This window comes from Chryseolinea lacunae (genome assembly GCF_016735595.1).
Lineage (GTDB): Bacteria > Bacteroidota > Bacteroidia > Cytophagales > Cyclobacteriaceae > Chryseolinea > Chryseolinea lacunae.
In genome coordinates, this window is sequence record NZ_JAERRB010000017.1 from 1 (window position 1) to 57,671 (window position 57,671).

At 50.2% G+C, this 57,671-nt stretch carries 39 protein-coding genes (1 of these 39 running past the window's edge); 21 read left to right on the forward strand and 18 right to left on the reverse strand.

Annotated elements, in window-relative coordinates; all coding sequences use genetic code 11:
* Positions 1 to 190 precede the first annotated feature (190 nt).
* Positions 191 to 2,146, reverse strand: coding sequence for a P-loop NTPase fold protein (locus tag JI741_RS29910; RefSeq protein ID WP_202015950.1), 1,956 nt, complete (start codon positions 2,144 to 2,146; stop codon positions 191 to 193).
* Positions 2,147 to 2,551: 405 nt separating this feature from the next.
* Here JI741_RS29910 and JI741_RS29915 point away from each other — a divergent pair, with 405 nt between their 5' ends.
* Together JI741_RS29915 and JI741_RS29920 are read left to right on the forward strand one after the other, a co-directional pair.
* Positions 2,552 to 3,454 carry an ABC transporter ATP-binding protein gene (locus JI741_RS29915; protein ID WP_202015951.1) on the forward strand — a complete coding sequence of 301 codons (903 nt, stop codon included), beginning with the start codon at positions 2,552 to 2,554 and terminating at the stop codon, positions 3,452 to 3,454.
* Positions 3,455 to 3,459: 5 nt separating this feature from the next.
* A complete protein-coding gene (locus tag JI741_RS29920) occupies positions 3,460 to 4,245 on the forward strand; it encodes an ABC transporter permease (protein WP_202015952.1) in 786 nt (261 codons plus the stop codon).
* Between the two features lie 64 nt (positions 4,246 to 4,309).
* Here the strand turns inward: JI741_RS29920 and JI741_RS29925 are convergent, their stop codons facing one another.
* Positions 4,310 to 5,995 carry an AAA family ATPase gene (locus JI741_RS29925; RefSeq protein ID WP_202015953.1) on the reverse strand — a complete coding sequence of 562 codons (1,686 nt, stop codon included), beginning with the start codon at positions 5,993 to 5,995 and terminating at the stop codon, positions 4,310 to 4,312.
* A gap of 33 nt (positions 5,996 to 6,028) precedes the next feature.
* Positions 6,029 to 6,223, reverse strand: a complete 195-nt coding sequence (locus JI741_RS29930; protein ID WP_202015954.1) for a hypothetical protein — start codon at positions 6,221 to 6,223, stop codon at positions 6,029 to 6,031.
* A gap of 319 nt (positions 6,224 to 6,542) precedes the next feature.
* On the opposite strand from JI741_RS29930, the gene JI741_RS29935 reads away from it, so the two are divergent.
* Entirely contained in the window at positions 6,543 to 7,394 is an 852-nt protein-coding gene (locus JI741_RS29935) for an oxygenase MpaB family protein (RefSeq protein ID WP_202015956.1), read from the forward strand.
* 79 nt (positions 7,395 to 7,473) lie between these two features.
* Here the strand turns inward: JI741_RS29935 and JI741_RS29940 are convergent, their stop codons facing one another.
* The gene (locus JI741_RS29940) at positions 7,474 to 8,010 is read right to left on the reverse strand and encodes a hypothetical protein (protein WP_202015958.1); all 537 of its coding nucleotides are present in this window, start codon (positions 8,008 to 8,010) and stop codon (positions 7,474 to 7,476) included.
* 135 nt (positions 8,011 to 8,145) lie between these two features.
* A complete protein-coding gene (locus JI741_RS29945; protein WP_202015959.1) occupies positions 8,146 to 8,565 on the reverse strand; it encodes a winged helix-turn-helix transcriptional regulator in 420 nt (139 codons plus the stop codon).
* Positions 8,566 to 8,714: 149 nt separating this feature from the next.
* On the opposite strand from JI741_RS29945, the gene JI741_RS29950 reads away from it, so the two are divergent.
* Positions 8,715 to 9,581, forward strand: coding sequence for an SDR family oxidoreductase (locus JI741_RS29950; protein WP_202015962.1), 867 nt, complete (start codon positions 8,715 to 8,717; stop codon positions 9,579 to 9,581).
* A gap of 86 nt (positions 9,582 to 9,667) precedes the next feature.
* Here JI741_RS29950 and JI741_RS29955 read toward each other — a convergent pair whose 3' ends face one another.
* The 3 genes from JI741_RS29955 to JI741_RS29965 form a co-directional block, all read right to left on the reverse strand.
* Positions 9,668 to 10,717 (reverse strand): Kelch repeat-containing protein, encoded by a 1,050-nt coding sequence (locus tag JI741_RS29955; protein ID WP_202015964.1) that lies wholly within the window; start codon positions 10,715 to 10,717, stop codon positions 9,668 to 9,670.
* Positions 10,718 to 10,776: 59 nt separating this feature from the next.
* Positions 10,777 to 11,844 carry a Kelch repeat-containing protein gene (locus JI741_RS29960; protein WP_202015966.1) on the reverse strand — a complete coding sequence of 356 codons (1,068 nt, stop codon included), beginning with the start codon at positions 11,842 to 11,844 and terminating at the stop codon, positions 10,777 to 10,779.
* A 202-nt stretch (positions 11,845 to 12,046) separates the two neighbouring features.
* On the reverse strand, positions 12,047 to 13,102 hold the full coding sequence (locus JI741_RS29965; RefSeq protein ID WP_202015968.1) for a Kelch repeat-containing protein: 1,056 nt from the start codon (positions 13,100 to 13,102) through the stop codon (positions 12,047 to 12,049).
* 256 nt (positions 13,103 to 13,358) lie between these two features.
* Here JI741_RS29965 and JI741_RS29970 point away from each other — a divergent pair, with 256 nt between their 5' ends.
* The 4 genes from JI741_RS29970 (at position 13,359) to JI741_RS29985 (ending at position 18,291) form a co-directional block, all read left to right on the forward strand.
* Entirely contained in the window at positions 13,359 to 14,546 is a 1,188-nt protein-coding gene (locus tag JI741_RS29970; protein WP_202015970.1) for a sensor histidine kinase, read from the forward strand.
* Positions 14,547 to 14,759: 213 nt separating this feature from the next.
* Entirely contained in the window at positions 14,760 to 15,650 is an 891-nt protein-coding gene (locus JI741_RS29975; protein WP_202015972.1) for an NAD(P)H-binding protein, read from the forward strand.
* A 16-nt stretch (positions 15,651 to 15,666) separates the two neighbouring features.
* Positions 15,667 to 16,578, forward strand: a complete 912-nt coding sequence (locus tag JI741_RS29980; RefSeq protein WP_202015973.1) for a helix-turn-helix domain-containing protein — start codon at positions 15,667 to 15,669, stop codon at positions 16,576 to 16,578.
* 891 nt (positions 16,579 to 17,469) lie between these two features.
* Positions 17,470 to 18,291: an alpha/beta fold hydrolase gene (locus tag JI741_RS29985; protein ID WP_202015976.1), complete on the forward strand. Its 822-nt coding sequence runs from the start codon at positions 17,470 to 17,472 to the stop codon at positions 18,289 to 18,291.
* A 95-nt stretch (positions 18,292 to 18,386) separates the two neighbouring features.
* Here the strand turns inward: JI741_RS29985 and JI741_RS29990 are convergent, their stop codons facing one another.
* Together JI741_RS29990 and JI741_RS29995 are read right to left on the reverse strand one after the other, a co-directional pair.
* Positions 18,387 to 18,593, reverse strand: coding sequence for a helix-turn-helix domain-containing protein (locus tag JI741_RS29990; protein ID WP_202015978.1), 207 nt, complete (start codon positions 18,591 to 18,593; stop codon positions 18,387 to 18,389).
* 5 nt (positions 18,594 to 18,598) lie between these two features.
* Positions 18,599 to 19,129 carry a DUF2975 domain-containing protein gene (locus tag JI741_RS29995; RefSeq protein ID WP_202015980.1) on the reverse strand — a complete coding sequence of 177 codons (531 nt, stop codon included), beginning with the start codon at positions 19,127 to 19,129 and terminating at the stop codon, positions 18,599 to 18,601.
* A gap of 225 nt (positions 19,130 to 19,354) precedes the next feature.
* On the opposite strand from JI741_RS29995, the gene JI741_RS30000 reads away from it, so the two are divergent.
* Together JI741_RS30000 and JI741_RS30005 are read left to right on the forward strand one after the other, a co-directional pair.
* Positions 19,355 to 20,371 (forward strand): SDR family NAD(P)-dependent oxidoreductase, encoded by a 1,017-nt coding sequence (locus tag JI741_RS30000; RefSeq protein ID WP_202015982.1) that lies wholly within the window; start codon positions 19,355 to 19,357, stop codon positions 20,369 to 20,371.
* Positions 20,372 to 20,455: 84 nt separating this feature from the next.
* Entirely contained in the window at positions 20,456 to 21,307 is an 852-nt protein-coding gene (locus JI741_RS30005) for a helix-turn-helix domain-containing protein (protein ID WP_202015984.1), read from the forward strand.
* Between the two features lie 40 nt (positions 21,308 to 21,347).
* Here JI741_RS30005 and JI741_RS30010 read toward each other — a convergent pair whose 3' ends face one another.
* From JI741_RS30010 to JI741_RS30020, 3 genes are all read right to left on the reverse strand, one after another.
* Entirely contained in the window at positions 21,348 to 24,653 is a 3,306-nt protein-coding gene (locus JI741_RS30010) for a VCBS repeat-containing protein (RefSeq protein WP_202015985.1), read from the reverse strand.
* An 83-nt stretch (positions 24,654 to 24,736) separates the two neighbouring features.
* Positions 24,737 to 26,284 (reverse strand): RagB/SusD family nutrient uptake outer membrane protein, encoded by a 1,548-nt coding sequence (locus JI741_RS30015; RefSeq protein WP_236676345.1) that lies wholly within the window; start codon positions 26,282 to 26,284, stop codon positions 24,737 to 24,739.
* A 74-nt stretch (positions 26,285 to 26,358) separates the two neighbouring features.
* On the reverse strand, positions 26,359 to 29,394 hold the full coding sequence (locus tag JI741_RS30020) for a SusC/RagA family TonB-linked outer membrane protein (protein WP_202015988.1): 3,036 nt from the start codon (positions 29,392 to 29,394) through the stop codon (positions 26,359 to 26,361).
* 369 nt (positions 29,395 to 29,763) lie between these two features.
* Here JI741_RS30020 and JI741_RS30025 point away from each other — a divergent pair, with 369 nt between their 5' ends.
* A complete protein-coding gene (locus JI741_RS30025) occupies positions 29,764 to 31,944 on the forward strand; it encodes an alpha-galactosidase (protein WP_202015990.1) in 2,181 nt (726 codons plus the stop codon).
* Positions 31,941 to 33,002, forward strand: coding sequence for an aldose epimerase family protein (locus JI741_RS30030; protein ID WP_202015992.1), 1,062 nt, complete (start codon positions 31,941 to 31,943; stop codon positions 33,000 to 33,002). The genes JI741_RS30025 and JI741_RS30030 overlap by 4 nt, the downstream gene beginning before the upstream one ends.
* A 3-nt stretch (positions 33,003 to 33,005) precedes the next feature.
* Here the strand turns inward: JI741_RS30030 and JI741_RS30035 are convergent, their stop codons facing one another.
* Positions 33,006 to 34,331, reverse strand: coding sequence for a sugar porter family MFS transporter (locus JI741_RS30035; protein ID WP_202015993.1), 1,326 nt, complete (start codon positions 34,329 to 34,331; stop codon positions 33,006 to 33,008).
* Between the two features lie 109 nt (positions 34,332 to 34,440).
* Complete coding sequence (locus JI741_RS30040) at positions 34,441 to 35,352, reverse strand: AraC family transcriptional regulator (RefSeq protein WP_202015994.1); 912 nt, start codon at positions 35,350 to 35,352, stop codon at positions 34,441 to 34,443.
* 69 nt (positions 35,353 to 35,421) lie between these two features.
* Between JI741_RS30040 and JI741_RS30045 the strand changes: the two genes are divergently transcribed.
* Entirely contained in the window at positions 35,422 to 38,772 is a 3,351-nt protein-coding gene (locus JI741_RS30045) for a DUF5107 domain-containing protein (RefSeq protein WP_202015995.1), read from the forward strand.
* A 518-nt stretch (positions 38,773 to 39,290) separates the two neighbouring features.
* Here JI741_RS30045 and JI741_RS30050 read toward each other — a convergent pair.
* Positions 39,291 to 42,212, reverse strand: a complete 2,922-nt coding sequence (locus JI741_RS30050) for a DUF8487 domain-containing protein (RefSeq protein WP_236676346.1) — start codon at positions 42,210 to 42,212, stop codon at positions 39,291 to 39,293.
* Positions 42,213 to 42,475: 263 nt separating this feature from the next.
* Between JI741_RS30050 and JI741_RS30055 the strand changes: the two genes are divergently transcribed.
* Complete coding sequence (locus JI741_RS30055; RefSeq protein ID WP_202015997.1) at positions 42,476 to 42,655, forward strand: hypothetical protein; 180 nt, start codon at positions 42,476 to 42,478, stop codon at positions 42,653 to 42,655.
* Between the two features lie 14 nt (positions 42,656 to 42,669).
* Complete coding sequence (locus tag JI741_RS30060) at positions 42,670 to 44,157, forward strand: TonB-dependent receptor (RefSeq protein ID WP_202015998.1); 1,488 nt, start codon at positions 42,670 to 42,672, stop codon at positions 44,155 to 44,157.
* Positions 44,158 to 44,380: 223 nt separating this feature from the next.
* On the opposite strand, the gene JI741_RS30065 is transcribed toward JI741_RS30060, so the two are convergent.
* Complete coding sequence (locus JI741_RS30065) at positions 44,381 to 44,998, reverse strand: fibronectin type III domain-containing protein (RefSeq protein WP_202016000.1); 618 nt, start codon at positions 44,996 to 44,998, stop codon at positions 44,381 to 44,383.
* Between the two features lie 1,322 nt (positions 44,999 to 46,320).
* On the opposite strand from JI741_RS30065, the gene JI741_RS30070 reads away from it, so the two are divergent.
* Complete coding sequence (locus JI741_RS30070; protein WP_202016002.1) at positions 46,321 to 49,338, forward strand: COR domain-containing protein; 3,018 nt, start codon at positions 46,321 to 46,323, stop codon at positions 49,336 to 49,338.
* Between the two features lie 105 nt (positions 49,339 to 49,443).
* On the opposite strand, the gene JI741_RS30075 is transcribed toward JI741_RS30070, so the two are convergent.
* Positions 49,444 to 50,991, reverse strand: coding sequence for a hypothetical protein (locus tag JI741_RS30075; protein ID WP_202016003.1), 1,548 nt, complete (start codon positions 50,989 to 50,991; stop codon positions 49,444 to 49,446).
* A 377-nt stretch (positions 50,992 to 51,368) separates the two neighbouring features.
* Here JI741_RS30075 and JI741_RS30080 point away from each other — a divergent pair, with 377 nt between their 5' ends.
* The 5 genes in view from JI741_RS30080 to JI741_RS30100 are tightly spaced (at most 53 nt apart) and all read left to right on the forward strand, a layout consistent with a single transcriptional unit that may run on beyond the window.
* On the forward strand, positions 51,369 to 54,053 hold the full coding sequence (locus JI741_RS30080) for a c-type cytochrome (protein ID WP_202016004.1): 2,685 nt from the start codon (positions 51,369 to 51,371) through the stop codon (positions 54,051 to 54,053).
* Between the two features lie 53 nt (positions 54,054 to 54,106).
* A complete protein-coding gene (locus JI741_RS30085) occupies positions 54,107 to 54,910 on the forward strand; it encodes a 3-keto-disaccharide hydrolase (RefSeq protein ID WP_202016005.1) in 804 nt (267 codons plus the stop codon).
* 45 nt (positions 54,911 to 54,955) lie between these two features.
* Entirely contained in the window at positions 54,956 to 56,029 is a 1,074-nt protein-coding gene (locus tag JI741_RS30090; protein WP_202016007.1) for an aldose 1-epimerase family protein, read from the forward strand.
* Entirely contained in the window at positions 56,026 to 57,249 is a 1,224-nt protein-coding gene (locus tag JI741_RS30095; protein ID WP_202016009.1) for a cupin domain-containing protein, read from the forward strand. The genes JI741_RS30090 and JI741_RS30095 overlap by 4 nt, the downstream gene beginning before the upstream one ends.
* A gap of 53 nt (positions 57,250 to 57,302) precedes the next feature.
* Positions 57,303 to 57,671, forward strand: the start of a protein-coding gene (locus JI741_RS30100) for a sugar phosphate isomerase/epimerase family protein (protein ID WP_202016010.1). 669 nt of this gene lie beyond the right edge of the window; only the first 369 of its 1,038 coding nucleotides appear in the window; the start codon lies at positions 57,303 to 57,305; its stop codon lies off the right edge, out of view.

A 57,671-nucleotide genomic window follows, 5' to 3' on the forward strand; every position in this document is an offset into this window, starting at 1 on the left:
AATTTCGTTTTGATTAACTTAGATTCTGTTCTCATTTTTCTGACAGTTTAAAGGGTTTGACTTTAGATAGTTTGCACTTCTAAGTTAACCCAACTGTCAGATTAAGTCGGAACTACTACACGTAAATTCTTTATTCTACTAAACAGACGGTTACTGAGCCAAAAAAAAGACAAGTTCAATTTAATTCACGCTAATACGGCGCCACAACTTCCACAATCTTCAACAGCAGAAGGCACAGTTCCTTAGACAAGGAAAACGACCTGTTTAAAGAAGATATCTCAACAACCCCTTCTTTACTAGCAGCGATCGAATCAATCATATCCAGTAAATCCTGATGAGATTTATTTCCGCTATACTCCACAATTAAATACGGCAATATTGCCTTTTCATTTTGAAAGTAATTCCATTCAAAAAAAATAGCACTATTCCTTTTAATGAACGCATCCTTAAAGGCCTTTGCCAGCAAATAGCGATAGTAAAAAATTCTAATTGATCTTGGTGTGGCCTTTTTATACTTCTCCACAGCCTCACGCAAAAAACTGAGTTCATAGTCCATTATCTCAAAATTCTTATCGGGCAAAAGTGAAGTATAGCTCTCCAAATTAGGAATTCTCCGTTTCTCGCGTTCTTTATTTTCCGATACAACATCCACTACATTTGAAATTGATATATTTTCCTCACGAAAAAAAGTCTGATCTTCAGTAAGATTCTTGAGAACCTCCAATTTATCCTCGCTCGATAATACTCCTAGTTTGAATCCATTAATGAACAATTTATCCATATACTCTCGACATAACCTCTCCAACTCAGCAATCTTCGCCTCTGGTCCAAGATTTAGATCTTTGTCAATCATCTTAAAATATTTGGCATTGATCGCTCTCTTAAGGACAGCTTCATCAATCGCAGCTATAACAATGACTCTCGACGAAATATTTCTATCGTCCATCATTATCTTTAAGGAATCGATTATTTGAATGATACGATCCTCGCCGCATCGATCAACATCATCAACAAACAAAACTATTCTCCTCAAGCCTACATGTTTGTCAGGTATCCACGTCCGCAACAGTATAATTAGCTCCTTTTGAATTTCTGCCTGCATCCCAAGGACACTTGTAAAAGTACTTTCCGCAAAATATGACCTAAATAGATCAATCGCCAAGCCACTATATCTGTAGTAAAAGAATAAACTTGAAAGCAAAGTACTAATTCCTACATAGGATACTATTTTAACAAAACCATCTAACTTGGTCGCAAAAGAAAGAACAAAATACCAGACTATCCCAAATGCAATTTGACAAAGTCCAAAGAGAAATTTCGACATACCTAGTCTAGCAAAATTCAAGACTATCCTATTAACGAACACGAATTCAAAACCGAGAATCCGGCGCGATCGTCGATAAAATGTAGTAACAAAAATTTCATACAAATAAGCCCATGACGCTGGAGTGTCTTGGTACTTCCAAGCATGAAATTCCAAGTGCTCGTATTTTCTATTAGGATCATTCAACAAGTCTGCAACTAAGTGATTCCAGAAAAAAGTTTTCCCTCGTCCCCACCGTCCAAATATCCCAAGTAGCAATCCGCTCTCAGAGGTAAACATACTTTCTATCAATTTAAAAAATATTGCTGACTGAATTTTAACATTAAGTGCTGGTTTAATCGTATCATTTCTAAATTTGAAATTGGTACTCTCCTCAAGCAGAAATAAATTTTCCACTTTACCTCCCAATGAAGTTCCTTCTTGAACTACATCAATTTTGGACTTATCAAATACCGAGGTGTAAGCAGCGACTGGAATTCTAGCAGCTGGCCAATCCACAAAAACATCATACTCATTATTTACATTTCTATAGCCAGCCAAGAAATACACAACCCCTTTCTTATCCAATTTTTTAAACCATTTTTCTGTTTCGTCCGGACTCAATGCATACCCAGCCTTACCGTCATCAAATTCATAGACAACAAACATTGATTCACCAGGCACACCTTCTATAGAGACAGAAAATTTGTTCGACACAAGAATTTGAACGACGTCCTCGATTCTTTCATTTTGCTCAAATATTATGTAGACATACTCATCTTTGAGAACCGACTGCTTTCCTTTATCGAATAGGCTTTGAACAACGCTGGATTTCGATGCCATTGAGTTTAGATTTTCATTGGATTTAAGTAAATTTTTTTATTCCCTTCCTTAGAAAGGGATACTCTAGGTAGGCTTTAACTCCGTCAACAGCTTCGATCAAAGCACCAAGGGACAGGATAGTCGCAACGATCTTTGAAGTCAAAGAGTATAAATAAATGTAAAAGCTTTTATCATACGAGTCAACTGTATTCTCAAGCATTAAAAAAATGCTAACCTGCAATAAAGTCAGCTTTTGACGACAGTGAAAGCCATGGACCAATGGAACTAGACGATAGTCTGTTAACCTAAAACCGTCACCGCTTCACGTCGAGGACATAGAGCCGTACGTCACATTCTCATTAAACCAATCTCCAGCTTCATCTGTAACATTCCCCAACCCACACCGTCTTCCCCAAAACCAGGAAGATGCTCACCCTCGAAACCCAAAACCTCACCCACCGCTTCACCCCTCACGACATCGCCGTGAACAACGTCAACCTTCGCGTCGAGCATGGCAGCATCTATGGATTTCTTGGGCCGAATGGGGCGGGCAAGACCACAACGCTGCGGCTGGTGTTGGGGTTGTTGCGGAAGCAGGAAGGGAGCATCAGGGTGTTTGGCGATTTGTTTGAACAGAGTCGGTTGGAGGTGTTGCGCAATGTGGGGTCGCTCATTGAAAGCCCGTCGCTCTATGGGCATCTTACGGCGCGTGAAAATCTGGTGGTGTTGCAGAAGGTGTATCGGTGTGCTCCCGGGCGTGTGGATGAGGTGTTGGCGTTGGTTGGGTTGCCGCACACGGGGCGCAAGAGGGTGTCGCAGTTTTCGTTGGGCATGAAGCAGCGGCTGGCCATTGCTGTGGCGTTGTTGCCTCAGCCGGCGTTGCTCATTCTGGATGAGCCTACCAATGGACTTGATCCGAATGGCATCATCGAGATCCGGGAGTTGTTGAAGCATCTTAACCAGGAGTGGAACACCACCATTCTCATCTCCAGTCACCTGCTGGCGGAGATTGAGCGGTTGGTCACGCATGTGGGCATCATCAACAAGGGCACCATCATGTTTCAGGGCACGCTCGATGCGTTGCGCAGCAAACAACAACAGTCGCTGCAGGTGGTGCTCGACACCAGCAACCCGGACCTGTCGCAGCAACTGCTGCACCAGCAAAACATTGCCGCCACCCAACACGACGGCAAACTCATTTTGCCCTCGCTTCCCAAAGAACACCTTGCGGCCATCAACCAGCAGCTGGTGCACCACGACATCAAGGTGTTTGAAATCGGCATCGTGAAAAACGATCTTGAATCTATCTTCATCGACCTCGTTAAATAATCTCCATGACACGCTCCTTCTTCAACAGCCTGCAAAGCGAATGGCTCAAAACCAAACGAAGCCTCGCCACGTGGATCGTGCTTGTGGGCGCCTTCTTCACACCGGTCATCATCATTGTGGTGCGCATCATCTATCACGACACGCTTGCTACCTCCTATGCCTCGCCCACCTTCTGGGCCACGTTGTGGCGCAACGCGTGGGAGTCGATCGCCATCTTTCTGTTGCCCATGGGCAGCATTCTCACCACCAGTCTCATTGCACAACTGGAATACAAAAACAACACGTGGAAGCAACTGCACACCTTGCCGCTGTCGCTGGCCACCATCTTCTTTTCGAAGCTGGCCATCATTGTGTTCATGTTGGTGCAGTTCTTTGTGCTGTTCAACGTGGGCATCTACCTGGCGGCGTTGGTGCCCTATCTGGTTGTTGCGGGTGTTCCCTATCCCACGGCGCCCATCCCTTCCGATTTGTTTGTGCGCGAAACGCTGCTCTTCTTTCTCGACACGTTGCCCATTGTGGGGTTGCAATATTTGTTGAGCCTGCACTATAAAAACTTCCTGGTGTCCATTGGCACCGGCGTCATTTTGTGGATTGCTGCGCTGGGGAGTTTGAAGTGGAAGTTTGGGTTTGCGGTGCCCTATACCTATCCGATCTTTAATTATCTGAAGTCACTGCCCGACAACAAGATTGCTGCGCCGCTGGTGAGTGTGCATGTGATGGCCGTGATTTATTTTGTGGTGTTTGTTGGTGTTGGGTTTTGGTTGTTTGTTAGCAAGCGGGAGAAGGGCTAGACAAAAAAGACAAACCATTCTTGATTTGTCCATAACTTTCATACACTATGTTGTGTATGCGCTCCTATAAAATCTCTTGGATGCGATCTTTAAACCAAGCTGTCTTACTCAAGTCGGATTTAGAAACATTTTGTCTTTGCGGCAATTGCGTGCAATAGGTTTTCATGGGCAACGCTTTATAATACGTTTCCAGATCATCGCTGTTCAAATATTCTCCTATCACTACAGTTTGCGTCAAGTTTTCCTGGTGGCCCTTGAATCTATTTTGCAATGCTGTTCCATTAAATTCCGGCTCTCCAAAAAAAGGATAACCAGTTCTCACCAGATTTATGGACAGTGTGATGATGTTTTTCGCATCGTTCTTTGCTTTGGTCAGATCGGCAATGTAAGTCGCCTTGTCGAACGGCAAATGTTTAGCCTGAAAGTATGCATTAAGATTATCCGGATGATACATATAGTTCTCTATGCTGTAGTATCGCAACACTTTCAGGTTAGGATATTGTCGCACAATTTGAGTGATGTCGTCATCGCTTAAAAAATCGCGGTCCACAATTCCCTTATAGGTTGTTGTGCGCACCTTGTGATACACATTGTTCCGATTGTTGTCGGAAACAAATATGGCATTTGCGATGCCCACCGAAGCGTAGTAGTCGCGATCTTTGTTCTCCACAAAGTATATATCCATTTGCCGAAACAATGCAGGCAGAAATTCTTTACCTACTGCAATTTCATAAACATCCGGATTGTCTTTAGGCAATGGCGACAACACGCGAGGCAAATCAAAATCGAAGTCATCAAAGTCAATAATAACGCTATCGGCCGATTGCTTGGCATATTCAATAAAACCCAGGGAATGTGTGGCCGTCCAGAGCTGGCAAGTTGCGGGAATCCAGTTTTCGCTAACCTCCTTTATCAGATTGAATTGGAGTTTTGTATTAAGATGCAAATCTATTTCGTCGAGAAAATAGATCGTATCCTGATATAAGGCAGCCCTCGACAAAAGATTCACCAATAAATTAAAGACTTCCTTTTCGCCTGCGCTTAAGAAGTTGTAGTGTATCTCTGAATCGCCCTTCCGGAAATTTATCTGGGCCACTTTCCCTTCGAGGGGTGGAATAATTTCAATCAATTGCAGCTTTGTGCCGTTTCCTTCGCCAAAAATATTCTTCAAGGCGTTGTTTATAGGCAGGATATACCGGTCGCGTATTTGCTCTTTGGAATTGTTAGACCGAAAGAAATCTTTCAGAATCGTTTCGGTAATCTTTTCAATATCATTTTCAAACCTGTTGTCCTTCTCAATAAATAGTCTTGGCCTGTCGGTGTCATTAGAAAAATCGAACGATGTGCCCAAGGTTGTCCGGGTCAGTCTCGGAACCTGCCTGAAGCTGGTTCGTCCATAAAAAGGATTTCCAGCATTTGTGAATGTTTTTGTAGTAGTCTCGTCGGTGCTCCAAACAACGTCATTCTGGGTTGTTAAAGCTATCTCTATGTTCTTGTTCTTAGCCTTTCTGTAGTATTCCCACCCCTCGGCTATTCCTTGAGATTTACCCAGCGAATTGAACAACTCGAAAGCGTCGAAAATGGATGATTTTCCTGATCCGTTTGAACCAATTAGCAAGACAAGCTTAGCCGCGCCGGGTATGTTATCGATAGTAAGATTTGTGAAGCGCTTAAAATTGTTTAGCGACAGTTTTTTGATTTTCATGCTACAGCAAAAATAGCCAAAAAAAGCTAATTCTTCGCCGGCCACAAGCGGCAACAGGCCATACCGAAAATCATTCCCTTAATCCACCTTTAGCGGTGGCCCCACCACTTTCATGTCGTGCTGGGCAAAAGCGTCTTCAATTTCTTCTTTGGTTGGGGGTGATTGCCATTGGTTGGTGAGGGCGAAGAAGGCTTCCATTTTTCCGGCGGGCAGGTAGCTCACCACCATCTTGCCGCGGTCGGTCAGTTGCACAAAGGCGTGGGGCACGTTCATAGCCCCGCTCCTGGGCCGCGGTGGCCCCGCATACCTCCATCAGGGCTTGACCTTACCCGCACATGCCACTGCCAGACCAAAGGTAATGCCAGGCCCTGATGGAGGCATGCTGGAGAGCGGTGTGCGTGTGAGACATGGGTGTGGCTGTTGCGTTTTGTTTTATCGTTCGCTTTTTTACAATACGTCAACACCTGCGTTCGCTATCTTCATCTCGCTGCTTTTCCCAAAGTCATTCAACATCCCCGGGATCGGTGAGGATTCAGTGTAAGGTTGGATACATCCTGAGGCCAGCAATCGGAGCCCTGTCAACCTCAACATCATGACCGAAACAAAAAAACACCGGTGGATCGACAAAAAGATCAGCACCCTGCATGCCGAGCACGACAACGCGCAGATCGTGGACCTGCTCATGAACTGGCGCGACCGAAATCCGTTTGTTCATCACCTGCTCTACACCATCGGCTTTGCCCGTCAGCTGGCCGACCCGGGCATTGCTGCCGTGATCTATCGCGCCGGTGCGGGGCGCATGATAAAGGCCGGTCCCGAACGCACGGACGAGACGTTGCATTTCTTTGGGCAGTGGTTTCGCTACGGGCCGCATTCCGAAGAAGGCAGGGCGAGCATTGAGAAGCTCAACAACATTCACCGGCACTTCACCATTTCGAACCCGCAGTTTCTCTACACGCTCACCACGCTGTGTGTTTATGGCGATCGTTTCCTTCGCAGCATTGGCTTGTCGTCGAAATCAGAACACGAGAAACAGGCGTTGGCCATTTTCTGGAGAGATGTGGGCGCGCTCATGAAACTTGAAGACGTGCCTCAGGATTGGAATGCCTTTCTCAGCTATTATGATGATTATGAAAAGGCACACTTCAAGCCCTCGGACGCTGGTATGCAGTGCTGCAAGGTGTTGATTGATGATTTTGTGCGGCGGTGGTTTAGCAACGATCCCGAGAAAGGAAGAACCTTTTTGCTGGCACACTTCGACAGCCGTTTGCGAAAAGTATTTCCGTTGAAGTATCCGCATGCGGTCCAATCGTTTTTCTTGCGAAAGAGCACGGGGCTTGTTGCGTTATATAAACGTTTCAAGAAGCCGGATGCAAAAGAACCGCGGTATGTTGAAGATTCTTTCAATCCGCAACGGGCGCAGGGGGCTGGGGCGCCGAGGTGACGCATAGCTTTTAAGGCTAGCCATCACACGAAACATCTTCCCTGCCAAATCTATCTCCCCAGCCTTCTACGCCAAATTCTTATTTCTTAAACTGGTCTATCACAGGTAGCGTCACCTGATTAGTAACCATTACATCAACAATAGATTCCAGAGATTCAAAACTCATTCCATTCTTAGTCACCTTGCCATACATTTCAACTGTACACATTTCAAACATTAAATCCACAACCTGACGGGTATCTTCATTTACCGAACCATAGAGTTTCTTAAGATCATCGAACTGCTCACGCGTGAAATACGGGTAGTCCTCGCTACTATACACATCGTCCATGACAGCCCAAGGACTAGCGAAGTCATACAGCCATGTATCAACATATTGAATACTCGTGAACCGCCACAATTCATAAAACAAGAAATTCCAGTCCAGCGCTTCATAGCCAAGCTTCTTTATTAAGGCACGAAAGCAGCAAATTGAAAACGCCATCCTTCCCCGAATGGAGATTTCATGGAAGGGAACTAAGTCTACACCGGCAACTACCAATCGTTGTCGCAGTTCCTTGTGTGGATCAAGTTTCCTCTTAAAAACTGATAGAATGCTATTTATTAGTTTCTTCACAAAGTTCGCTTATACGACCTCGAGCTAATTCAAGATCCGCTAATCACAAACACAGCATAGCCAACAACAATCGCTAAAATGTTTTTCAGAATCTTCATCTCTCAAGGGTTGGTGTGATGTTACTAAAAAGATGTGCTAAGCTTTTGCAAACTTCTTCCGGGCCGTGTTGATTTCGGTTTCGTGTTTCACGGCCCAGTCGCCGAGGCTCATCATCACGTCGAGCAGGCTTTTGCCGAGTGGGGTGAGGTCGTATTCTACGCGTGGGGGAATTTCGGGAAACACCTTGCGGGTCACCAATCCGTTTTCTTCGAGCGAGCGAAGGGTCACAGTGAGCATGCGCTGCGAAATGCCGGCCACTCTGCCCTTCAGTTCGTTGAAACGTGTTTTGCCGGAATAGCCAAGGTTCAGGATCACCATCATGGCCCACTTGCTGCCAATGTGTTCCAGAAAGCCCTGCACGGGGCAAACGCCGTTCGATTTCCGGGTTTCTTTGAGAATGGTTTCGATCTTTTTTTGCCGTGCAACCGGCTGATTGTCAACAATAGTTATGCTCATGATACTGACTTCTGGTTTTGTGCCTTCTTGTTTCCGCTACAGTTACCCGATAGCTTTGAGTTATTAAAAGTAACCAATTGCCCGCAAAAGTCGGCAATGGTTCACGGGTCGCGAAACTATTTTCACAAAACATTTAAATCACTGCACACATGATCTTGATCACCGGCGCCACCGGACACTTCGGAAAGGCCACCATCGACTTCCTCCTGCAAAAAGGAGTTGACAAAAAAAACATCGTCGCCCTGGTGCGCGACACGGCCAAAGCCAGCGCGCTCCCCGGCATTGCCACACGCGTGGGCGACTTCAACGACAAGGCATCGCTCAGCGCCGCCTTCAAAGGTGTTGACACCCTTCTTTTTGTTTCGTCGGGCACCCTGGTCGATCGCGTGCAGCAACACAAAAACGTGGTTGACGCGGCCAAAGAAAATCATGTGAAGCATATTGTTTACACCAGCGCCCTGAAGGCAGCGTCGGCTATGAAATTCACACCGGGCATCGATCACTATGAAACCGAAGAATTTCTGAAAACATCGGGCATTGCCTACACCGTGCTGCGCAACACGTTTTATGCCGAGGTGCTGCCCATGCTGCTGGGCGATGCCTTGACGAGCGGCGATTTGTATTATCCTGCAGGCAACGCCACCGTCAACCTGGCTTCGCGTACCGACATGGCCGAGGCTGCTGCTGTGGTGTTGCAAAATCCTGCGGCGCATGTCAACACGATCTATGAGATCACGGCGGCCAGGTCGATCTCGTTTGCAGAGCTTGCTGCCTTGCTGAGTGCAGCTGTGGGCAAAACCATCACCTACCACTCCATCACCCTCGACGCCATGAAAGACGGTCTCGTCAAAGCTGGCGTTCCCGAAATTTATGTGCCCATGATGCTGGGCGTGGCCGACGCCATTGGCAGCAACGAGTTTTCGTATGCCGACAATTCCCTGGAAAAACTAATCGGAAGAACACCGACAGCGTTGAAAGATTTGCTCCCCGGAATTTTGAAACAGAAGGGCGAGTAGTATTCCCTCTGCCATAATTATCAAACGAAAAAAAGCCTGACAGGCATCACACCTGTCAGGCTAACATTCACCCTAAACCATAGACATCACGGTGTTGCCACCAGGGTTGTGTTGCCATAGCGCCAGAATGCTCCCAGGCATCCGCGTATGAAATAGCCGTTGTTGCCCAGTGCAAAGGCGCGCATGTTTTGCTGGCCCGTCTGTGCCGAAGGGCAGTTTGGTTTCGATGCCCATGTGTTGTTGGCAGGATTATATTCCCAGAAGTCGTTGAGGTATGTGCCCGCTGCACTTCTGCCCCAGCCCACATAGGCTTTGCTGTTGATCACAAAGCCTTCGCCATCGGTTCTTTTTGTTCCCGGAAAATCGGCGCGCACGGCGGCAATGGTTGCACCGGGAGTCAACGAATACCAGTCGTTTTTATATTGCTTCACAAACTGGCCATTGAGCAGTGATCCGTTGTAGCCAAGACCGTAGTATACTTTGTCGTCTACCACATGCACAACGCCATAGGCGCGTGCACCGCCGGGCAGGCCGCCTTTGTCGGTCCACTGGTTGGTGGCGAAGTCGTATTCCCAATATTGATTGCTCACAAGGTTTCCTTTTTGGCCGCCAATGATGTAGGCCTTTTCTCCGGCCACAAAAAAGTTGGAGCCTTGGGTGAGTGTTCCCGGAAATTCGGCAATCTGTCCGCTAGTGCCCGTGGCCACGTCATGCCAATAGATGATGCGACCGTCGCCATAGACGTCGCCGCGAAAGCCCACATAGTAGCGTGTGCCTTTCGAGAACAGAAAACGGTAGCCACCATAGAAAGGATTCCAGATAACATCGAGATCCTGCAGTTCCCATCGCAGCGTTTGTTTATTGAGCTTGTATGGAAATTCAGCCAACGTGCCCACAAACCAATAGACACTTCCGTTCACCTGAATAAATTGTTTGTCGGCCGTGACATCATTCACAGCATAGGATGCCGGCTCGGGCAAAGGCAAAGAGGTCCACGCATAGGCACCGGGCAAGCCGATGCCCGACGCCACCACATCGCCCGTCTTGGTGAGGTTGCTGACCGTGGGCGTGAGTTGAACAGGATCGCTGCACGCATAGAGCAGGCAGCTAAGCAAAAGGATGGCAAGTTTTTTCATGGCGAGGTTTTTTATTTATCAGAAAGCGCTGTGTTTTTTGTAATGCGATTTGATACGCATCATTGCGCCACGGCCAATGTGGTGGAGTTGCTATAGGTCCAGAACGAGCCAAAGCATCCGCGGATGAAATAGCCGGTCTCGCCAATGGCAAAGGCGCGCATGTTGCGTGGTCCCGACTGCGCCGAAGGACAATTTGGTTTCGATGTCCACGTGTTGTTGGCTGGATTAAACTCCCAGAAGTCATTGAGGTTTGTGCCTCCCGCACTTTTGCCCCAGCCTATATAGACTTTGCTGTTGATCACAAAGCCTTCGCCGTTGGTGCGTTTTGTTCCCGGAAAATCGGCGCGCGTGGCGGCAATGGTTGCACCGGGCGTCAGCAAATACCAGTCGTTTTTATATTGCTTCACCAGCTGACCATTCAGGATCGATGCGTTGTAACCAAGACCATAATACACCTTGCCGTCGATCACATGGGCCACGCCATAGGCACGTGCCCCGCCGGGCAGGCCGCCTTTGTTGGTCCACTGATTGGTGGCGAAATCATATTCCCAATATTGATTGCTCACCAGAAGGCCCCTCTGCCCACCGATGACATACGCTTTTTCTCCCGCTGCAAAAACGTTGTGTCCCTCGGTGATGGTGCCCGGAAAATCTGCCAGACGTCCCGACTCCCTTGTTTTAACATCGTACCAATAGATGGCGCGCTCTTCGTTTGGTGCAATTTCTTCATAGTCATGAAAGCCGACATAGAAGCGCGAGCCTTTCGAGAACAGATATTGATAGCCGCCGTGAAATGCGTTCCATAGGTTTTCTTCGTTTGGCAGGAGTTTCCACTCTGTGGGCGCAGCTTTGTTGAGCCGGTATTGATATTCCCACACCGAGCCGATGAACCAGTAGGCATTTCCATTGGCAAAGAGGAAGCCCTTGTTGGCTGTGGGGTCGTTGATGGGATAGTGGGCCGGGTCGGGTAACTGCACTTCTTTCCACTCATATTGACCAAGGCCAAGACCAAGCGTGGCTGCACCTTCGGTTTTGGAAAGTCCATTGGTTGTTGTTGACGTTAGTTGAACGGGGTCGCTGCATGCCCATAGCATGCAAGCAAACACAAGGGTCGTAATTTTTTTCATGATTGAGGGTTTTTTAGAATGTTGTTGCGATCACGACGGCACATGTTTTCGCGTCGCGATTGGCTGTGTGAAGATCATACATTGCTACACAGCGGGGTATCGCATATTGATGTGAGGGCGTGACCAATATTCAGTGATCGCTGAATTAAAAAAACCTTCCGGGTATCGCTCCCGGAAGGTTTCACTTCATGCCGGTTGTTCATCACTGCACGACCACGAGCGAATTACTGTAGCGCCAGAATTCGCCCATGCATCCCCGAATAAAATATCCGTTGTCGCCAATAGCAAAGGCGCGCATGTTGCCGGGACCCGATTGTGCCGACGGGCAATTCGGTTTTGATGTCCACGTGTTGTTTTTGGGGTTGAACTCCCAGAAGTCGTTGAGATAGGTGCCACTGCTGCTCTTGCCCCAGCCAACATACACTTTGCTTTTGAGGACAAAGCCTTCGCCGTCGGTGCGTTTTGTTCCCGGAAAATCGGCGCGCGTGGCAGCGATTGTACTGCCGGGAGTGAGCGAATACCAATCGTTTTTATACTGTTTCACAAACTGACCGTTCAGCAGCGATCCGTTGTAGCCAAGGCCATAATATACTTTGTCGTCGATCACATAGGCTACGCCATAGGCGCGTGCACCGCCGGGCAAACCGCCTTTGTTGGTCCACTGGTTGGTGGCAAAATTATATTCCCAGTATTGATTGCTCACCAGGTTTCCTTTTCTTCCACCAATCACATACAGTTTGTCGCCCGCAGCAAAAACGTTGTAGCCGTCGGTGAGTGTTCCCGGAAAATCCGGGAGATGGCCCACTTCACCGGTGACCATATCGTGCCAATAGATCACGCGCTCGTCGTCATAGGTCTCGCCTCCTTCCGGGCGAAAGCCCACAAAGTAGCGCGAGCCTTTTGAGCAAAGAAAATGATAGCCACCAAAAAATGGATTCGACAGTTCTTCATCGCCTTGCAGCAGCTCCCACTCCTGCGTGCGTGTGTTGAGTTTGTATTGATATTCGAGAACCGAACCAACAAACCAGTAGGCACTGCCATTCGCAAAGATAAATTCCTTCCTGTCGGTGGGATCATTCACGGGATAGTAGGCCGGATCGGGCAATGTTTTGCGTGTCCACTCATAGGGACTGAGCGGGCCAAGGCCGAGCGTGACCGCATCGGTGGTTGAGGCGACGCCCGTGGCCGTGGGCGTGAGTTGAGGGTCGCTGCATGCCCACAAAAGGCAACAGCACACAAGCGTTGAGAGTTTTTTCATGGCGAGGGTTCTTTAGGTTTTTGATTTTTTTTCACGCCGCAGCGTGTGATGCCGGCGTGAAAGGATGGGTGAAGATCTGGTATTGCTGCATGCGCGGGTATCGCATATTGATGTGAGGCACCGACGGCGATTGAAAAAAGTGACGTGCGCGATTCACAGATCATCAAATTCATCGGTGGCCGGTGCATCCGGGTCTGGCATACAATTTGGCAATGACCGGCCGGAGGACGGCGATCCTGTTCTTCACGTACAAAAAATGTCCACTACCACGCCTAAATTCAAAATACTCCTGGTCGACGACCGCGAAGAAAATTTACTCGCCCTGGAGTCTATCCTGCTCAACGACGACTACGCCCTTGTGAAGGCAAGTTCCGGAAAAGAAGCACTCTCCGTTTTGCTCAACGACGTTGACTTTCACCTGATTCTGCTCGATGTGCTGATGCCCGTGATGAATGGATTTGAAACCGCGGAGCTGATCTATCACCGCGACCGGCTCATCAACATCCCCATCATCTTCCTCACCGCCCTCGACATTGAAGGCAACATCTATAAAGGGTATCAGGCCGGTGCCATCGACTATATCAGCAAACCCATTATTCCCGAATTGCTGAAAGCCAAAGTGAAAGCGTTTGTGGAGCTCAGCGAAAAAAACAGGCAACTGCTCCGGCATGAAAAAGAACTGCGGGCCGCCAACGAAAAACTGGAACGCGAGATCAGCGAACGCAAACTGTCGGAAGCCAAAGTGAAATCGCTGAACGAAACCCTTCAGGCACGCCTTGAACAGGTTGAATTTCTGGACTCGTTTAATGCTTCCATTTCGCACGACCTCATCGGACCGCTAAACAGCATCATAGCGCTCACCAGCTTTTTGCAGACCATGCCCCTGGGCCAGGAGCCGATGGAGATCATAAACCTCATCATGAGCTCGTCGGACCGGATGACCAAGCTGATCAAAGACCTCCTGCATTTTTCGAGACAGGCACACGAAGACGTGTCGCGCACCGAATTCAACATGAACGAGCTGATTAAAGAAGTTGTGCATGTGGTTTCCCTCACCATGCCCCTCGACCGAACCGAGCTCATCATTCACGATATGCCCACCGTGATGGGCGACAACAGCATGCTGCGGCAGGTGTGGATCAACCTGATTTCGAACGCCGTGAAATATTCCCAGAAAAAGGAAAACCCCAAGGTAGAGATCGGTGCCCGCGAGGAACAAGGCAAGTTTGTGTATTTCATAAAAGACAACGGCGCCGGCTTCGACATGAAAAACTACGACAAACTGTTTGGCATCTTCCAGCGCCTGCACAGCGAAAAGGAGTTTAACGGAACGGGCATCGGCCTGGCCATTGTGAAGCGAATTGTTGACAAACACAATGGTAAAATCTGGGCCGAATCGAATCCCGGCCTCGGCTCCAATTTCTACTTCACACTCGATGCCTGACCGCAAACAACTGTTGGCCGGCACGTCAGTTACCACGCTTGGGTCACTGTGCTATTGCCTATAATAATCCACAGTACAGTGGAAAATTCTACACACTTTTGCCATTGTCCGGCCCCCGGCTGATTCTGCTGTTTTTTGGCTACAACAACAGTGGATCTGGCTACAGCTGTTTCTTTGTTGCTGCGGAGCTTTGCATCAACAAAAAACAGAACAATGAAAATTACAGTAACAGGTTCCCTGGGACACATCAGTCTCCCCCTAACCCAAACCCTCGTGCAACAAGGACACGCGGTGACGGTGATCAGCAGCAACCCCGAAAAACAAAAAGACATCGAAGCCCTGGGCGCCACGGCCGCCATCGGCTCGTTGGAAGACATTGATTTTCTTACGGCCGCCTTCACCGGCGCCGACGCGGTGTATACCATGATCCCGCCCAAAAACTACTTCGACCACAGTCTCGACCTCGTGGCCTTCTACAACCAGGTTGCCCGCAACTATGCACAGGCCATCAAAGAGTCGGGCGTGACACGCGTTGTTCACCTCAGCAGCATTGGCGCGCATCTCGACAAAGGCACGGGACTTATACTTGGTCACCACGGTGTGGAGCGCATCCTCGACACACTGTCGGACGTGGCCATCACCTTCATGCGGCCCACGGCGTTCTTCTACAACTTGTTCGCTTTTCTGAAGCCGATAAAAAACACGGGCACCATGGCGGCAAACTATGGCGCGGACGACACCGTGTCGTGGGTTTCGCCCCTCGACATCGCCGTCGAGGTGGCCGACGAAATAGCAACTCCGCTTGTGGGACGGAAAGTGCGCTATGTAGCGAGCGATGAACTTACGTGCAACGAAGTAGCCCGCATTTTGGGAGAAGCCATTGGAAAGCCCGACCTGAAGTGGACGGTCATCTCCGACGAACAAATGCTGAGCGGCTTCCACGCCATAGGCATGGGACCAAAAATTGCCGCCGACTTTGTGGCCCTCAACGCCAGCATGCACCGCGGCGAATTGTTCAACGACTATAACCTGAACCGCCCTGTGCTCGGTCGCGTGAAGCTCACGGACTTTGCCAAGGAATTCGCCGCCGCCTTCAATCAATAATCGCTAACTTTGCAACATGGCAAACGCCCCGCTTCACCGGATCAAAACCATTAGCGAATATCACGCCCTCATGGGCCTGCCCAAGCCGGAGCATCCGCTGATCAGTTTGATCAACCTGGAAACCGTGATGCACAAGGAGTCGATAAGCTTTGTGTTTGAATTCTATTCCATCGCGTTGAAGCGGAACCTGAACACGCTCATCAAGTATGGTCAGCAACAATACGATTTCGATGATGGCATTATGTTCTTTATTTCGCCCGGCCAGCTGTTTAGCATCGAGGTGAACAAGACTATGGAAAACAAACGGTCGGGATGGATGATACTGATCCATCCCGATTTTTTCTGGAACACGCCACTGGCTCAGAAGATAAAACAATACGAATACTTCAGCTATTCCGTGAACGAAGCGCTGCACCTTTCCGAAAAAGAAGAAGCCACACTCATGGGCATGATGCGCAGCATAGACCAGGAGTATCGCTCAAACATTGACCGCTTCAGCCAGGATGTGATCATTGCGCAGCTCGACCTGCTGCTCACCTACTCCGAACGCTACTATCACCGCCAGTTCATCACCCGCAAAATCACAAACCACCAAATCCTGAATCGCCTCGAAGAAATTCTCACCACCTACTTCAACAGCGACGCGCTGGCCACCAAAGGATTGCCCACCGTTCAATACGTTGCCGACACCCTGAACGTATCGCCAGGCTACCTGAGCAGCATGCTCAAAACACTGACGGGCCAAAGCACCCAGCAACACATTCACGACAAGCTGATCGAAAAAGCCAAAGAAAAACTCTCCATCACCGAACTGTCGGTAAGCGAAATTGCCTACGCGCTGGGTTTTGAACACCCCCAATCGTTCAGCAAACTCTTCAAAAACAAAATGAAGGTGACCCCGCTGGAATACCGGCAGTCGTTTAACTAAGGAGTGTATAATGGTTGTTTGTTACTAGCCGGTCCAAAACCGACAAGTGTAAAATGACACGGAGATTCCTAACCGACAAGTGAAAATTTGACGTGGATAATCATCGGTTTCCACGCGACGATTTGAAATCAACCATGTATTTCAATTGCGCCACGCTCGCGTCCCTCGATGCACACACGGTCCTGGCGCACACGGCGCATCTCCCGAGGCAACGTGCACTTCGAGGTGCCAATGTAACTCAGTAGATCGATGTGGCTTGTGCTGTGGCACCAATACGGGAGATGCCATTTTCAATCGTCGGGTGGAACCCGACGATTGTCATGGGTCGACTACTGTTGTGGATTGTCTTGGTCCGTGATGTCCGTGACCGGTGAATATGTGTCATTTGTTGACATGTCAGGAGTCTTTGATACTTAAGTCATGTCGACAGGTAGTGCAAGGCCGCGATCACACCCCAGCCCTGCTCAACGGAACAACGCGTTAAAACAACGTCAAACGCAATGTTCAAATTATTGTGTACGATGTACAATTTGCAGATTGTATTCTACCGTCACGCGTCTGAAACTTTTCGGATTCATCCCGCACAAACATCACGTCGTCGTCTATCTCTCGTTCTTCTCAAATTATTTTTCTTACGCAAACGTTAACGCATCGTTAATCCATAAAAAGCACAACAAAAACGTTATCTACGTCAGAACATTTGTACTACATTTGATCGCGCATCTTTCAAGCGCGTCGCATCGCCAAAGCTCTTTCGCTTTCGCGGTTCACTACAAACTTTTGATAACCCGAATGCCAGTCATAGTGTTATAGAGTATCCTCAAACCCTACGGAAAGGATGCTGTGTAGCAGATCGTTTTTTTAACAACTAACCATTAACCAAACAACAACATGAGCAAGATTACCACAAAAGACGGAACCGAAATCTATTACAAGGATTGGGGCACCGGACAACCCATTGTGTTTCACCACGGCTGGCCCCTGTCGGGCGATGATTGGGATGCACAGATGATGTTCTTCCTGAACAAAGGCTTTCGCGTTATTGCACACGACCGTCGCGGACACGGCCGTTCGAGCCAGACTGCCCAAGGAAACGACATGGACACCTACGCAGCCGATGTGGCTGAACTCGCCACGGCACTCGATTTGAAAAACGCCATCCACGTGGGGCACTCCACCGGCGGCGGCGAAGTGATTCGCTATGTTGCGAAATACGGACAAGGCCGCGTGGCAAAGGCTGTGCTGGTTAGCGCCGTCACGCCCCTTATGGTTCAAACAAAAGACAATCCCGACGGCATCCCCTTGTCGGTGTTCGATGGCATTCGCGAAGGCACGGCCACACAACGCCCCCAGTTCTTCCAGGATTTCACCATGGCGTTCTATGGTTTTAATCGCGAAGGCGCAAAAATATCGCAAGGCATTCGCGACAACTGGTGGCGCCAGGGAATGATGGGCGGAATAAAGGCTCACTACGATTGCATCAAGGCATTCTCTGAAACCGACTTCACCGAAGACCTCAAGAGTGTGCAAGTGCCGGTGCTGGTTATGCACGGCGAAGACGATCAAATAGTTCCGTTCGCACTCACGGCCCTGAAGGCAGTGAAGCTGTTGAAAAACGGTTCGCTCATTTCATATCCCGGCTTCCCTCACGGCATGCCTACCACCGAAGCTGCCAAAATAAACGCCGACCTGTTGGCGTTCATCAAAGCGTAGGTAACGAAGCAGAAGATCAAAATCCGATCTATAAAACAAAAGCTGTCAGCATTTTTATGTTGACAGCTTTTTTTATGTGCTTCGGTGTGCCGTCGCTATTCATCTTTATATTCAAGCAAATCGCCCGGCTGGCAATCGAGTGCTTTGCAGACGGCTTCCAGGGTGCTGAAGCGGATGGCTTTGGCTTTGCCGGTTTTGAGGATCGACAGGTTGGCGAGGGTGAGGTCCACTTTTTCGGACAGCTCGTTCAACGACATCTTCCGCCGGGCCATCATCACATCAAGGTTCACGATAATGGGCATACGGGTTATATGGTTAGGTCGTTTTCGGATTGAATCTCCACCCCGCGCTTGAACACCTGTGAGATCACAAACACGAGCGCCGCCATAAACAGAAAATCTCCTGAGGGAACGCCGTGATAATCATCGCCCGTTGTTTTCGAAAGCCAATGTGCCTGCGCGCCACTGAGCATGGCCACAATCCACGCACTCAACAAAAGGTGACTTATCCGCTCCAGCATCTGCGCCACGTCGGTGGTGAAGGGATTGACCATGTTGATCTTCGACAAGATCCGGATCACATAATACCACACATAGGCTTTCATCACCGCCAGCGCAATGAGAAAGGAAACCGACATGGTGTTATACCAGAGACTCATGTTCCGGTCGCTGTTCAGGTTGAATCCCTTATATAAATTCTTCGCGCCGTCGGGGTTTATACAGCTTATCACATAGGAGAGCAAAAGGGCTCCCGCTTCCACTAAAAAGCCGACGAAGGCGATCCAGGCCAGCACATAGAGGGCCGTTAAGATGTGTTCTGTTCTACTTTTTGTTTTCATAGTATTATTCGCTTTTTGATAAATATGTATCAAATAACAATGTTTATTTATTGATAAACAATAAACAAATGAAATACTTTTTGAAGCGCCTTTTCTGTGGTTAAATCCCAATCGACGTAACATAGTCTTTTGAAAACGGCCTTATAAACAAAGTAAATCGGTCTTTAAAACAAAGTCGAAAAGTTGTGACCCCGCTACTTTTGACTCAACAAAACCAAACACAAAATGGAACTCATCAAACAAAACACAACACAGAAATCCATCGCATCAGGATTTCATACATCGTCCACCACCACCGACGTGATTAACGGCATAGACCTCACCGGCAAGATCGCGATTGTTACCGGCGGCTATGCGGGCATTGGATTGGAAACCACCAAGACGCTGACTTCGGCTGGAGCCACGGTGATTGTGCCGGCCCGCAACACCGCGAAGGCCATGAAAAATCTCGCCGGCATCCGAAACGTGGAAGTAGAAGTTCTGGACCTGATGAACCCAAAATCTATCGATGCTTTTGCCAAAACATTCCTGGCATCACAACGTCCGTTGTATCTGCTCATCAACAACGCGGGCATCATGTGGGTGCCGCTCACACGCGACGCGCGCGGCTATGAATCACAACTTGCCACCAACCACCTGGGCCATTTTCAACTGACGGCACGGCTGTGGCCCGCGTTGAAAAAAGCCAACGGCGCACGGGTTGTCAATGTCTCTTCCTTCGGCCACCAGATGGCTCCATTCAATTTCGACGATCCTAATTTTCTTCACCGCGACTATGAAACACTGCAAGGCTATGGTCAATCGAAAACCGCCAACAATCTCTTCACGGTAGAACTTGACAACCGCGGAAAAGAAGTGAACATCAGGTCTTTCGCTGTGCACCCCGGTTCTGTAAATGGCACGGACCTCGGACGTGTTGCGCCCATGGAACTGTTTCAGCAAATGGGCACACACGATGCCAACGGAAATATTTTTGAAAGCGTGGCCGCCACACTAAAGACCATTCCCCAGGGTGCGGCAACATCGGTGTGGTGTGCCACCAGTCCAGACCTCAACGACATGGGCGGTGTATACTGCGAAAATTGCGACGTGGCCGATGTGGACAACGGAAGCATCGAACACAAATATGACGACCCCGCCAGCCTTCGCGGCGTGCGCCCCTACTCGATCGATGCAGAGAGCGCAGCCAAACTCTGGACACTAAGCGAAGAGATGACGGGCGTGTTGTTCCCTGCTGTTTAAGAACGAGAAATGCCGGTTAACAAATCAACCCACCGGCTAGCATTGGGTTGATTTGATTTTCTGTAATTTTATCATTCCAAAACAATGGAACACAAAACACTCTACATAAGTCCCGACATCAAGCTTTCGCAGTATGAAGCCAGCCTGTTCAAAACAGAAGTGGTCTTTGAACATCACATGCTGGTGTGGTTCATGCAGGGCGAAGCGAAAATTGTGCAGACCGACGCCACCTATAGTTTTGGTGCAGGCGACATCTTCCTGATTCCACGCAACCAACTGGCCACGATCATCATCAACTCAAAAAATGGCAACGCCCACAAGTCGGTGGTGATGCACTTAACAACAGAAAGGTTAAAGGCGTACTACGCACGTCATGGTGCAGTTGCAGAAAATAAGGCAAAGGTGCAGAGCAGCAAACTGCAACACGTGCGCAGCTTCAGCCACCATCCTTTGCTGGAAAGTTGTCTCGCGTCGCTCATCCCCTATTTCGATCTGAAGGATTTGCCGGACAACATCGCGACGTTGAAAATTGAAGAGGCCATCACCATTCTGCGAACCATCGACAGCGCGATGGACGGCTTGCTGGCCAACTTCGCGGACCCGGGCAAGATCAACCTGGCCGAATTCATGGAGAAGAACTATATGTTTAACATGTCCATGGAAAAATTCGGCTACATGACCGGCCGAAGCCTCACCACCTTCAAGCGGGACTTCAAAAAAATATTCGACACCACGCCCCAGAAATGGCTCACACAAAAACGTTTGGAGCTGGCCCACTATCAACTGGCCAACAGCCGCAAACCGGTTGACGTGTTTGTGGAAGCTGGCTTCGAAAACCTTTCGCATTTCTCGTATGCCTTCAAAAAACATTTCGGTTACACACCCACCGACCTTACGGAGAACGGCAAGACCAGTCACCACACTTCCGGCAACTGACAATCAAGAATGTTATAGAGGCTGCGGCCTGTAGTACTGTTCACTTCTTTTGAAACATCAACAACGGACCGTTGTTCTGCGTAACAACGAAGATCTCTCCGGCGCGTTGTTTCACACCTTCCAGGTGTCGGGCATCATACTCCACCCAAAACCCGCTTTGTTCGGACGGCATAGGTTTAAAGGTTCCTTTTCCATCGCCCAGCAAAATCGCTCCCACACCCGCGTCGTGTTGCCCCTCCACGGGTTCTGTGGTGAAATCATTTCCCACCAGCAACAGGTCGTCGTGGCCATCCTGATTGATGTCGCGCACCAGAATATCTTTTATTGGCGCACGCTGTGCAAGGGCTGGTAAAGGTCGGATGTTAAATTCGCCGTGGCCCAGGTTTTCGACGATCACGCTTTGTTGTTGATAGGCGTGCACGGTCAGTTGCACCTTGTCTTTCACCGGGGCCATGGCTTCGGTGAGCGTGGCCTTTGCATAGGCATCAAAGGTTTGATATTTCTTTTTATACAGCGGCACTTGCCGGCCCAGGTCGAACCATGACGACACGGGATATTCAATTCCTTTGTCGTAGTAAGCCGGAATGGCGTCCCAGCGGTTGTTGTTGTCCAGATCGCCGCCGTAGATGGAGAAGGGTTGTTCTTTGGTGAAACGATAGCGCGAGTTGAGGCCGACATTTCCCACCACAAAATCAACATCGCCGTCGTGGTCGATGTCGGTGGCGGCAAGCGTGTTCCAAAGTCCGTTGGAATGTTCCAGCGCTGCCGGTTTCATTTGGTTCAGCGTTCCTTTGTCGTTTTTGAATATCGTGATGGGCATGTATTCGCCCACCAGCACCAGGTCGTGCCAACCGTCGCCATCAATGTCGGCCCACAGGGCATCCGTTACCATGCCCACGGTTTGCAGACCGGCGGCGAGGCGGTTGGTGTCATCGGTAAATTTTCCGTTGGTGTTGGTGAGCAGATAGCTCACACCGGGTTTCGGAAACTCCAGGGGAATGAGGCGGCCTGCGCGGAAAAGATCGAGGTCGCCGTCTTTATCAAAGTCGAACGGAACCACGCACGATCCACTGTGACGCATCGCGGGAAGCCGTGTGGTGTCGGGTGTGAACTTGCCTTTGCCGTTGTTTAGCAGGAGCCGGTCTTGCAGGTATGGAGAGTTGTCGTAGTGTTCGTTGGAGCCACTCACGATGTAGAGATCCTGGTCGCCATCGTGGTCGGCGTCGAAGAATGTTGCGCCGGTGTCTTCCTCATTTTTTTTATCCTGACCTATGGAACTTACCTTGAACGTGCCATTGGCCTGCTGAAGAAAAAGATTGCCGGTGTATTGATAGGATCCGCCCACAAAAAAATCATCAAGCCCATCCTTGTTCACATCTGCCACGGCAAGGCATGGACCTTGTTGCGACAGCTTGTGTGGCAGCAAGGGCTCCACGTCATAGTCCATATAAAACTTCTCCTGCTCACGGTGCGCCCCGATCATGGCACTGTCCACGCGGTGCAATATCGAAGACTTCTGTTTTATGCTGTGCAGTTTTTCAGTTCCGCTATCAGCATAGCTTAAGGTTATGGTTCTATCGGCCTTCACGTTTCGCATCACCTGGCTTTTTCCATCGGGCCAAATGATCTGAAGCGAATCGACCACCGTGTTTTTTCCCAAACCAAAATGCAAGCCATAGTCAAGCGACGATTGATAGCCGCGCGTCACACTCATGTGCTGGCGTTGAAGCTCGCCGTTGGCGTAGAGTGTTATGTCGCTGCCCAGGCCCTTGGTGTTCTGCTGGTTTCCGTTCAGGATCACTTTCAGATAGTGTGCGTTGCCGATCGTGTTTTGAAAAATGAAAGCGGGCTCATTGATGTTGTTCACCACAATGTCAAGGTCGCCATCCAGATCCAGGTCACCCAGCGATGCGCCGTTGGAGAGTGAAGGGTGTGCGCCAAGCCATGCGGCAGACAAATCTTCGAACGCGTTGTCGCCGGCATTTCTGAACATGTAGTTGCGCATTAGTTTAGACGGCATCTTCTTCGCGCCTTCGCGCATGCCGCGGTCGGTTTCGGCTGGTGTGGCCTGCGTGGCCGTTTGATTGTTGTGGATAATGAAGTCCATGTCGGTGATGTCGCGCAGATAGCCGTTGGTGATAAAGAGGTCTTTGCGACCGTCCTGGTCAAAGTCGGCGAAAAGTGGCGCCCAGCTCCAGTCGGTGCTGTGCACACCGGCTTGCTGGCCGATCTCGGCAAACACGGGCGTGTGGGTGTTGTCGAAGCCCAGGTTCACCTGCAGCACGTTGCGCATATACTGGGGGTGGTAGCCTGCGCGTGTCATGGCTTCAAACGTGTTGGGGTTGGCGGGGCCGGCCATCTTCTTGCGGCCTATGGCGGCGGCGGGCAGCATGTCCACCACCATCACGTCGGCCAGGCCGTCGTTGTTGAAGTCGCTCACATCGTTACCCATCGAAAACTGGCTGTGGTGTTTAAAATATTTTCGCGCCGACTCCGTGAAGGTGCCGTCGTGGTTGTTCACATAGAGGTGATCGTTGGCCAAAAAATCGTTCGACACCAGGATGTCTTCCCATCCATCGTCGTTCAAATCGTTGATAGCCACACCCAGGCCAAAGCCTTCGTGCAAAATGCCCGCGCTGGCCGAAACATCCACAAATTTTCCATTGTCATTCCGCAGCAACTTGTCTACCGACGGTCCCTTACCATTGTCGACCACGGGTGTCACTTTGTTTGGGTTGCGAATGGTGTTTGTGCTGGTCAGCAAATAAACGTCGAGGTCGCCATCCTTATCATAATCAAAAAAAGCAGCCTGGTTGGTATAGGTTGTGTCGGCCAATCCCCACGCCGCAGCGTCTTCGCGAAACTTGAGATTGCCTTCATTGATGTAGAGCTGATTGATGCGTTTTGCGGCCGGATAGTTTCCCGACTTGCAAACATAAATATCCAGAAGACCGTCGGCGTTGATGTCGACCATGGTCACGCCGGTGCTCCAGCCTCGCTTGCGAATGCCTGCCGTGCTGGTCACGTCTTCAAATTTCAGATTGCCTTTGTTCACATACAGCCTATCGCCCACGCGGTTGCCGGTGAAATAGAGGTCGGGCAGCGAATCGTTGTTGATGTCGCCTATGGCCACGCCACCGCCGTTGTAGACATAATAAAAGTCAACAATGTTAAATGTGTCGTCTTCGGCAATGGTGTTGGTGAACGACACGCCCGAGTGGCCCGGCTCCACCAGCGTGAACAACGCAGGGGGCACTGCAGGTTTGGGTTGGCAGCCGGCCAAAGAAAGAAGCAAGGCTAAAAAAAACAGGGGTTGTGGCAACGTGCGTGCCCAAGCTTTTGTCATGGCGATAAAGATCAGGAATTAAAAACAAAAGGGCCAGCCAAAAATGGCCGGCCTCAGTTGTTTGGGTTATTTGTGCGATGGGTTTATTTCCACTGCGGATTTTGTGTCACATTCTTGTTGCCGAGAATTTCCTTCAACGGAATGGGTAACACATAATCTTTTGCCTTGGGTGTGCGGCCTACGTTATAGAGCGCAGAAAAATGTTTGATGTAGTCACCGAGATAGTCGGGGGTTCCGCCAAACGTGCTCTTGCGTCGCAGCTCAGGATAGAGCACTTGCTCAAACACAAACTCCTGCATGCGTTCGTTCACGATAGCATCGCGCATGGCATCTTTGCCCAACGCACCCACAGGATCCAGTCCCGCGCGGTCGCGCACGGCATTGATACCCGTTGTGGCGTCGCCGGTCTGGCTTTCGTTGCAGGCTTCGGAGTGACCCAGAAACACATCGGCAAGACGGAAGTAGATGGTGTTTCTTTCGGTGGTGGTATACGAACCTCCTGCACGAATCTCTGTGAGTTTGCCCGACCATGCTTTTCCGAAGATCAACTCTGCCGGATTGTTAGGGTCTGCATTGGGATCAACAATGCCGCCAAAGCGCGACAAGTTATAGGGCGCAGTCTTGCTCCAATGAACAATGGGATATTGACCTGCGCTGTTCTTCTTAGTGCGGGCCGTGGGATACGACTCCACAAATGTTCCGGCAATGCGCTTGTCGGCATCGTCGTAGGCTGCTCTGAAATCCTGTGTGGCACTGAGCCAGCTCCAGCCCGCACCGCCGTCGTCGGTAGGCAGATCTTCGGGGTTGAAGTGGGCTGAGTGGTTGCTGTATTCGTTGGCGTTGGCTTTGGCCGACACCTGTCCTTCAAAAATCCGTTCGCCCATGTTTTCGTGGTCGGTGTCGAAGTTGTAGCTGAAGTCATCAAACAGGGTCAGGCCGCTGTTGTCGATGATGTCTTCGGCTGTGGCTTTGGCTTCGGGCCATTTCTGATCCCACAGTTGAGTTTTCATCAACAAAGTTTTTGCTGCCCACTTGTTGGCACGACCCAGGTCAGCTCCGGTATATGCCTCGGGCAACACGGCAATGGCCGCAGCGCAGTCTGCATAGATCTGATCGATGATGGCGCGCGTGCCGCCGCTGTTCGACGCGAGGTCGCTCAGGTCCTTTGTTCCTTTTATGGTGAGCGGTGCGTTGTCGAAATAGCTCAGCAGTCCGTAGTAATAAAACGCTCTCAGAAAATACGCTTCACCTTTCAGGCGTGCAATGAGGGCGGTGTTGGGAGGATCTACAAGCTGATCGGCCACGGCCAGAATTTCGTTGGCGCGGTTGATCGACCGGTAGCTTTGGCCCCAGTAGGCTTCAATCACATCATCTTGTCCGGTCACGTTGCCCAGGTTGTATTGCAGGGGTTGTTTTTCCCAACCCACCTGAAAGCCTACCAGACATTCGAACACATACCGATTGTAGTAGTAGTTGAACCAGTCCGAGTTGCCCATGGTGAGGTCGTCGTAGATGGCGTTCACACCAAGCTTCAATTCGTTGGCCGACTTGTAGAAACTATTGGGACCGATATAGTCCGGCGTCTCGTTCAGGTCCGAGCAGCTCACGCCCACCATCAGCAGTGCAGACATGATCCAGAAAAGGAGATTTTTTCTAACTATTTTTTTCATTGTCATTTTCATTTAAAGTTGTTCACTACCCTTTCTTAAAAACCGATGTTGAGGCCCGCGGTGAAAGAGCGTGCGCGCGGATAGGCATCATAGTCGTCGCCACGATTCAGGTTGTTCTGGCCCTGGTTGTTCACTTCGGGATCAAAGCCTGTGTAGTTGGTGATGATGAACAGGTTTTGTGCACTCACATACACACGCGCCTTGCGAATGAATTTGGGCACCGGCAGGTTGTAGCCCAGCGACACGTTTTGCAAGCGGATGAACGAGCCGTCTTCAATAAAGAACGACGACCGGCGGAACGACGCAAAGTCACGCTTGGCATCTACTGCGGGGCGGGGAGCGCTGGTGTTCTGCGGTGTCCACGAGTCGGTCAGGATGTTCGAGATCTCGTTGATCTTTTGTGCACCGTCGCCAATTTCAGATTGTTGCAGGTTGCGCACATCGTTGCCTTGCACGCCGCGGAAAAACACCGACAGGTCAAAGCCTTTATAGCGCACCGTCGAGCTCAGGCCCCAGGTGAATTTGGGATTGGGATTGCCAATGATAGAGTAGTCATCGGCGGTGAAGTTGCCGTCGTTGGTTTTGTCTTCATAGACCGGGTTTCCGTTTTCGCCTACACCCAGAAACTTGTAGCCTTTCCACACGCCAATGGCGTTGCCGGCTTCCACCCAGCTTCCATCCACACCCAAGTGACCGCTGGTGCTGGTGGCATAGAAGGGAGCGCTTTCGCCAAGGTCTTCAATTTTGTTTCGAAGAATAGACACGTTGCCGTTCACATCCCACGTGAGGTCGCCTTTGCTGAGCACTTTGGTATCTACCGAAAGTTCAAAGCCTTTGTTGCTAAGCGAACCGGTGTTTTTCAACAACGTGCTGAAGCCCGTGCTTTGCGGAATGGATACATAAAGCAACAGGTCGGTGGTGAGGTTGTTGAAATAGTCAACCGTCACGTTCAGTTTGTTGCCCAGGAAACTCATGTCGATGCCGGCGTTGAACATGCGGGTTTGTTCCCATTTCAGATCGGCATTCGGCATGCGGGTGGCCGCATAGCCCGACACCAGCACGCCATTCAACACATAGTTGCGCGGGCTCAGGTCGGACGTTGATTGGTAGGCGGGAATTTGCGAGTTCCCCGTGATGCCATAGCTCACGCGAACTTTCAGGTCGTCGAAGATGCGCGACATGCCGGCGTTGTCAAAGAACTTTTCGTTCACCACACGCCATCCCAACGCTGCCGAAGGGAAGGTCGCCCATTTGTTGTTGGGACCAAACTTGGTCGAGCCGTCGCGACGGGCGGTCAACGTCAGGAGGTAACGGTTCTGGAAGTTGTAGTTTATTCTTCCCAGATACGACCGCAGTTTCCAATCCACACGCGTGGAGTTTCCGATCTGCGGCAATGTTCCGTTTTGAAAATTCAGCGAAGCAAAGTCGTCCGAATCCAGACCGCGGATGGTCTGCAAGGCCGACTGGTTGTTTTCTTTCTGCGAGGTGTAGCCCACCGTCACTTCCAGGGTGTGGCCCGGAGCCACCGCTTTGGAATAGGTAAGGATGTTTTCGTTCAGCAGGTTTATCAGGTTGCGGTCGAAGCGTTGAAGCTCGCGGCCGTTCTGGCGTCCAAGACGTGTCTTGCTGTTGTAGAATGTGTTGCGGGTGGCGTTAAGAATGTCAAGACCAAGGCTGGTTCTGAACTTGAGGTCTTTGGTGATGTTGAATGTTATCGCCGATGTGCCGAAGAAACGGTTGCTGGCATCCTTGTCAACACCTTCCTTGGCTTCTGCCACAGGGTTGATGGTGAAGCGACCGTCGTAGAGCGGGTAGTTATAGTTTCCGTTGTCGTCGTATACCGGCACGGTTGGATCAAGACCCAACGCCGTGATGATGATACCCCCGGGACCACCGCGATCGGTAGGCACGTTGTTAGACGTGGTGCGGGCAAACGACCAGCTGTTGCTGAACGTGGCCTTGCCGTTGAACAACGTGTTGTCCATGTTCAGGCGAAGACCATAACGTTTGAAATCGGTGTTGATGATGATACCCTTGTTGTCCATGTAGTTTCCTGACACGGCAAATTTCGATGTGGCATTGCCACCCGAAATGGAGAGCTGGTTGTTCCAGATGCTGCCGGTGCGCGAGATGGCTTTCATCCAGTTGGTGCCGGCACCAAAGCCTTGCACCTGCGCATCGGTGAAGCGGGGATTTCCGCCCTGGCTAACATCGAGTGTGTTGAGGTAGCGGGCATAGTCAGACGCGGGCATCATGTCGATGTTGTGCGAAATGTTTTGCGACGACATGGAGCTTTCAAAATTCACACTGGTCTGTCCGTCTTTTCCACGCTTGGTGGTGACGAGCACCACACCGTTGGCTCCGCGTGATCCATAAATGGAGGTTGCCGAAGCGTCTTTCAACACTTCGATCGATTCAATATCGGCAGGGTTGAGCGAAGCCAATGCATTCTTCGACTGGCGATCGCCACCTGTGCCATAGCTGGCGTTGTCGGGATAGATGGGGAGGCCATCAATAACATAGAGTGGCTCGCTACCGCTGATGAGTGAGTTGGCACCGCGCACGCGCACCGACAAACCACCACCAGGTGCTGACGAACTTTGTGTTACCTGAACACCGGGCGCCCGGGCTTGCAGGCCTTGCTCAACCGATGTAACGGGCATGTCTTTGAAGGCATCGCTCTTAATAGAAGAGACCGAACCGGTGAGGTCGGTTTTCTTCACCGTGCCATAGCCCACAATCACCACCTCTTCCAGACTTTGAATATCTTCTTCCAACGTCACGTCAATCGTGGAGCGGTTGCCTACGGTAACCTCCTGATTTTTGAAGCCGATGAAGCTGAAGGTAAGCACGGCATCGCGTTGAGGAACCTCGATCTGAAACTTGCCTTGCGAGTCGGTCGACGTGCCTTGCGCAGTCCCCTTAACGATGACGTTCACGCCGGGAAGGGGGTCGCCCTGCGTTGTCGTTACCTTGCCCGAAAGAACGGTTTGTGCGAAGGCCGGAGCAGCCATCAGAATGCACAAAACGACCGTCAGGAGTTTTGATAGTGACTTGTAGTTGTCTTGCATAGAGTGTAGGTAAGATTTAATCTCACAAATTTTACGGAATCGATTGCAACATAAATGGACTATACGCGGTAAAAACTGGATTATTCTCCGGCCGAAAATCGTCGCGTTTTTTCTAAATCGTTTTAAATGACGCAAAAATGGACTATTTTAAAAAGCGTTATCCAGACATTTAAACTTTAAATAAGTAGAATTGTCCAGCCCAGGCCCAGTCTGAGCGGTTTTGGGGCGCCATCTTTCAAACACCCGGCGAGGGCCTGGCACATCATAATAAAGTCCATGAAAAAGACCAGATACTCCATTCAGACGGCTGGCTTAATCCAATACTTTTGCCCAACATCGCACCCTGCGGTTTGCTCTCATCCCAATCCTATGAACGCCAACAGAATTGTAAGCCTCGCCTCTTTCCTCACGTGCCTCGTCTTCACCGCGTCAGCCCAAACCGACGCCGTGGCCATTCACACCGCCCACACCAGCCTGGTCTATAAGGTGGCTGGCGATGGAACGTTGATACAGGCCTATTATGGAAAACGCATCGCCGACGATCAGCTCAAAAACATTCAGACCACAGACCACGAAGCCTATTCGTCGTATGGCAAGGCCTATGTGTTTGAGCCTGCTTTCCGCGTGGTGCACGCCGATGGCAACCTCACCACCGAATTGAAATACGTCGGCAAAGACGTGACCACACCCGAAAAAAATATCAGCGTCACGCGCATCCAGCTGAAGGATTCTTTCTATGACCTCACGGTATCTCTCTATGTGAAGGCCTATCAGAACGAAGACATCCTGGAACAATGGACCGAGGTTGTGCATGGCGAGAAGAAAGACATTGTGCTGCACGATTTTGCATCGTCACAACTTTCGGTAAAGGCATCGGCCTATTGGCTCACAAGCTTCTATGGAAACTGGGCCAACGAAATGAACATGCACGAAGAAAAATTGGTGGAAGGCTCCAAGATACTTGAATCGAAGCTGGGAGTTCGCTCCAATCAATTTTCGCATCCGTGTTTCCTGCTGGGTGTGGACGAATCGCCAAACGAAAACGAAGGCACGGTCATTGGCGGCACACTGGCCTGGCCGGGAAGCTGGCGGCTTTCGTTTGAAGTTGATCCTTCAAAAAATCTACGCATCCTTTCGGGCATAAATCCTTTCGCGTCACAATACACCCTGAAGGCCAAAGAAGTTTTTAAAACCCCGGCCCTGCTCTTCACCCTGAGCAACACGGGCAAAGGCGAAATTTCCCGGCGCTTCCACACGTGGGCACGCACCTACGGCATCCACAAAAGCGAACGCCCGCACATGACGCTGCTCAACAACTGGGAGGCTACCTACTTCGACTTCAACGAACCCGTTCTCAAACAAATCATTGCCGACGGCGCCGACATGGGCTTTGACCTGTTCCTGCTGGACGACGGCTGGTTTGCTAACAAATATCCACGCAACAATGACGACGCCGGCCTGGGCGACTGGGAAGTGAACAAAAAGAAATTGCCCAACGGCATCGGCGAACTGGTGAAAGAAGCCAAAGCAAAAAACATAAAATTCGGAATCTGGATCGAACCCGAAATGGTGAACCCCAAAAGCGAACTCTACGAGAAACATCCCGACTGGGTGATCACCGGCGCCAACCGCGCCATCGACGTGAGTCGCAACCAACTTGTGCTCGACCTCTCCAACCCGAAAGTGCAGAACCACGTGTTTTCGGTGGTCGATAAAATCCTTACCGAAAATCCCGACGTGGCCTACATGAAGTGGGACTGCAACCGCTACATGACCAATGTTGGCTCTTCGTTTCTGCCCGCCGAAAAACAAACACACCTGTTCATCAAATACGCGCAAGGTCTGCTGGATGTGTTGAAGCGCGTGCGCCAGAAATATCCCGACGTGGTGCTGATGGCCTGCTCGGGTGGCGGTGCCCGTATCGACTATGCCACGCTGCCGTTCTTTGATGAATACTGGATCAGCGACAACACCGATGCACTCGACCGCATCTTCATTCAATGGGGCACAAGCTACTTCTTCCCTCTCATCGGCCTGGCCAGTCACGTGTCGGTAGTGCCAAACCACATCACCAAACGCATCACGCCGCTGAAGTTCCGGTTCGACGTAGCCATGTCGGCCAAGCTGGGCATGGACCTTCAGCCGAAAGACATGAATGCCGAAGACAAAACATTTTCAAGAAGCGCCATCCAGGCCTACAACGGCATCAAACACATCATTCAGTCGGGTGACCTCTATCGCCTGCTTTCTCCCTATGAAACCAACCGCGTGGCCTTGCAATATGCCACGCCCGACAAAAAGGAGTCGCTTGTTTTTTCGTATCTCATGAAGAAAGAGATTGCGGGCAACGACCAGGTATTGTATCTGAAAGGACTTGACCCGGCAAAAGAATATACCGTGAAGGAAGTGAACAAAGCACCCGGCAAAAAATCGCGACTGGCCTTGCTCGAAGGAAAAAAATTTACCGGCGACTTCCTGATGACGTATGGCGTTCGTTTTCCTATGTCGGAAGAGTTTGAGAGTGTGGTCTTTCAACTCGTGTCTGAATGACGCCTGACGCAAACAACGGATTGAAGAACGAACGGATTTCGAATGCCCCATGGGGAACGTTTGAAGGGAAGGACGTTTTTCTTTTTCGATTAAAGAATGCCAGCGGTGCGTATGTTGAACTGACGAACTATGGCGCCACGCTGGTGTCTGTGGTGGTGCCCGACAAAACCGGAAACCTTGAGAGTGTGGTGCTGGGCTTCCCTTCCCTCGAAGGTTATCTGCACGATCGGTGCTACATCGGTTCCACCATAGGCCGTTTTGCAAACCGGATTGGCAATGCCAGGTTCACACTCGATGGCGTGACCTATGCCCTCGACAAAAACGACAACACCAATTCAAACCACGGCGGCCCCAGCGGATTTCATGCGCGCGTTTTTGATTTCGCGATCAGCGACGATGCCGTCACATTTATGTTGACGAGTGAAAATGGCGAGGGAGGTTTCCCTGGGAAGATTGATTTCAAGGTCAAATATTCGTGGAGCGACGATTGTGCCCTTGCCATCCGGTTCAACGCGGTGGCCGACAAACGAACGGTGCTGAATTTCACAAACCATGCTTACTTCAATCTGTCGCCCGGCGACGGCGACATTCTGAATCACGAACTCACGCTTCACGCCGACAGCCTTGCATCGACAGACAAACAGTATATCCCCACGGGCGTTATTGCACCGGCAAACGATCTTCTGTTCAAACGCCACAAGATCCGCGAACGCGTGAAAGTATCCGATAACACCATGACGGGTGTGAACAGTTATTATATACTGAATCCGAAAGAAGACAAAATCCTGCGCCCCGCTGGGAAGATGACGGCACAAAGCAGCGGCAGAACCCTGGACGTATTCACCACCTACCCCGGTGTTCAAGTCTACACCGGCGACTTCCTTCACGCTTCACATACGAGCAACCTATCCCGACCCCCGGCTTCTTTCGACGGTTTGTGTCTTGAATGCCAACACTATCCCGACGCACCCAACCATCCCAACTTTCCATCCACCGTTTTTGATGCAGGGCAGGTTTATGACGAAACTATTGTCTACAAGTTTGGCGTGACGGCATAGCCCCTAGTGCCGTATCGTTTCCATTTCAAATTGCTCCAGTGTTTTTCCTTTTGTCTCGGGAGCAAACTTCCACAGAATAAAAAAGTAGGTGAGGCAAACAAACGAGAACAGGAAGAATGTTTGCGGCGCATCCAGCACGGCAATGAGCACCGGAAAGCCATAGGCCAGTGCGAAACACGCAACCCAAAGCATGCCTGTGGAAATGGACACGGCCAGCGTGCGCACTTTCGATGGAAAAATTTCGGAGATCAACACCCACGTTACCGGCGCCAATGTTGCCGCATAGGTGGCAATGAATGCCAGCACAAAGAACGACAGCAGGTAGCCATCGAATAGACTATAATAATAGCAGATGCCCACCAGGAACAACCACAGCGCCATGAGCGACGAGCCGGCCAGCATAAGTTTTTTTCTTCCCAGTTTGTCTACCAGCAACATGGCCACCACCGTGAAAATTAAATTGATGGCGCCGATCATGATTTGCTGAAACAACTGGTCTTTCACATTCATGCCGGCCTTTTCGAAAATGATGGGTGCATAAAAGAAGATAGCGTTGGCGCCTGATATCTGCTGAAAAACAGCCAGCGTAATGCCCAACATCACCATAAACAAAACGCCCGGTGCCAACAGGTCCGAAAATTTTCCCTTCACTTCTTTTTGAATGCGCGACTGAATGAGCGCGATTTCCTGAACCGCTTCGTCGCCGGCAATTTTGGAAAGAATGGCATTTGCTTTTTTCAGCTTCCCCTTGCTCACCAGCCAGCGCGGACTTTCCGGCACCATAAAAACAAACACAAAAAACAACAGCGACGGAATGGCTCCCGAGGCAAACATCCAGCGCCAGTTGTTCTCGACATCGGCCAGTATATAGTTAGAGAAATAGGCCAGCAAAATTCCCGTCACGATGGTGAGTTGATTAATAGACACCATGCGACCGCGAATCGCCGCGGGACTCACCTCGGCAATATAGACCGGCGACAACATAGAAGCCGCGCCCACCCCAATGCCCGCAATGATGCGCCACACAATGAGCGCCGAATGTGTAGACGACCATCCCATAAAAACGGACGACACCATGAAGATGGCCGCCGCAATGATGAGCGGAAGTTTGCGCCCAAAGGCTTCGGCAAACGGACCGGTGATTAACGTGCCTATGATACAGCCCACATAGAGTGAACTGCCGGTCCACCCCAATTGCGCTTCGCTCAGGTGATAGTAGGATTGAATGAAGGGAATGGTTCCCGAAAAAATGGCGATATCAAAACCAAACAAAAGGCCTCCAAAAGCGGCGACGGAACTGATGAGAAAAACGTAGTAACGCTGAGTCATAAATAGCGGTTGGGTGAAAAAACAAAGTTGCTGCAAAATGAAAGTTACCCGAATGGAGAATCGCATGAAAAGAATGGACTATTCCCCGCTGGAGAAAGACCATCCCTCATCAACGTTTTTTGTTGCGATAGTCAACAGGCGACAGGCCCATCACTTTCGTGAACAGCCGCGAAAAATAATAGGGATCTTCGATGCCCAGCTTCGACGAAATTTCATTGATGCGCAGCGACGTGAACTGCAGATACTGACAGGCATGCTGGATTTTTAAGTGATTAAAATAAATGATAGGCGAATAGCCCGTCTTGCGCTTGAAGATGTTTGAGTAGTGCGAAAGCGAAAGGTTGACCGACGCCGCCAACGCCTCCAGCTTGATGGGCGTGTCCAGGTGATCCTGCATGTATTCAATAGAAAGGTCTACCAGATCTTTTTCGACCGCGTGGTGTGCCGAAGCAAATTTGTCGGCAAAGCAGAGGGTGGTTAGAAAATATTGGAAGCTGGTGCTGGCAAAGAACAGGTTGTCGAGGCTATAGCCGGATTCGAGGTTGCGATAGATCATGTCGAAGATTTTGATGCGCTCTTCAAGAAACATGTTGTCGTTCACAAAGCTCTTGAACTGTTTGGTGAGCAGCCCGGCGAAGTAGGGACTTTGCAGGCCCTTGAAGTGCGCCCAATAGATGGTCCACGGATTTTTGTCGTCGGCTCCATATTTATGGGGCATGTCGGCGGGAATGATGAGCACCTCGTTGGGATTGATGGCGACGTTGCCCGACGGCAGCTCCACCCAGCCTTTTCCTTCGAGACAATAGATGAGAATGTTGGCTGAAATGCCCGAGGGGCGCTCGCGATAGTGAAACTGGGCGCGGGGATAAAAGCCGATGTCGGTCAAATAGAGACTGTTTATGGGAGGCGTGTAGCCGCACAACTCCAGTATCTTTTTGGGCAGCACAATGGCGCGTTGTCCCTCAAACCCTTCTCGTTTTCGTATGGTTTGCATGTCGGCCATAAAAATAGAATAATCCATCAAAAGAGAAAATTAATCCATTAGCAACAATGACAGGCCGGGTACCTTTGTTGAAAACAATCGTTAGTGATGGAAAGAAAAACCACTGTTGAGGTTTGGGAGGAACAAATCACAATCCCGACATACGGAATAGGCAAACCAGAAAAAAATCCAATTTTCTCCGAGAAGCGGGTTTATCAGGGAAGCAGCGGCGTGGTGTATCCAAACCCGGTGATTGAAAAAATTCTCGACAAAAAATCAGACAAGACCTATCACGCCGTCTTTCTCGAAAACCAATACATCAAGATCATGATTCTTCCCGAAATCGGCGGAAGAGTGCAAATGGCATACGACAAAATCAGACAACGTCATTTTATCTATTATAACCAGGTGATCAAACCTGCGCTCGTGGGCCTTACCGGTCCGTGGATATCGGGCGGCATCGAATTTAACTGGCCGCAACACCATCGGCCCAGCACGTTCGATCCCATCGACTTCACCATCGAACATCACGACGACGGCAGCAAAACCGTTTGGGTGAGCGAGGTCGAAAAAATGTTTCACACCAAAGGCATGGCGGGCTTCCGTCTCTATGCCGACAAAGATTACCTGGAGATTAATGTGAAACTCTACAACCGCACACCATTCCCACAAACATTTTTATGGTGGGCCAACCCCGCGCTGAAAGTGAACGACCACTATCAATCGGTGTTTCCACCCGACGTGCACGCCGTGTTCGATCATGGCAAACGCGACGTGTCGGAATTCCCCATTGCCAGAGGAGAATATTATAAAGTAGACTACTCGGCAGGCGTAGACATATCGCGCTACAAAAACATTCCGGTGCCCACGTCTTACATGGCACAACAATCGAAGTATGATTTTGTGGGTGGCTATGAACACGACACACGCGCCGGCATTATGCACGTGGCCAATCACCACGTGTCGCCCGGAAAAAAACAGTGGACGTGGGGCAACGGCGAATTTGGTTTTGCCTGGGACAGAAACCTGACCGACGAAGACGGCCCCTACGTGGAATTGATGACGGGCGTGTTCACCGACAACCAACCCGACTTCTCGTGGATACAACCCGACGAAGAACGCACGTTCACCCAATACTTTCTGCCCTATAGCGAACTCGGTGTGGTGAAGAACGCCACCAAAGATGCCCTCGTGAACGTGGACATCGCGAACAACACCATACAGTTGAAATTCTATGCCACAGCCCGCTATGAAAACGCGGTGGTGTCGGTGAAGGCCGGTGCAAAAGAAATTTTCTCCGAAGCCATCACCATCTCTCCATCCCAACCCTATCAGCATGACTTGCCCCTGAATGACACGGTCGACACAAAGACACTGACCGCTTCATTAAGCGACGCGCAAGGCAAAGTGCTGGTGCAGTTTCAACCCGAAAAAGAAATCACAAAAACACTTCCCGATCCTGCAAAAGCCGCAGCCGAACCGGAAGACATTTCGAGCATAGAAGAACTATTCCTGACGGGCCTTCACATCGAACAATATCGACACGCCACGTTTCTGGCCACCGACTATTATCAGGAAGCCCTTCGCCGCGAACCAAAAGATGTACGGAACAATCACGCCATGGGCATGTGGTTCCTGAAGCGCGGACAGTTTGCAAAGGCCGAAAAATATTTTCGACAGGCCATCGCCACCCTCACCGAAAGAAATGCAAATCCCTACGACGGCGAACCCTACTTCAACCTGGGGCTGTGTCTGTTCATTCAGGAGCGTTATGACGAAGCCTACGAAGCCTGGTTCAAGTCGGCCTGGAATGCGCCCATGCAGTCGGGTGCTTATTTGAACCTGGCGCGCATCGATGTGCGCGAAGGAAATCTTGACGCCGCGCTTGACCTCATAGACAAATCGCTGACGCGCAACTATGCGAGCCAGACGGCGCGTCATTTAAAGATCATCATCCTGCGCAAACTCAATCGTCTGAAAGAAGCGCAAGCACTCATCGATCAATCGCTGGCCCTCGACAAATTCAGCTTTGGCATTTTGTTCGAATCCTTTCTGGTGGCCGACACCTCTTCCGATCATCACAGCGCAAACGCCCTCGACACGCTGATACGTTTGGCGCGCAACAACATACACACCTACGTGGAATATGCTTTCGACTATGCCTATGCAGGTCAATACGAAGAAGCCATTCAACTGCTGAACACCTGCGACGTAGCACCCGGCGAAGAAAACCCCATGACGTTCTATTACATGGGATACTTTGCCTCGTGCATGAACGAACCCGAGCTCGCGCTTCAATACTACAAACAAGCGGAGCACTGCAAACCCGACTATTGTTTTCCCAACCGTATAGATGACGTGGTGGTGCTTCAGCACGCCATGCAAACCAACAACGCCGACGCAAAGGCGCCCTACTATCTGGGCAACTTCTGGTATGCACACAAACAATACACCGAAGCCATTCAATGTTGGGAAACATCGGTTCTGCTCGACGCCACCTTTGCCACGGCCAACCGAAACCTGGCGCTGGCCTATCACAACAAACAGAACAATCCTCAAAAAGCATTAACGTTTCTGGAGCGCGCCTTCGCCCTCAACCCCACCGACGCGCGCGTGTTCATGGAGCTGGACCAGCTTCACAAAAAAATGAACCACCCCCACGCCGACCGCCTCGCGCTGCTGGAAAAACACATCGCCCTCACCGAAGATCGCGACGATCTCTACCTGGAACGCATCACACTCTATAACTTACTGAAAGACCATCGCAAAGCCCTCGACCTTTTAACCGCGCGACAGTTTCATCCGTGGGAAGGTGGCGAAGGCAAAGTGGTGGGCCAATACCTCATGGCAAACATTGCCCTGGCCAAGAGCGCTCTTGCCCAAGGCGACCCCGACACCGCCCTGAAATATCTGGACGCCACCGTGCACTATCCACACTTCCTCGGCGAAGGCAAAATTTATGGCACCCAGGAAAACGACATCAACTACCTGAGAGGCTGTGCCTACGAAGCCCTGAACGACAACACACGCGCCCGCGACTATTTTCAAAAAGCAAGCACCGGCCTAAGCCAACCCGGCCAGGCCATCTTCTATAACGACCAGCAACCCGACAAAATATTCTACCAGGGCCTGGCCCACAAAAAGCTGGGCAACCGCGCAAAAGCCGAAGCCATCTTCAACAACCTCATCATCTTTGGCACCACACACATCGACAGCGAAATCAAACTCGACTACTTCGCCGTCTCCCTCCCCGACCTCGCCGTGTTCGACCAGGACCTCAGCCTCCAAAACAAAATTCATTGCCACTATTTACTTGGCCTCGGCTACCTGGGCCAGGGCAACGAGTCCATGGCCCTCCACCATTTCAACGACGCCCTCAAGCACAACAACCACCACGCCGGCGTGCTCATCCACAAGGAAATGATTGGCAAGTCACAGAAAGAAATGCAGTTTAAATAATGAGCTGCGCAGGCATGTCACAAACAATGTCACATCAATGAAATACAGGTTAGCGTTGGGTGCACCATCACGGTGCGCCCTTCGCTATTTTTAACACCGGCTCCCCGATCACGAAACCGAATCAGCAAACGTGTCTATGTTTGATTCGGTTTTTTATTTTGCCAATGACTCCGGATTTCACTAACAACATTCTGAAAATCCAACCCGATTAAATTCCCCAAAACTTCTGTTTGATAATTTACCAACCCCGTCAGGGGTTTCCTGTCTATAGAAAACAAACACACATCAAACAACCAAGCGCCACAGCACACACTGAATCGATCTTCGATTTGATTTGGCGCGCACTTACACGCTGCATCAGGTGCAACACACACATGCATCATGAACATCGGTGCATCGGAATCACGCACACATGCAAATAAAACTTGAACTCAACTACCCCTGGTTTCCCCACGCTCACCGAGGGCTATAAAACAGAAAACCCCTAACGGGGTTCCTGTTTCAACTATAGAAGGGACTTAATTTATCAAAACATTCCTGATCTTACTCTCACTCACTTCCACCACCGGCCTAAACCGTTCACTCCCCATATACTGCTTCAAACTATACAACAATTGCTTTGCTTCGGGCCGACTGCCTTGCCCCGACACCAAATCAATAGACGACACCACCAACTTGCCCTTCCCAACCCTGCATTCAAAAATCAACCCAAGCGACTGTGCCGTCACCCAATCATCAATCACGCGCACAATAGGCTTCAGCCCGGGGGTCACATCGTCGAGGCGGATGGCGTCGGCGTGCGAAAGGGCATCCCACCACTGCCAGTTGCTGTGATATTGTGTGGGAAACTCGGCGAGCGCGGCGTGATGTGGATCGCACAAAATGCCCAACGTGTGGGGCGCCTGTCCGTGTGTCCAAGCGGTGTTCCAGAAGATGCTGGAGAAACCCACGGCCACGCTGCCACCATGTTCAGGTTTCACACTACCCTTCTTCAGTGTCAATAAAACTTCGCCACCTTCGTTAAGGCGCTTCATCGCGGTTGCGTCGAGTTGTTGTGTGATGAGAATGTCTTTGGCGGTCTTGGGCAACGCAGCGGGGTAGACAAAAAAGTCCCACGTGTTTTTGCGTTCTCCCACGGCTACTGTCAACACCAAACGCGAGGGTTTGTCTATCGCACCCAACGCCTGATTGATGACGCCCAGGGCAAAGCCATTTCCCAACGGAATGTTCTTTTGTGCAAACATGCCTTTGAACACCTCACGTCCGTCGGCATGTGCGATCTGCCACGATGCCGTGGTGTTATCGAGTGGTGCATCGCCAAAGTGCGAAACTTCAACCGGCACCTTCAGCGTTTCGTTGTTCTGATAAATCATTTTCGAAAACCTGGCCAGCGGCACGGTGGCATTGCAGAACTGGCTGTATTCGGCGGCGGTCACGTAGCCTTTCTCTGTCCAGAAGGGACTCAACACGCCCACCAGTGCAGTGCCCTGGCCGGGAAAGTCGTGCAGGTCGAGCAGTTGAAAGCCACCGAAGTTTTTTGTGCGCAACGCAGCTTCGATGTCTGCTTTGTAGCACAGCGTCTGAAGTTTGCCCGAGGCCAGCAGAAAACTGTCGGCCAGGTGAAGCAGTCCGTTAGCCTTTAGTGTTGCCTGAAAGATTTCGAAGTTCCGCGCCTTCAATGCGCCATCGTATTGTACTATTTCTTTAAAGTCGGGATAAACACACCATTGCCCTATTTCGTGGCTCACGGTGGGCACCTTCCATTGGTTGATGATGGCCGACCAGTCGTAGGCCGACGACGGTGGCTTGCTGTTGATGATGCTCTTCACACCATCTTCCCAATGCTGAATGCGCGGGTCGGAGGTGACATGATAGTCGTTTTCCGGAATCACTGGCCAACCCGAACCAGACGTATAGAGGCGGGTGGAATCTTTTGCCTGCCAGTATTTCACAAAGTCTCCGAGGTAACGATTCTGGTTTTCGCCCTTGGGCTCGTTGCCATAGGTCATCATGCAAAACGACGGATGGTTTCCAAAGGTGTTCACCACGCGATTGCTTTCTTCATAGAGATAACGATCGATCTGCGCACCATCGCCCACACTCGAACCAAAATTTGCCCACGACGAACACTCTACCTGCAAATAGAATCCCAACCGATCAGCCACACTGAAGGCGGCCTCGGGCGGAGTCCACGAATGGAAGCGCATGTGGTTGAGCCCAAACGCGCGACACACGGTGAAGATCCTCTCCCACTCTTTTTCGTCGGTGGGCGGATAGCCCGTCTTGGGGAAGATGGCACACTCCAGCGTGCCACGCAAAAGTGTAGGCTTGCCGTTGATGGTGAACTGTGTGCCCTGCGTGGAAAACTCGCGCATGCCAAACGTGATCTTCTTCTGTTCGATGCTTTTTCCCGCTGTGAGGTTGATGTTGAAGTCATAGAGATCGGGATGGGCTTCGCTCCACAACAACGGAGTGTCGCCCATGGCATAGGTCCATTCAAACTTTGCGCTGTCGCCGTTGATCACCACTTTCTTTTCCAACGGCGGTAAACTGTTAGCCGAGTCTTTCGAGGCGGCCGCCGCCATGCGTATAGTAATTTCCTGGGGTGCTTTGCCTGCGTTGTTCACGACCATCCTAACCCTGACCTGCCGGTTGTTCACATCCGGATGCAACGTTACCTGCCCGATGTGCACCAGCGGACGCGATGCCAAAAAGAGTTGGCCCACCATGCCGTTCCAGTTGCCCTGCGTGTGGTCGGAGATGCTGTGCGAGTTCACGCCCACATTAAAATCTTTGATGCGGTTGTCGATGCGGATCGTGACCTGGTGTGTGCCCGGCGTGAGCTGTTTTGTTAAATCGAAAACGTGTGGCGTGCCCAGACTATTTTGCATGCCGATGCGCACCGTGTCGATCCACACCGTGGTTTCCCAATGGCTGCGCTCAATGAACAGCTCACGATAGTTTCCCTCCCACGATGCTGGAACGGTGATCGTCTTCTGATACCACGCTGCCCCTTTATAATACTTGACCGGCTGAAGCCAGAACGGAACCTTGATGTTGCCCGCCTTGCGATATGCGGCATACTCCGGCTTTTTAAACCACGACGAATCAAAGACGGAACCGGTCCACGGCGTATTGAACCCCACTTCGTTTCCCTTGTTGTTGGTGGTCATGGAACCGGGAAGCGTAATCTTGTCGGGCAGTGCAGTGTCGAACCATTTTTCCGACACACCTTTATCGAGCGAGTCCATTTGAAAAGCCCACTCGCCAGCAAGGTTAATGGTGGTGGAGTCGGACTCAGGCTGCGGTTTGGAACACGCTCCGAAAATGAGGAACGCGAAGAGAAATGCAGACAGCGATGTCCAGTCCTTGAGACAAGCGACTATGCTGCGACGATGATCTTGTTTTTCAGAAAGTGTATTTTGGGCACGGCGATTCATTGGGCTTTCATTTCCTACAAATGTGGGCGATTTCGGAATCGGTTGAATGGAGTATATTATTTTTTGCATGGATTATCTTGCGCGTGTGGTTTCGTGTTTGTCAGACCGGGACCAAATGATGCGCCTGCACGCCAAACGGATTGGTGTTGATTTTATGTTGGTTGTCTGGTGAATGGTGCGGGTCAGCTAATTTTTTATGTGTCGTGCGCGGGTTGCCGTTGGTTTGGTGAAGGGAGAATAACACATCGGATCTCCCGCGGAATATGAAGACAAAATCACGCGTGCGAATTGCAACATTCAGTGTTGCCTGTCTCATTCATGCCATGGTGCTGGCGCAAGGGCAACTGACGGGCAACGTGTTTGACCTCCAACATCAACCCCTGCCCTCGGCCAACGTATTGCTGCTTTCCCCCACCGACTCGACCATGATAAGGGTACCGTAACCGATGTGCAGGGAATGTTCACATTGAAAGACGTTGCTCCGGCGCACTATCTGCTGGTGGCACGCATGGTGGGGTTTAAGACCAGTACCATCGCCCTTCAGGTGACCAACGGCAAGCTGGTGATCGACCCCATGGTGCTGGAAGAAGAAAGCACGGTGCTTGGCGAAGTGGTGGTGGAAGCAGACAAGCCCCTCTTCGAACAACGCATAGACCGTCTGATTGTGAACGTCGACAACAGCATCGCCTCAGCAGGCGGGTCGGTGCTGGATGTGCTGGAGCGTTCACCCGGCATCACGGTGAACCGGCAAAGCGGCGGCATGAGCATGAACGGCAAGTCGGGAATACAAGTGATGTTGAATGGCAAACTGCAACGCCTGCCCCTGAGCACGGTCATTCAGCAGCTTGAGGGTGTTAGCGCGGGCAGTGTAGACAAGATTGAGCTCATCAGCAATCCATCGTCGCGCTACGATGCCGAGGGCGACGCGGGCATCATCAACATCGTGACCAAAAAGAATACCGACGAGGGCCTGCACGGCACGGCCACGGTAGGCCTGGGGTTCAGCGATGTGAGTGGATACGTGAAACCAACGGGGTCCACAACACTTCACTACAAACGAAACGACGTAGCGCTGCAAGCCTCCTACTCCATGAACAGCGATCGCCGCTGGCAACAATGGAACTATGAACGACAGTTGCTCAATCGCGACCTATACTCCAACACCATCACCGACCGCTATGTGACATGGCCCATCCAGCGCTTTAGCGCCGGAGCAGATTGGTCGGTCACGAAGCAAACGTCAATGAATGTGTTCGTGTCCGGATTCAGCGACCTGTGGAAAATGGAATCGTTCAATCATTCGCGTGTAGCACAAAACGGAACAGACTCTGCCCACATCGCGCTACACGACCGCGAAGTGAACCACTGGAAACACGGCATGGCAAATTTCAACCTCAGCCATGTCTTCACCAACGGCAGCAAGCTGAACATCGATGCCGACTACCTCTACTATCACGACCACAACCCCAACCACTTCGTGAACGACTACACCTTTTCCGCAACCAACACCCACCGGCAAGACCAGATGCGCATCAGCAAAGAAACGCCCATCCACATGCTGGTGCTGAAGGCCGACTATGAATGGAAGATGAAAGCACTGAAAATAGAAGTGGGCGCGAAGTCAACGTTGTCGGAGTTGAAGAACGATGTGAAACTCGAAACGCTTCAGGGCGAAACGTGGGTGCCCGATTCAAAATTCACGCAAGCCTATTCGCTCCGCGACAATGCCCATACTTACAAATACAATATGATTAAGGTCAGCACACGTACAAAGCAAATGCAAATCTGCATTCCCATCGCCAGTCGCGATGAAGCGACTCGCTACCGTAAAAGCATTCTTCATCTTCTTAGCAAAATAGAAGTCGACAACTGCGATGATGCAATGAGAGAAAGTGTGATAAATGCCTACAAGCTTCTTTTCCACTTCACGAACACTACTCGTTAATCTTAAACGAATCAACCCATGTCCACCCCACTCCTAAAATTCCCATCCTCCACCGAACTCTCCCTCTACCTTCGCCCTCGCCTTCTATGCCGACCTGCTTCCTAAAAAGGCTACCGCAACACCCTAGCCTCGCAGCACTTTTTGCAAGGGGCCTTAGTTAATTATTCAGAAGTGCAAATAACTCTTGGAGCAACGGTTGTGCATTTTTGACGAGCCCGTCTAATCACAACACAAAACTGTTAATTTCATTGCTATACTTCACCGTTCTATCAGCACCCACGGCTCCAACGCGAAATGTAAACTCTACGCCACTTTGCAAACCTGTGATGGTGATGGTGCGAGTGGTGGAATATAATGTGGTCCATGGGGTTTCGCCGGTGGCGCGGGGGTGGTACTCGAAAATATAGGCGGCGGCGTTTTCAACTTTGTTGATCAGCAATTTCACAGTGCCCTTCACATCGGCCGTCTTCACTTTCAAGCCTTCTGGTTTCTGAATTGGCGGAGTTGGCTCGGGTGTTTTGCGGGCGTTGAAACCGGAGCTTAGCAGAATAGACAAATCATTTTTGCAGTTCAGTTGAACATAGAGCGACAGATCGTTCAGTTTGCCTATCAGATCGTCGCGCAGTGTGTCGCGCAAAGCAGTGACACTTCTGTTTCCTTTGGCTGCCTCTGCGGCAGCGTCCTGAAATGCTTTGTGGGCATCGTTGATAACCTGCAACGTGGGCGTGGGCGCTGCGAAATTTGGGTTACCGGTCATGGCCGCAACAATCGCCTGTGCGCGGGCATCGAGTGCTTCGTCGCGCAAGCGGGTGAAGCCGGTGGTGATTCTAACCTGGTTCATAAAAGGCGGAGGTTTTATTTTGTTTGTCCGCACCGGCCCCTAGACAACCATAAGGCCAATTTTTTGGCAAGCGTCGACTTTTGAATCCGCACAGGCAAAAATGACAAGACGTCAGAAAAAAGCGATGTAATAAATGCATGCATTTTGCCAAGAAAACACAAACGTCCGCACTAGCGTCTTTTTGAATGAAACACCATTTCCAATCGCCTGCCCACGATTACATCTTCCGAAGCAATGAAAACACTTTGGCAAACAACTATCACAATTTGCCATACCATCAACACAAAGTGGCTTACTATGAAAACAATTCGCCCTACACCTGCTAAATTTTTCTTTGCAATGAGAACGCATCGCGTTTCAATTGACAATGATCCACTCCTTATACAACACCTAAATCGAATCAACGGAAAATAATATCTAATCCGTTAGCCCGGCGCGCCAATCAACTACAACTCTTCTTCAAACTATGAAAAGGAAAAATTAATCAGGTGTATCGGAAAATCTTTTCGTTGGCCAGGAAAACATGTTCATTGTATCGGGATTTTTTTTCGCTATAACAGAATTTATTTTGACAGTAACGGAAATTATTTTCATTAACAAGGCAAGGGTTTCAATTGAAACGAAGGGCCCTTCACGTGTAAAAAATCTATTCTTCAATTGAAACGTATGTCGCTCCTATTGAACTCGGCCTCGCCTCAATTGAAAGCCGGGCTTTGTCAGTTGCAAAATCCCGCATATTAATTGTTTTCCAAAACTTTTTCGATGCTATTTTATTTACGTTCGCGTCATTTTTTTTAGTCCCAACCGCCAAGCTGACATCACTGAAAGCAGGCTAAAAAAAATGCGTGAGAACATTGAACGGGTCATTGGCCGACGATATTTCGTCGGACCGACGAAATATCGTCGGATAACGCCATAAATGTGCCGTTGCCACAACTTCCGAAACTCGATGACAGGCTCAACAATTCTATAGATTGCTGATAGGTGGAGCACCCGCGCGTAAGCGGACGGCCTATTGATAGCGCCCTCGCAGGGCTTATGCGCGCAATCAAACACCTAAAGCAATTGACGTCACCTACGATAGCTCACTTTTCAAAATCTTGCTCAGACCATGTCTGTATTCGAAAAAAAATTATAGCCCGGTCTCTTGCGTTGAATAGACAAACCTATAAATTAGGACACACTATTCCCTGCCCACCTGATCCAGTCCGATCACTAGCCCACCCATCTCGGAATAGCGCAAGAATTCTGACGACAAGTCAACTTACTAAGTCGTCAGTTAAAATAGCCGATAGATTCAACGCCTTAATCGTAGTCCATTTATGACAACTATAGAAACACTTCTTCAAAACGACAGAAAAAATTCCATAAAAAAACTCCAGATACAAAGCATAGGTGCAAATTTCGAGGAGATACTTGATATCCTTCCACAACTGACAAGTCTAGAACAACTAGAGTTTGGCTCGGCTCCCATTTACCAAAGACACATATCAAAGATAAGTGACGCGAAATCTGTTCAATCATTGACAATTGAGAACTACCGTTCAGGAAAATTCCCAACAGAACTACGCTCTCTAAATAAATTAACAACCCTTCACATTTCAGGACCATTCGAAGACCTCCCATTCGATCTACACGAATGGCCGTTGCTATACCTAGACATTCAAAACTCTCGGTCCCTTGAGGCTATCCATAGCTTGCCGGCAAATTTAGACTATCTAAACATTTCAAACACTCGCATTGCTCAAATCCCGGAAGCTGTCTTTCAATTGAAGAAAATAAAAAAAATAGTAGCCGGAAACCTGGGGTTAACATACATACAATCAGACCTGTTCAAAATACCATCGTTAGAATCACTATTCTTACAGGCAAATAAACTTATTTCTATTCCCGACGAAATTTCACACCTGAAGAATCTAGTTGAGTTGTCCGTACCCAACAATGCAATCATTGAATTCCCTAAAACGATTGTTAGTCTCACCAATTTAAAGTATCTAAACCTAGCACACAATAATATAACGTCTATTCCTTCAGACATTCAAAGTCTACGTAATCTTATTGAAATCAATCTCAATGGAAATCACCTAACTAATTTTCCGAAATCGCTATTAGGGCTTACCAACATTCAACGAATAAGTTTGTCTGATAACTATATAAAAGATAAGTATGGAAATGAAAGGTACAATACGATATTCAGAATTCCAGAAGAAATAGTAAATAGCAAGTCACTCAAAACATTGCGTTTAGACAATCTCTACGTCGAAAACGTACCACAAGAAATTACAAAGACTGGGTGGGATTCAATTAAGAATTTCCTGCTCTCAAAAAAGGAAGCAGATCTAGAAAAGTACTTGTTCGAAGCTAAAATGGTTCTCGTAGGCCGTGGTAATGTTGGTAAAACCGTACTTTCAAAAAAACTTCTGAGCCCTGGATATAAGTTGGACAGAAGTGACACCACCCGAGGAATAAACATTTTACGAAAACCTTTCTTACTTCAATGGAGCAAGTCTCAAGAACCTTTCAAACTAAATATTTGGGACTTTGGCGGACAAGAAAAATATGACGCTACTCACCAATTATTTATAACAAAGAGATCAATTTATCTTTTTCTAACAGAAGCACGGGAAGAAAGTAATTATCTCGATTTCTACTACTGGCTTAACACTATTCAGCTATTTAGTGATTCAAGTCCAGTTATTATTGTTCTTAGCAAATGCGACGAAAGAAAAAAAACTTTAGCAAAATCTCTCTATAAAGAGCAATTCAAAAACATTGTTGATTTCATCGATGTGAGTTGCGCGCCCGGCTTCGAAGGAACAATCAAAAATCTAAAAAACGCAATATTAGAGGCCATAAAAATTTTGCCTCAGACGAAGTTAAAGCTGTCAAATAAATGGATCAACATAAGAAGTGACATTGAGAATCTAAGCAACGAAAAAGATTTCATTCCATACTCCGACTATCTCGAAATTTGCGAAAAACATGGACTTAACAAAACGAAAGCCGATTTCTTAAGTCAATACTTAAATGACTTAGGGGTTATAATCCATCATCAATTCGATCTTCTATTGAAGCAAACTATTTTCATAAATACAGATTGGTGTGTGGATGGTATGTATAAAGTACTTGATAGCGAGAGTATCATCAATGGAAAATTTACTATCAACAGTCTTGACGAAATATGGAACGAACCTCGATTCAGCTCAAAAAAGCCTGAGCTATTGAAACTAATGCATCAATATCAGCTGTGTTTTGAGTTACGAGACAATTCCGGCTATATAGCGCCAGATTTATTACCTCCAGACAAGCCTTCCAATCTAAAATGGGACCATACATCTAATTTACGATTTGAGTTTCGATATGATTTTATGCCGGCCGGTATCCTCGGAAGATTTATTGTCAAAAGTCATAGTTTCGTTAAATCAAATATGTACTGGAAGCATGGGGTCGTTCTGGAATACGAAAACACGTTAGCCTTGATAATAGAAGATTCAATTCGAGGAAAAATCACAATATCAGTATCCGGGGAAGATAAAAAAGGCCTTCTCTCTGCCGTTAGGATGAATATCATTGAAATTCATAAAGACTTTGACAAGGCCAATAAACTTTCCTTTGAGGAAATGGTTCCTTGTAACTGCGACACTTGTATTAACTCCGAAACTCCACACTTTTACAAATTCGACTTTCTTAAAAAACTTGACGAAAGAGGGAAGGACACTGTTCAATGTGAAAAAAGCATTGATGACGTATTACTTCATCCTCTTTTAACCGATGTCCAGCTTAGTATAAGAGATAGACGAATTTCCACAAACAGGCAGTTAAAGGATTTTATTCTAGATATATTGACAAACAACATTGAAAAAGAGATCCTTCTAAAATCATCCTTTGTCAATTTCTGGCGCGACACGAAATGTACTATTCCAAAAAACGAAACCGAAATCCAACCCTATATTTCAAATAGTCTAGATATACATTGCAAAACCAAAGGGATTCAGCTTTCAAGGGAAGTGCGTGAGGCAGAAGGGAGCGTTGATATTCTCCTAACAACAAAAAACGAGGACGATGAGATATTAAAAGTTTGCATCGAGATAAAAAAGGCACACCACGCAAATATTGAAACCGCTATAGAAACACAACTACCTCTATATATGGAAAGCGTGGGAACTGACGCCGCCATATATCTTGTAATTTGGTTAAAAAACAAGCATCAAAATCTACCAGAAAAATACACTACAAAAGAACAACTCAAAGAAGAAATCCAAAGACATAAGCGTTCCTCTCTAGACATATCAGTCAAAATACTGGACTGTTGCAAGCCTATAAGTCCATCAAAAAACTAAAGTACCTATGACATTTTCCACAAAGGCTCTTCGAATAGAGTAAAAACACTCGATTTTCGCCGTTAGAAATAAATCCTCCTTAGGTTGAAGACTGAACAATTTCACCTACACATTCCTCCTCACCACAATCCCTCCATCCTCCTCCACCTTCTGCTGACACGCCCACTGCACCTTATACCGCTTCCCCTTCACCTCCACCTCCGCATAAATCCTCACCCCCTCCACACTCGTTCCCTTCGGCAACACCAGCATCGCTTGCCGCACTTTCCCCGGAAGCGGGTAGCCTGGATCCAGACTCCCTTCTGCAAGCTTCTCTCCCGCAGTGCTCTTCACCAAAATGCGCAATGCTCCCGGCACACCGGCAACGCCGTCGTTCACGAGGCCGAGCACCAATCCTGGATTGCCTTCTTTCTCGAACGACCAGATCCACGACGGCCTCACGCGATAGCCTATGGTCATGGACAAATCGTTGATGGCATCCGGATATTGTTCATAATAGTGTTGCAGGCGGTCGGCTTGTATTCGGTGCCAGTTCCATAGTGAAAAATAGTGTGGGCCAACGTCTTTGGCGTGGGCTATGATGTTGTCGGTTCGTGTCACGCCTTCCGAAATTTTCAAACTCTCCGGTGTTCCATCCGAGATTCCGTTTTCTACGAAGGCGCCGGTCCAGGCGGGGCGGTTGCTGAGGCTTTCGATCTGCATGTTTTCGATGAAGATGGTGTCGGTGCGGAGCCAGTTGTGGGTGCGGATGGTGCGGTCCACAATTTCGGAGTTGCCCACGCGGCTGTAGTCGGGTTGGGTGTTGGTGAGCAGGGGTGTGTTTTTCCAGTTTGTGTTTTGCATTTCGAAGATGTTCACGAAGGTGCGTTCGGCGGTGACGTAGTCGGCGAAAGGATTTTTGTCGGGGAAGGGCCAGGTGTGGCCTTCGCCCCAGAAGCCATACATGTAGGTGTCGATGAACTCCACCTGCGGGTGGCCGTTGTAGGTTGCCGCCAACAAGCCGTCCATTTCTTTCAGCGCGTTCATGAATGCAGGGTGGTCGAACTGTGGGGCGTAGAGTTCTTTGTTGGGGAGGCCTATCTCGTTGGTCTTGCCGAATTTGTAGAGGGGCACTTTGCCGATGAGGAAATCGGGCATGGATTGGGGTGCGATGTCGGGGCTCATCAGTTGCACGCGCAGGCCAATGCGTTTGTTGTATTGTTTGGCGAGGTCGAAGGCGATCTTCCAGTGTGCGCAGAAGTCGAGCCTGCCGGGTTTGGTTTGGATGTCGCGCCAGTCCACGCGCATGTAGAGCACGTCGCCGAGGGAGAGGCTCACCAGTTTTTCGAGCGACTTTTCGAGAGACTCGTTTTCTTTTCGGGGTGGTCCCATTTCGTCGCAGAGGTAGGTGGTGAGGCCCATGCCGTAGTTGGGCACGCGCTTCTTCGACGGTGTGGTGGCCATGATCACTTCGGCACCGGGCACAACGTCTTCGGGTGCGTAGGTTGGGAAGGGACCTTGATTGAGACGGTCGGTGATGGCGGGCCCGCGGCCAAAGTCGTAGCCATCCCAGTTATGTGCGGGAACAAATGCGTTTGTGTTTGCCGGAAGTGGCAGCGCGGTGGTGGCTAGTGAGGCCAGTGCACTTTGTTGCAGGAAGTTTCTTCGGTTCATGATGTGTTCGGGTTGATTGACGTTTGCTGACGTGGGGCAGCGGCGGATAACGTTTTGATGGGGACTGTGGAGTTGTCTTGCACAGGGCCTGATGGGGATATCGGGTTTTCGAATTTAGGTCTTTTTTATTGCTGAACGTTTGGGTGAGATGGGGAAACTTCTGCTTCGCTGTGCATTATTTATTTATCAACAGCAAGAACGTTTTTACCGCCTGTCAGGGCGGTAATACCGTTCGCAAGGCCATTGCTATCGCGTGCAGGACGGAACAGGATGGAAACCCCCGATTTTGCTGACACATTCCATTTTCAGTTGCGCCCGAACCCGAATCGGCGCCTGAAAATGATCGTAAATTTTGCCCATCAATCTTAACCTGTATCATGTCCGAAAATCTTTCCTCAAAAAAACTCCTCCTCCTGTTCTGCATTCCCCTGCTGTTCGCGGCTTGTCGCAACGATAAGTCTACCGGCACGGAGGCAAACGCAGACCCAAAACTTCAGAAGCTGAAACTGCAACCCGGTTTTGTAGCCGAACATTTGTACAGCCCCTCCGACAAAGAGCAAGGCTCGTGGGTGGCCATGACGTTCGACAACAAAGGCCGCCTCATCACCTCCGATCAGTATGGCGCCCTCTATCGCCTTGTGCTGGCACCGGTGGGTTCCGACTCGGTGATGAAAATCGAAAAGCTGGAGATCGGCAAAACAACGGCCGAGCTGGCCGACACCACCAAGCCCAAAATTCAGATGGGCTATGCACAAGGGTTGCTCTATGCCTTCAACAGCCTCTATGTGATGGTGAACCACGACAAAGACGAGAACTTTGAAAAAGGCAGCGGCCTCTATCGTCTTCAGGACACCGACGGCGACGATCAGTTTGATAAAATCACCTTGCTGAAAGCACTCGAAGGCGACGGCGAACACGGCCCGCACAGTGTCGTTCTCAGCCCCGACAAGAAATCGATCTATATGATTGCGGGCAACTTCACCAACGTGCCCCCCATGGATGCCTACCGCTTGCCCCACGTGTGGCAGGAAGACAACATGCTGCCCCTCATCAAAGATCCACGCGGCCACGCCAACGACCGCACCGCCCCCGGTGGATGGATTGCACGCACCGACTCTGTGGGAAGCCATTGGGAACTGGTGGGCGCAGGCTATCGCAACCCGTTTGATTTCACGTTCAACGAAGCAGGCGAGTTGTTTGCCTACGACTCCGACATGGAATGGGATTTTGGTATGCCCTGGTATCGGCCAACACGCATTTGTCATGTGACCAGCGGAAGCGAATATGGCTGGCGCACCGGCGACAGTCCGTGGTCGCCCGATTTCCCCGACAACCTTCCCCCCGTCATCAACATTGGTCAGGGCTCCCCTACCAACCTCATCCATGGCATGCACGCCAAGTTTCCGTCGCGCTATAAAGACGCTTTGTTTGCTTCCGACTGGAGCTTTGGTATTATCTACGCCATTCACCTCAAACCCAACGGAGCATCCTACACGGCAGAGCCCGAAGAGTTTCTTTCCGGCGCACCGTTGCCCTTGACCGATGGTGCTATCGGTCCCGATGGCGCACTCTATTTCCTCACGGGCGGACGTCGCCTGGAATCGGATCTCTACAGAGTCTACTACAAAGGCGATGGCAAAGAAACAGCCGAACCCGCCGTGGCGGTTGCGGATGCCGGACAAGCCGCACGCGACATCCGGAAACAACTGGAAGCCTATCACGGTGCACCCCAAAAAGGTGCCGTTGATTTTGCGTGGCCTTATCTGAAAAACGAAGACCGTTTCATTCGCTATGCCGCGCGCATTGCCGTGGAGCATCAGCCTGTTGCCGAATGGCAGGCACGTGTGCTGAAAGAAAAAGATGCGCAGACGTTGATCGAATCTTCGATCGCACTGGTGCATCATGCAAAGCCCGCCGTGCGCAATGCCTTGCTCACCGCGTTGACCACCATTGACTATAAATCGCTGAGCGCATCACAACAAGTAGATTTGTTAAGAGCTTTCGAACTCATTCTGCTTCGCATGGGCACACCCGAAGGTGCTGTGAAAACACAAGTGATTGCTTACCTCAATCCACACTACCCCGCCAACACCAACACACTCAACCGAAGCCTCAGCAAAGTGCTGGTCTACCTGGAAGCTCCCGGTGCCATCGAAAAAACGCTGGCCCTATTGGAAGTAGCGAAAGACGATCCATTGGTAAAAACCGCCAGCCAGGGCGCCGATCTTATTCTGAGGAACCCGCAGTATGGCATGGACATCGCCAACATGCTGGCCAACGTTCCGCCGGCACAACAAACGTGGTATGCCACCGTGCTCATGAATGCAAAAACAGGATGGACACCTGCGCTGCACGACAAATATTTTGCATGGTTCAAAAAAGCCTTTGGCTACAAAGGAGGCCTGAGCTACATCGGCTTCATCAACAAAGCACGCCTCGCGGCATTGACGCATGTTCCTGAAAAAGACATGGAACACTACAACGAACTTTCGGGTGGTGGCCTGGTGGCGCAATCCGGAAACGAACTGGTGAAAGGTCCCGAACCCAAAGGCCCCGGAAGAAACTGGAAGATTGACGAAGCCGTGTCGGTTGTTGAAGACAAAAGCGGCACGCGCAATTTCGAACAAGGCAAAATGTTGTTTGCTGCCACGCGTTGCATTGCCTGTCACACCATGCGCGGCGAAGGCGGCACCATTGGTCCCGACCTGACACAGCTTGGCACACGCTTCGCAGCGAAAGACATGCTCGAATCGATCATTGAACCCAGCAAGGTGGTGTCTGATCAATATGCGGCCACCGTGTTCACCATGAAGGATGGCTCGTCTATTCTGGGTCGGTTGACCAACGAAAACGATGCGGCCTATTTTGTTTCGCAGAATCCTTTTGCGCCCGAAACACTTCGCGAAATTCCGAAGCAGGATGTGGTCAGCAAGAAGTTCTCTTATATCTCGGTGATGTATCCGGGCCTGATCAACAGCCTGAACGAAGAAGAATTGAAAGATCTTGTGGCGTATCTGATGGCGGGTGGAAACGGAGAGAACGAAGTGTATAAAAACAAATGACGTCCCTTCACACCACACGCAATAACCAACGACCCTAAACCACGATAACCTCTATGAAATCAATCCGTCAAATAAACGCTCTGAACGGCCTTGCCCTTGGTCTCCTTGTGCTGGCCATGGCCAGTGGCTGTAAAAAACCGGCCGAAACCCAACAAGCTGCCACAGTAGACAGCGCCGCGGGCGATGGCTTTGTGTCTATCTTCGATGGCAAGACGCTGGCCAACTGGGAAGGCGACACTACCTACTGGCGTGTGGAGAACGGCAACCTGGTGGGCGAAGTCACACCCACCACGCTGCTCAAAACCAACACCTTCATTGTGTGGCAAGGCGGCACGCCCGGCGACTTTGAACTGAAGCTGGAGTTCCGCATTGCCGACGCCGGCAACAGCGGTGTGAACTATCGCAGCGAAAAAGTGAGCGACGTGCCCCATGCCCTGCGCGGCTATCAGGCCGACATCGACGGCAAGATTAACTACACCGGTCAGAACTATGAAGAGCGCGGCAGAACAACGCTGGCCTATCGCGGCGAGACCGTGACCGTGAGCACGCAACCCAATCCAAACGACGCCGGTTCGCTGCAAGCCAACGTGAAAAACAACGCGTGGAGCTCGCGCGAAGTAACCGCCTCGCTGGGCACCGCCGACTCGCTGAAGACGCTCATCAAACACGAAGACTGGAACACCTGCCACATCATTGCCAAAGGCAACCACCTGCAACACTACATCAACGGTGTGCTGATGAGCGACGTGACCGACAGCGACACCGTGAACCAAAAGCTCAGTGGTCTGCTGGGCGTGCAGGTGCACGTTGGTCCGCCCATGAAAGTGGAGTATCGCGACATTCGTCTGAAACAGTGATCGTTTTTTGTCTCATGTTTTTCAACACGCTCCCATCACATCGCCATGCAAGAATCTTCAACACAACCCGCCTGGCATAACAAGCTTTCGCATGCCGCCCAACTGGGCGGCATCGAAACCTCTGTGCTCGACAACGGCCCCGGGCGCGGCACACGCATTGCGTGGATAAACACCGGCACCGGTCTGCGCTATAAGGTGGTGATTGACCGGGCCATGGACATTGTGGATGCCTTTCACAATCAACATAGCCTCGCGTGGATCAGTCACCTGGGTGTTGTTGCACCTCAGCCGTTTTCAAATCGCGGCGTCGACTGGCTCAAAACATTTGCCGGTGGCTTGCTCACCACGTGTGGACTATCGCACGTGGGTGGGCCGGAAGCCGACGAGTTTGGTGAGCGCGGGCTGCACGGCCCCATCAGCAATCTTGCGGCAGAGATTGAATCTATTGTTCAGCCCGATCCGGTAAACGGAAAGCTCGACATGAGCATCACAGGCCGCATGCGGCAGACCACAACGTTTGGTCCCAGCATGGAACTTCGGCGCACCATTTCCGGAACGCTGGGGCAGGCATCTCTTCGCGTTCACGACGAAGTGATTAACGTGGGCAACATCCCTGCACCACACATGCTGCTCTATCATTTCAATTTTGGATGGCCTTTGCTCGACGAAGGAACAGCGTTGCTCTGGAACGGCACATGGCAATCGCTGAACACCGATCCAAAAATCTTCAAAGAAGGAAACGACTTCAAGCGTTGCCCCGCACCCCTGGAAGCGCATCGCGGCAAAGGCGAAGAAGCCGCGGCCATCGACCCCGTGGCCGACAGCAACGGCACCTGGAGCTGTGGCGTGCACAATGCAAAGTTAGGACTAGCCGTGGCGTTGCGTTTCAAGAAACAACAGCTGCCGTGGCTCATCAACTGGCAGCATTGGGCACCGGGCGAATATGTTTCGGGCATCGAACCGGCAACCCATCCGCCCATTGGCCAGGCCGCCGCGCGAAAACAAAACACGCTCATCCACCTCGCGCCCGGCGAACGCCGGCACTATGATCTTGAGCTTGAGGTACTAGACAATCCAACCCGTATTCAACAGTTTTTAACAAACACTACATTTCAATGACAACCCAAGGAAAAGCAAGTTTGGCAGAAAAAGCATTGGACCAAGGCAAGGGCATCGTTCGGCTCGCACCCACCTGGGTGCCCCGCTCCTTTTGCGTGCCCGGAAGAAGAATCAAACTCCATCCCGACGACTACTATGTGCTGGGCGGCCAGCGCGGCGGCATAGACGAACGCTGGCTTTCATCTACCACACCCGCCAAGAACGGTCCGCTCACCGGCGAGAACGAAGGCCTCAGCGCCATCGTGGTGAACGACGGCGGCAAAACAGAACAAGTACTGTTGAAAGACGCCATCGACCACCTGAAAGGCGCCATCATCGGCGAACGCCTGTGGAAGAAGTACGGCGCGTGGCCCATGTACTCCAAATTCTTCGACAACATGGGGCCACTCCCCCACCACGTTCACCACAACGACGAGTATGCCAAAATGGTGGGACAGTTGGGAAAACCGGAAGCGTACTATTTCCCTCCTCAACTGAACAATCACGGTGGTGATTTCCCCTATACATTTTTCGGCATTGCACCCGGCACAACAAAAGCGCAGATCCGCGAGTGTCTTGTCAACTTCACAAAAGGCGACAACAAAATAACAAACTACTCATCGGCCTATGTGCTGGAACCCGGCACCGGCTGGGATGTTCCTCCAGGATTGCTGCACGCTCCGGGAAGCTTGTGCACGTATGAGCCGCAGAAAGCATCGGATGTGTTTGCCATGTATCAGTCGCTGGTGAACGAAGCGATTGTTCCCGAAGAGTTGCTGTGGAACGGCACACCCAAAGACCGCATCGGCGATTTCGATTTGTTGCTTGATGTGCTGGACTGGGATCTGAATGTTGATCCGAACATGATGGCCAACCGTTTCATGCGCCCCAAACCGGTGAAGCCCGAAGCCGAAATGAAAAGCCAGGGCTACAGCGAAACCTGGGTGTGCTACAAGTCGCACGACTTCAGCGCCAAAGAACTTACGGTTGCGCCCGGCGCCACCGTTACCATCAAAGACAGCGCCGCCTATGGCATCATTGTGATGCAGGGACACGGCAAGATGGGAAGCTGGAACATCGAAACGCCTTCATTGATTCGTTATGGTCAGCTCACTAACGATGAGTTCTTCATCAGCGAACAAGCGGCTGTCGAAGGCGTCACGATTGTGAATCCTTCCGACACCGATCCGATTGTGATGCTGAAACACTTTGGCCCGGCAAATCCCGATCTGAAAGTGTAAACCAACAACGCCACTACAACCAACCCCATATTCAAACATTAAGACTACGCCATATGCCAGACAACAATTTTCCCAAACTGCACAATGCCACGTGGCCCGGTATCGTAGGCAAAGGACCCGATTCTGAACCACCCATCGATTTCGACACCATGCTGAAGCTTACGGCCACCGCCGACGTGGGCGGTGTGAAGTTTGACGGTGTGGACCTGGGCCTGCTCGACCCACACGTGAACATAGATCTTACGGACGACGGCATTAAAAAACTTGCCGACAAAGTGACCAACCTCAACCTCAGCATCGGCAGCCTGGTGGCGCCCATCTGGGGTGGACCGGCCATGGGCAGCAAGGAAGAACGCAAACAATTTGTGGAGATGGTGCGCAAGGCCTGCCATATCGGAAAAGTGTTGCGCGACATCGGCGCA

Coding starts and splice junctions, on each gene's coding strand:
- JI741_RS30095 (WP_202016009.1), top strand. CDS start 56,026: ATGACAACCCAAGGAAAAGCAAGTTTGGCAGAAAAAGCATTGGACCAA.
- JI741_RS30070 (WP_202016002.1), top strand. CDS start 46,321: ATGACAACTATAGAAACACTTCTTCAAAACGACAGAAAAAATTCCATA.
- JI741_RS30090 (WP_202016007.1), top strand. CDS start 54,956: ATGCAAGAATCTTCAACACAACCCGCCTGGCATAACAAGCTTTCGCAT.
- JI741_RS29935 (WP_202015956.1), top strand. CDS start 6,543: ATGACCGAAACAAAAAAACACCGGTGGATCGACAAAAAGATCAGCACC.
- JI741_RS29980 (WP_202015973.1), top strand. CDS start 15,667: ATGGCAAACGCCCCGCTTCACCGGATCAAAACCATTAGCGAATATCAC.
- JI741_RS29945 (WP_202015959.1), bottom strand. CDS start 8,565: ATGAGCATAACTATTGTTGACAATCAGCCGGTTGCACGGCAAAAAAAG.
- JI741_RS30055 (WP_202015997.1), top strand. CDS start 42,476: ATGAAGACAAAATCACGCGTGCGAATTGCAACATTCAGTGTTGCCTGT.
- JI741_RS30000 (WP_202015982.1), top strand. CDS start 19,355: ATGGAACTCATCAAACAAAACACAACACAGAAATCCATCGCATCAGGA.
- JI741_RS30035 (WP_202015993.1), bottom strand. CDS start 34,331: ATGACTCAGCGTTACTACGTTTTTCTCATCAGTTCCGTCGCCGCTTTT.
- JI741_RS30075 (WP_202016003.1), bottom strand. CDS start 50,991: ATGAACCGAAGAAACTTCCTGCAACAAAGTGCACTGGCCTCACTAGCC.
- JI741_RS29965 (WP_202015968.1), bottom strand. CDS start 13,102: ATGAAAAAACTCTCAACGCTTGTGTGCTGTTGCCTTTTGTGGGCATGC.
- JI741_RS29990 (WP_202015978.1), bottom strand. CDS start 18,593: ATGCCCATTATCGTGAACCTTGATGTGATGATGGCCCGGCGGAAGATG.
- JI741_RS30050 (WP_236676346.1), bottom strand. CDS start 42,212: ATGAATCGCCGTGCCCAAAATACACTTTCTGAAAAACAAGATCATCGT.
- JI741_RS30060 (WP_202015998.1), top strand. CDS start 42,670: ATGTTCACATTGAAAGACGTTGCTCCGGCGCACTATCTGCTGGTGGCA.
- JI741_RS30085 (WP_202016005.1), top strand. CDS start 54,107: ATGAAATCAATCCGTCAAATAAACGCTCTGAACGGCCTTGCCCTTGGT.
- JI741_RS30020 (WP_202015988.1), bottom strand. CDS start 29,394: ATGCAAGACAACTACAAGTCACTATCAAAACTCCTGACGGTCGTTTTG.
- JI741_RS29930 (WP_202015954.1), bottom strand. CDS start 6,223: ATGAACGTGCCCCACGCCTTTGTGCAACTGACCGACCGCGGCAAGATG.
- JI741_RS30015 (WP_236676345.1), bottom strand. CDS start 26,284: ATGTCTGCACTGCTGATGGTGGGCGTGAGCTGCTCGGACCTGAACGAG.
- JI741_RS30025 (WP_202015990.1), top strand. CDS start 29,764: ATGAACGCCAACAGAATTGTAAGCCTCGCCTCTTTCCTCACGTGCCTC.
- JI741_RS29975 (WP_202015972.1), top strand. CDS start 14,760: ATGAAAATTACAGTAACAGGTTCCCTGGGACACATCAGTCTCCCCCTA.
- JI741_RS29910 (WP_202015950.1), bottom strand. CDS start 2,146: ATGGCATCGAAATCCAGCGTTGTTCAAAGCCTATTCGATAAAGGAAAG.
- JI741_RS30080 (WP_202016004.1), top strand. CDS start 51,369: ATGTCCGAAAATCTTTCCTCAAAAAAACTCCTCCTCCTGTTCTGCATT.
- JI741_RS29915 (WP_202015951.1), top strand. CDS start 2,552: ATGCTCACCCTCGAAACCCAAAACCTCACCCACCGCTTCACCCCTCAC.
- JI741_RS29920 (WP_202015952.1), top strand. CDS start 3,460: ATGACACGCTCCTTCTTCAACAGCCTGCAAAGCGAATGGCTCAAAACC.
- JI741_RS30040 (WP_202015994.1), bottom strand. CDS start 35,352: ATGGATTATTCTATTTTTATGGCCGACATGCAAACCATACGAAAACGA.
- JI741_RS30045 (WP_202015995.1), top strand. CDS start 35,422: ATGGAAAGAAAAACCACTGTTGAGGTTTGGGAGGAACAAATCACAATC.
- JI741_RS29960 (WP_202015966.1), bottom strand. CDS start 11,844: ATGAAAAAAATTACGACCCTTGTGTTTGCTTGCATGCTATGGGCATGC.
- JI741_RS29985 (WP_202015976.1), top strand. CDS start 17,470: ATGAGCAAGATTACCACAAAAGACGGAACCGAAATCTATTACAAGGAT.
- JI741_RS29950 (WP_202015962.1), top strand. CDS start 8,715: ATGATCTTGATCACCGGCGCCACCGGACACTTCGGAAAGGCCACCATC.
- JI741_RS29995 (WP_202015980.1), bottom strand. CDS start 19,129: ATGAAAACAAAAAGTAGAACAGAACACATCTTAACGGCCCTCTATGTG.
- JI741_RS30065 (WP_202016000.1), bottom strand. CDS start 44,998: ATGAACCAGGTTAGAATCACCACCGGCTTCACCCGCTTGCGCGACGAA.
- JI741_RS30010 (WP_202015985.1), bottom strand. CDS start 24,653: ATGACAAAAGCTTGGGCACGCACGTTGCCACAACCCCTGTTTTTTTTA.
- JI741_RS29970 (WP_202015970.1), top strand. CDS start 13,359: ATGTCCACTACCACGCCTAAATTCAAAATACTCCTGGTCGACGACCGC.
- JI741_RS29955 (WP_202015964.1), bottom strand. CDS start 10,717: ATGAAAAAACTTGCCATCCTTTTGCTTAGCTGCCTGCTCTATGCGTGC.
- JI741_RS30030 (WP_202015992.1), top strand. CDS start 31,941: ATGACGCCTGACGCAAACAACGGATTGAAGAACGAACGGATTTCGAAT.
- JI741_RS30005 (WP_202015984.1), top strand. CDS start 20,456: ATGGAACACAAAACACTCTACATAAGTCCCGACATCAAGCTTTCGCAG.